Source organism: Bradyrhizobium sp. 164 (assembly GCF_023073715.1).
Classification (GTDB): Bacteria; Pseudomonadota; Alphaproteobacteria; order Rhizobiales; family Xanthobacteraceae; genus Bradyrhizobium.
In genome coordinates this window covers 334918-391238 of sequence record NZ_JADPKA010000110.1, presented here as the reverse complement: position 1 = coordinate 391238, position 56321 = coordinate 334918, and the positions used below count along the sequence as shown (strand labels likewise).

Here is a 56321-nt window from a genome sequence, read left to right as displayed (position 1 = left end):
AGATCAACATGATGGAGCAGGTGATCGACATTCCCGAGCAGGAGGTGATCACCAAGGACAACGCTACGGTGACGGTGGACGGCGTCGCCTTCTATCAGGTGTTCGACGCCGCGAAAGCGAGCTACGAGGTTTCCAACCTCACCCAGGCCATTACCGTCTTGACCATGACCAACATCCGCTCGGTGATGGGGGCTATGGATCTCGATCAGGTGCTTTCGCACCGCGACGAGATCAACGAGCGCCTGCTCCGCGTCGTCGATGCCGCGGTCTCGCCCTGGGGTCTCAAGGTCAACCGCATCGAGATCAAGGACATCGTGCCGCCGGCCGATCTCGTCGAGGCCATGGGCCGGCAGATGAAGGCCGAGCGCGTCAAGCGCGCCGACATTCTCGCCGCCGAAGGCCAGCGCCAGTCGGAAATCCTGCGCGCCGAGGGCGCCAAGCAGGGCCAGATCCTCCAGGCCGAAGGCCGCAAGGAAGCTGCGTTCCGCGACGCCGAGGCCCGCGAGCGGTCGGCTGAGGCCGAGGCCAAGGCAACCCAGATGGTCAGCGAAGCGATTTCGAAGGGCGATGTCGCCGCGCTGAACTATTTCATCGCCGACAAGTATATCAAGGCGTTCGGGCAATTGGCCGATTCGCCAAACCAGAAGGTCATCATGCTTCCGGTCGAAGCGATGAGCATGCTGGGTTCGCTCGCCGGCATCGGCGAGATCGCCAAGGCGACGTTCGGCGAGAGCGCCGCGTCCGCTGCGCTCGCTCGCCGTCCCGGCTCGGTGCCGCCGACCGGTGGCACGCCGCCGGCGGTGCCGCCGCGGCAGGGATAATCAAAGAGGTCGTATCATGGCCGACATGTTGGTATCGCTCGGCACCTGGAATTGGCTGATCTTCGGCTTCATCCTGATGGCGCTGGAGGTGCTGGCGCCGGGCATCTTCCTGTTCTGGCTCGGGCTCGCCGCGCTGCTGGTCGGCCTGATCTCGTTCACTGTCGCCGTGTCCTGGCAGATCCAGCTCGTGATGTTCGCAGTCTTCGCTGCCGCCGCCGTGCCGGTGTGGCGCCGCCTGGCTCGGCCGAAGCCGGACGCCAGCGCCGGCCCCTTCCTCAACAAGCGCACCGAGGCGCTGTTAGGGCGCGAGTTCACGCTGGAGAAACCGATCATTGACGGCGCAGGCACCGTCCGCATCGGCGACACGGTGTGGCGCGTGGCTGGGCCCGATACGCCGGCGGGGACGCGCGTGAAGGTAGTGCAGGTCGACGGCGCGAATCTTACTGTGGCCGCGGCGTAGCTTCCTTACCTCTCCTGGAGGGGGAGGGTCGATCGCGCGCAGCGCGAGCGGGGTGGGGTGATCTCTCCACTCGGGCACTGCCCCCGTGGAGGAACTGTCACCCTGCCCCGCTACGCATTTCGCGGCACTGCATGCGTAGCGACCCTCCCCCTCCAGGGAGGGTAAACAAGAGCGCTACCTTTTCCATCGCTCGGCAAATCGGTGCAATGGCATGAATGTCTCGCACAGCTCGCGTCCGTGCGGCGTCAATGCGTAACCTCCGCCTTCGCCAAGCTCGACGAATCCCGCTGCACGCAGCTCCGTCAGCCGCGCCTGCAGCACCGTCGGCGAGGCTTCGTCGCAGGCGCTGCGCAGCGCGCGCGAGGTGAGGGGCTCGCCGCGCAACTCCCACAATATCCGCAGGCTCCAGCGCCGGCCGAGCAGGTCCAGCAGCGCCATGATCGGCCGCCCGGTGCGCGAGCCGCGGACGCGGCGTTCTGATGCTGGCTGCTTTGCCATATCGGCCTCTTGCGTAGCGCTACAGATAATGTAGCGTATTGCTACGATAATTGTAGCAACGGAAGCAGTCCATGTCTTCTGCCATGTCACCCTCCTCGCCGCGTATCGCGCCCCTCGATCCGCCTTATCCCCCGGAGATCCAGGCGCAGTTCGACCGCATCATGCGCGGCGCACCGCCCCTGGTGCTGTTCAGGGTGATGGCAAGCCACAGCCGCGCCTGGGACAAATTTCGCGCCGGCGGCCTGCTCGATCCCGGCCCGCTGTCCCTCCGCCAGCGCGAGATCATCATCGACCGCACCTGCGCGCTGAACGAATGCGAGTATGAATGGGGGGTGCATGTCGCCATCTTTGCCGGGCCGGCAAAGCTCATGGAGGATGAAGTGCGTGCGACGGTGCTGGGCGATGCCATGTCACCGTGCTGGTCGCCGGCCGAGCAGGCGCTGATTGCGGCCGTCGACGCGCTGCATCATCGTGCGACGCTTGATGACGAGGAGTTCGCCGCGCTGTCCGCGCATTACGACGAGGCGCAGATCCTGGAAATCATGCTGTTGTGCGGCTTCTATCGCACGGTGTCGTATCTGGCGAACGGGCTGCGCTTGCCGCTGGAGGAGAACGCGGCGCGGTTTCCGGCGTAGGTCTCTCCGCCGTCATTGCGCGCCACACCCTCGGTGTCATTCCGGGGCACGCGAAGCGTGAACCCGGAATCCATTGGGCAGAGATCTCGGAGATGAATGGATTCCGGGTTCGCGCCCAAACGGGCGCGCCCCGGAATGACTCCCTGGAGTGTGTGCGCCTTACGCGACGCCCGCCCGCAACAGATCGTGCAGATGCACGATGCCGACCACCTTGCCCGCTTCGGTCACGACCAGCGTTGTGATCTTGCGTGTGTTCAGCACCTCGATCATCTCGGTCGCGAGCATCGACGGCGGCACCGTCTTCGGTTCAGTGGTCATAATCTCATCGACCGACGCAGCCAGCAGGTCGGGCCGCATGTGGCGGCGCAGGTCGCCGTCCGTGATGATGCCGACGGCCTCATCCGCATCATTGACGATACAGACGCAGCCAAGCCCCTTGGCTGACATCTCGACCACGGCCTCCGACATCTTGGTGCCGAGCGGCTTGACCGGAATTTCCGTGCCGGTGCGCATGTAGTCACGGACGAATTTCAGCATCGCCCCCAGCTTTCCGCCGGGGTGGAAATGCGCGAACTCCAGCGCGGTGAAGCCCCGGCCTTCGAGCAGCGCGATCGCGATGGCATCGCCAATCGCCGCCTGCATCAGCGTCGAGGTGGTCGGCGCCAGATTGTGCGGGCAGGCTTCGCGTGCCTTCGGCAACTCGATCACGATGTCGGCGGCCTGGCCCAGTGAGGACGCCGCGCTCGACGTCACTGCGATCATGGGAATCGCAAAGCGCGCCGAATAATTCACGAGGTTCTTCATCTCCGGCTGCTCGCCTGACCAGGACAGCGCCATGATGACGTCGTCGGACGTGATCATGCCGAGATCGCCATGGCCGGCCTCGGCCGCGTGCACGAAGAAGGCGGGGGTGCCGGTCGAGGCCAGCGTCGCCGCGATCTTGCGGCCCATATGGCCTGATTTGCCGAGTCCGGTGACGATGACGCGACCCTTGGCGTTGCGGATCAGGTCCACCGCTCTCGCAAATGTCGCACCCAGCGGGCCGCGCAAGGCGGCGGCGAGCGCGTTGATGCCGCCGCTCTCCGTCTCCAGCGTGCGGAGCGCGGATTCGACGCTATCAGCAATGGAGCCGGATGATGCGGTCATCAGCGGTTTCGAACTCGGCATGTTCAGGTCCAGGGAGGAGGAGCGTTCGCCCGTTGGCACCTGCTTAGCACGCCCGGGCAGGCGAGGCGACGCGCCGGCCAAATCCCTCAACTGGTCATTAACCATAATTGTTTTAACTCCATTAACGATGGTTCCCGCCAAGCGGTGGGAGCTCGTCGTGAAAGTATTTGATTTCGTTGGAGTTCTTCCATCGTGGGGTCGCCTCCAGGCACTGGCCGGAGCAAACGCGCGCATTTCCTGCGCGCCGTATTGCCGTGCCTGATGCTGACGGCCCTCGAGAGTGCACCGGCTCTGGCCCAGAGCCTCACGCCTGATCTGTTCAATCCCAACCGCGGCGGCTTCGCCGCGCCCGAGACGCTGCCGACACGGCGCACCGCCGGCGTGCCGCAGGCGCCTTCGGACGCGCTGCCGACGCTGCCCGATCCCAACGATCCGCGCAGGCGCCAGCAGCCCCCGGCGATCTCGCGCGCCGGCCAAAGCCCGGCCGGTCAGGTCCCGACCTACGGCCTGCCCGCGGCCAACGTCGCGAGCGGCTCCGGCTACGATTCGCTCAACCGCAAGCGGCAGCAGCCAAAACTCTATCCCGGACAGCCGAAGCCGAAGCGCCCCGCCGGCCCCGACTCAAAGGTAGCGCCGGCAACGCCGGAGCGGACGCTCGGCCCGCCGCGCATCGCGCCGCCACCCTCCGAAACCGCGCACAGGACGCCAGTGCCGCCGGCGATGGCCGGCAACGTGCCCGGCCAGCCGCTGCGCCGCCGCCTCAAGCTGGACGAGGATCCGTTCGGCGCGGTGGGCGACTATGCCGGCAGCTTCCTGATCAAGGGCGGGCTCGAGCTCTCCGCCGGCTACGATACAAATCCCGCGCGTCTCAACAGGCCTGTCGGTTCGCCGGCCTATGTGGTCGCGCCTGATCTCCTTGTAGTGTCCGATTGGGAGCGCCACGCGCTGGTCGCCGATCTGCGCGGCTCGTTCTCGGGCTACACCAACAACATGCCGGCGACCATCAACGGCTTCGCCTCGCCGTCGCCGGTCGAGGTCGATCGCCCCGATTTCACCGGCCATGTCGACGGCCGCCTCGACGTCACCCGCGATTTCAAGTTGACCTCGCAGCTCCGCCTGCGGCTCGCCACCGACAATCCCGGCAGCCCGAACGTGCAGGCAGGTCTTCAGAAATTTCCGGTCTACGCCGCCTATGGCGCGACCGTCGGCTTCGACCAGACCTTCAACCGTTTCCAGGTCGCCGCCGGCGCCACCGTCGATCGTACGGCCTACACCGATTCAAAGCTCATCGACGGCTCGACCTTTGCCAATACCGACCGCGAGTTCAACCAATATGGCGGCGTGGGCCGGTTCTCCTACGATCTGAAGCCGGGCCTCAAGCCCTTCCTGGAAATCCAGGGCGACACCCGCGTGCACGACCAGGCCGCCGACCGCAACGGCTACTTCCGCGATTCAAACGGCGGCTATGCCAAGGTCGGCTCCTCCTTCGAGTTCTCGCGCATCCTCACCGGCGAGATCTCGATCGGCTATTCCGCGCGCAACTATGTCGACCCGCGCCTCAGCCAGCTCGCGGGCTTCCTCACCACGGGCTCGCTGATCTGGAATGCGAGCGGCCTGACGACCGTGAAGTTCTTCACCGACACGCAGATCGCCGAGACCACGATCCCGGGCTCTTCCGGCGTCCTGGTGCGCACCTATTCGGCCGAAGTCGACCACGACTTCCGCCGCTGGCTCACCGCCGTGGGCAAGTTCACCTACGGCACGCTCGACTACCAGAACCAGAATCGCAACGACAAGACTTACTCGCTCGAAAGCAATCTGATCTACAAGCTCAACCGCAACATCTGGATCAAGGGCACGCTGCGCCACGACATCCTGGATTCGAACGTCGCGGGGGCGAGCTCGTCGGGGACGGTGGTGATGCTGGGGGTGAGGTTGCAGAATTAGGTAAGACGGGGCGCGTCGTTCGAGGCTACGCTATCTCGTCCCCACTCCGCTGTCATGCCCCCGCGCAGGCGGGGGCATCCAGTACGCCGCGGCGGATGTGGTGAGTGCGTGCCCTCTAAGGAGAGCCTCTGGAATACTGGATCGTCCGCCTCCGCGGACGATGACAGCGTCATTTGAAGCTTGGCTGCTGCGCGAGCCGCGACTACCGCGGCAGATCCGTCTTCCCCATCAGGAACGTATCGATCGACCGGGCGCACAGCCGGCCCTCGCGGATCGCCCAGACCACCAGCGATTGGCCGCGGCGCATGTCGCCGGCGGTGAACACGTTCGGGCGCGAGGTCTGGTAGTCCAGCGTGTTAGCCTTGACGTTGCCGCGACCGTCGAGCTCGACCGCGAGCAGGTTCAAGAGGCCCTCGTGCACGGGATGCACAAAGCCCATCGCGAGCAGGACGAGCTCGGCATCGAGCACGAACTCCGTGCCGGCAATCGGTTTGAACTTGTCGTCGACGCGCACGCAGTGCAGCTTCTTGACCTTGCCGTTCTCGCCCGAGAACTTCTGCGTCAGCACGGCGTATTCGCGGATCGCGCCTTCGGCCTGGCTGGAAGAGGTGCGCATCTTCAGCGGCCAGTTCGGCCAGGTCAGGCCCTTGTTCTCGCGCTCGGGCGGGGCGGGCATGATCTCGAGCTGGGTCACCGAGAGCGCGCCCTGGCGCAGCGAGGTGCCGATGCAGTCAGATCCGGTGTCGCCGCCGCCGATGACGACGACGTGCTTGCCGCCGGCCAGGATCTCCTGGACGCCGCGGAGCGGCTCCTCGGAGACGCGGCGGTTCTGCTGCGGCAGGAAGTCCATCGCGTAGTGAATGCCTTCGAGATCGCGGCCGGGGATCGGCAGGTCGCGCGGAGCTTCGGCGCCGCCGGTCAGCGCGACAGCGTCGTACTCGTTGAGCATCTCGCGCGGATCGACATTGCCGTCGGCGCCGACATGGCTGTTGTAGTGGAAGGTGACGCCTTCGGCTTCCATCTGCTTGACGCGGCGGTCGATGATGCCCTTCTCCATCTTGAAGTCGGGGATGCCGTAGCGGAGCAGGCCGCCGGCCTTGGCGTACTTCTCGAACAGATGCACGTCGTGGCCGGCGCGGGCGAGCTGCTGCGCGCAGGCCATGCCGGCCGGACCCGAGCCGATCACGGCGACCTTCTTGCCAGTCTTGACGGTAGCCACTTCCGGCTTCACCCAGCCATTGTCCCAGGCGCGATCGACGATCGCGCATTCGATGGTCTTGATGGTGACGGGGTTGTCGTCGATGTTGAGCGTGCAGGAGGCTTCACACGGCGCCGGACAGATGCGCCCCGTGAACTCCGGGAAATTGTTGGTCGAGTGCAGGTTGCGCGAGGCTTCTTCCCAGTTGCCCTGGTAAACGAGATCGTTCCAATCCGGGATCTGGTTGTTGACCGGGCAGCCTGGCGTGCCGGGCGCGACCGAGCCTGTGCCGTGACAATAGGGAATGCCGCAGTTCATGCAGCGCGCGGCCTGGTCGCGCACCTCCTTCTCGGAGAGGGGAACGACGAACTCGTGAAAATGCTTCACGCGCTCGGCGACCGGGATGTACTTGCGGTCATGCCGTTCGATTTCAAGAAAACCGGTGATCTTGCCCATTAAACCCGTAGTCCCTGCCGCTTAGTCGTTTGTTCTCTCACTCCTCATCCTGAGGAGCGGCGCCCTTTCGCGCCGCGTCTCGAAGGATGAGGTCCCGGATGGTGGCCTCATGGTTCGAGACGGCGCTCCGCGCCTCCTCACCATGAGGTTATTCTCTACGCCCCGATTGCGATCTTCGGCTCGGCGTCAGCATTGGCGGCCATTTCGCGCAGCGCGCGCCGGTACTCGACCGGCATCACCTTGCGGAATTTAGGCAGCCATTCCTTCCAATTGGCAAGGATGTCGGCGGCGCGCTTGGAGCCGGTCGCTTTGGCATGGCGCGAGATCAGCACGTGCAGCCGCTCGACGTCGGAGGCGAGCAGGTTCTTGAACACGTCGACCCGGCCATGCGCCTCGAGGTCACCGGCGTGGTGATAGGTGCCGGCATTGATCAGCTCTTCCGACAGCACCGGCTCGAGCTCGACCATCGACAGATTGCACAGCCGGTCGAAATCGCCGGCCTCGTCCAGCACGTAGGCGATGCCGCCGGACATGCCCGCCGCGAAGTTGCGCCCGGTCTTGCCGAGCACGACCACGATGCCGCCGGTCATGTATTCGCAGCAATGATCGCCCGCGCCCTCGACCACCGCGACCGCACCCGAGTTGCGCACGGCAAAGCGCTCGCCGGCGATGCCGCGGAAGTAGCATTCGCCTTCGATCGCGCCGTACATCACGGTATTGCCGACGATGATGCTCTCTTCCGGCACGATCGCAGAGTTCCTCGGCGGCTTGACTATGATCTTGCCGCCCGAGAGGCCCTTGCCGACATAGTCGTTGGCCTCACCCTCGAGCTCGAAGGTGACGCCGTTGGCGAGCCAGGCGCCGAAGGCCTGTCCGGCAGTGCCCTTGAGGCTGACATGGATGGTGTCATGCGGCAGGCCGGCATGGCCGTAGATCTTGGCGACCGCACCCGACAGCATGGCGCCGGCGGAACGGTTGGTGCTGTTGATCGCGGCCTCGATCTTCACCGGCGCGCCGCGGTCAAGCGCAGGCGTCGCCTTCTCGATCAGCGTGCGGTCGAGCACGGCCTCCAGATGATGGTTCTGGCGCTCGGAATGATAGATCTTCTGGCCGTTCTCTTCCTTCTGCTTGACGAACAGCTTTGAGAAGTCGAGGCCCTTGGCCTTCCAGTGCGCGACCAGCTTGGTCTGGTCGAGCAGCTGCACCTGGCCGACCATTTCGTTGAAGGTGCGGAAGCCGAGCGAAGCCATGATCTCGCGGACTTCTTCCGCGACGAAGAAGAAGTAGTTGATCACGTGCTCGGGCTGGCCGGTAAAGCGCTTGCGCAGCACCGGATCCTGCGTCGCGACGCCGACCGGACAGGTGTTGAGGTGGCACTTGCGCATCATGATGCAGCCGGCCGCGATCAAGGGCGCGGTGGCGAAGCCGAACTCGTCGGCGCCCAGCAGCGCGCCGATCACGACGTCACGGCCGGTGCGGAAGCCGCCGTCGACCTGGACCACGATGCGGCTGCGCAGCCGCTCGCGCACCAGGGTCTGATGGGTCTCGGCGAGGCCGATCTCCCAGGGCGAGCCGGCGTGCTTGATCGACGTCAGCGGCGAGGCGCCAGTGCCGCCCTCGAAGCCCGCGATGGTGACATGGTCGGCGCGCGCCTTGGCGACGCCCGCGGCGACCGTGCCGACGCCGATCTCGGAGACGAGCTTGACCGAGACGTCGCCCGCCGGGTTGACGTTCTTGAGGTCGTAGATGAGCTGCGCCAGATCCTCGATCGAGTAGATGTCGTGGTGCGGCGGCGGCGAGATCAGGCCGACGCCCGGCGTCGAGTGCCGGACCCTGGCGATGGTCGCGTCGACCTTGTGACCGGGCAGCTGGCCGCCTTCGCCGGGCTTGGCGCCCTGTGCCATCTTGATCTGCATCATGTCGGAGTTGACGAGATACTCCGTGGTGACGCCGAAACGGCCCGAGGCGACCTGCTTGATCGCCGAGCGCATGGAATCGCCGTTCGGCATCGGCTTGAAGCGGTCGGCTTCCTCGCCGCCTTCACCGGTGTTCGACTTGCCGCCGATCCGGTTCATCGCGATCGCGAGCGTGGTATGGGCCTCGCGCGAGATCGAGCCGAAGCTCATCGCACCTGTTGCGAAACGCTTGACGATCTCCTTGGCCGGCTCGACCTGGTCGAGCGGCACCGGCTTGCGCTTCTCCTCCTCCGCGTTCTTGATCCGGAAGAGGCCGCGCAGCGTCAAAAGGCGCTCCGACTGCTCATTGAGGATTTTTGCGAAGGCGCGGTAGCGCTCCTGCGAATTGCCGCGGGCGGCGTGCTGGAGCAGCGACACTGACTCGGCGGTCCATGCATGGTCCTCGCCGCGGCTGCGATAGGCGTATTCGCCGCCGACGTCGAGCGCGGTCTTGTAGACCTGCGCCTCGCCGAACGCGTCGGCATGGCGGCGTACCGCTTCTTCGGCGATCTCGGAAAGACCGACGCCCTCGACGCGGGTGTGCGTGCCGGCGAAGAACTTTGCGACGAAGTCCGCCTTGAGGCCGACTGCGTCGAAAATCTGCGCGCCGCAATAGGACTGGTAGGTCGAGATGCCCATCTTGGACATCACCTTGAGCAGGCCCTTGCCGATCGACTTGATGTAGCGCTTGACGATCTCGTAGTCGTCGAGCGAGCCGGGCAGGCGGTCCTTCATCGCGATGATGGTCTCGAACGCGAGGTAAGGATTGATCGCTTCGGCGCCGTAGCCTGCAAGGCAGGCAAAGTGATGCACTTCGCGCGGCTCGCCGGATTCGACGACGAGGCCGACCGAGGTGCGCAAGCCGGTGCGGATCAGGTGGTGATGCACGGCGGCGCAGGCCAGCAGCGACGGGATCGGCACCCGGTCGGTGCCGACCATGCGGTCGGACAGGATGATGATGTTGACGCCCTCGCGCACCGCGCTCTCAGCGCGCGCGCAGAGCTCGTCGAGCACCTGATCCATGCCGGCCGCCCCGAGGCCAGCGTGGAATGTGGTGTCGAGCGTGCGCGACTTGAAGTGCGACTCGGCGACCTCGGAGATCGAGCGGATCTTTTCAAGGTCCGCGTCGGTCAGGATCGGCTGGCGCACTTCGAGGCGCTTGGTCGTGGCCATGCCTTGCAGATCGAACAGGTTCGGCCGGGGCCCGATGATTGAGACGAGGCTCATCACCAGCTCTTCGCGGATCGGGTCGATCGGCGGGTTGGTGACCTGCGCAAAGTTCTGCTTGAAGTAGGTGAACAGCGGCTTGGCCTTGTCCGACAGCGCCGAGATCGGCGTGTCGTTGCCCATCGAGCCCGCGGCTTCCTCGCCTGTGGCCGCCATCGGCGTCATCAGGATGGTGATGTCTTCCTGGCTGTAGCCGAACGCCTGCTGGCGATCGAGCAGCGACAGGTTGGAGCGCACGCCGGTGGTCGGCACCTTCGGCAACTCCTCCAGCACGATCTGGGTCCGCTCCAGCCACTCCTTGTAGGGATGGCTCTTGGCAAGCTCGGCCTTGATCTCGTCGTCGGGAATCAAGCGGCCCTGTTCGAGGTCGACCAGCAGCATCTTGCCCGGCTGCAAGCGCCACTTGGTGATGATCTGGTCCTCGGGGATCGTCAGCACGCCCATCTCGGACGCCATCACGATGCGGTCGTCTTTGGTCACCAGATAGCGCGCCGGCCGCAATCCGTTGCGGTCGAGCGTGGCGCCGATCTGGCGGCCGTCGGTGAAGGCGATCGCGGCGGGGCCATCCCACGGCTCCATCAGCGCGGCGTGATATTCGTAGAAGGCGCGGCGCTTCTCATCCATCAAGGGATTGCCGGCCCACGCCTCCGGAATCATCATCATGACGGCGTGCGGCAGTGAGTAGCCGCCCTGCACCAGAAATTCGAGCGCGTTGTCGAAGCAGGCGGTGTCCGACTGTCCCTCATAGGAGATCGGCCAGAGCCGGTTGATGTCCTTGCCGTAGAGCTCGGAGCTCACCGAGGCCTGGCGCGCCGCCATCCAGTTGACGTTGCCGCGCAGCGTGTTGATCTCGCCGTTATGCGCGATCATGCGATAGGGATGCGCCAGCGACCAGGCCGGGAAGGTGTTGGTCGAGAAGCGCTGGTGAACGAGTGCCAGCGCGCTCTCGAAGTCCTTCTCGTGCAAATCGGGATAGTACTTGCCGAGCTGGTCGGCGAGGAACATGCCCTTGTAGATCACAGTGCGGCAGGACATCGAGCAGGGGTAATAGCCCGCAAGTCCGCGGTCGCGGCGCTGGTAGATCGCCTGCGAGATCGACTTGCGCAGGATGTAGAGCCGGCGCTCGAATTCGTCCTCGGTCTTGGCGGTGCCGTTGCGGCCGATGAACACCTGCATGCAGGCCGGCTCGGTCGGCTTCACGGTGATGCCTAGCGAGGAATTGTCGGTCGGCACGTCGCGCCAGCCGAGCAGCGTCAGGCCCTCTTCCTTGATTTGGTCGGCGATGATGCTCTTGATGACGTTGCGCCAGGCGGTGTCGCGCGGCATGAACAGCGCGCCGATGGCATATTCGCCCGGATTCGGCAGCGCGAAGCCGAGCTCCTTCGCCTTGCGGCTGAAGAAGGCGTGCGGGATCTGCACCAGGATGCCGGCACCGTCACCGGCGCGCGGATCGGCGCCGACGGCGCCGCGATGCTCGAGGTTGCAGAGGATGCTCAGCGCGTCCGCGACGATCTCGTGCGACTTCTTGCCCTTGATGTTGGCGATGAAGCCGACGCCGCAGGAGTCCTTCTCCAGGCTCGGATCGTACAGGCCTTCGGCTTCAGGGCGCGAATTGTGTTCCTGAATCGGATCGGTCGTTTTCGAGGCGACCGTCGCCGACAGCTGTTCTGCCACGATGTTTGCGCGCCCGAATTGCGACCCGTTCATTGTCCTGTCCTCTCCATGCGGCAAGCTGCCTCACCGCCATCTTCGGCGCACCTTGGGCGTTCCGCGGCACCCGCCTCTGGGTCACCGCTCGTCCGCTAGCGAGCCGCATTTTCTTAAATTCAGGCCTAGGCGTTCTTCGTCCCCGAGAACGGCTTTGCCTGGTACCTTCCCGGCGCTCGAGAGCACCGCTTTCGCTGCAATCCCCATGCCGGGGACCGCAAGCAAAATTGAGACAGCTTTCCTGTCCTAACCATCACCTTGCCAAATTTTTGTCTAGCACACAAGCGCGCACAAGTCCCGATTCCCGAGGTGTCAATTCCCGCTTTCCGTAGGCCGGCAGCCCCGGTTTTGAAGCAAACGTGCCCCGATCCGGCCCCGCGGGCGCCGAAATCCCGAATGAAGCTTCGGATCAACCCTTCGGAAGGCGCGCCACGCCGCGCGAAGCGAAAGAGGGCCGCCGTCGGGGGGCCTGACAGGAGCGTCTCGACCATGAAGTTTTTCACAGGATGTGTGGCTGCCGCCGCGCTGGCGCTGGCCGCAAGTGCGGGGCATGCGCAGGCTCCTCCGAACGGTATCGGGAGAGGGGGCGTTATCGCAGTGTCGGATTTCGACGGACCCTATGCGCCGCCGGAGGCCGCGCCGCCACCGCCGCCGCGTTACGGCTATGGCTACGGCTCCGAGGGGCGCGGTCCGGCCCCGGTGCTGCTGCCGTCGACCGAGGTCTATGCGGTGCTGCGCGAAAACGGCTTCTCGCCGCTCGGCATCCCGCGCCTGCGCGGCAGCGTCTACACCATCGCAGTGATCGACCATCGCGGCGACGATGGCCGGCTGGTGATCGACGCCCGCGACGGACGGATCATCCGCTTCATGCGCGCCAGTGACGCCTACGGCATGGCGCCCGCCTATGACGAGCACGCGGTCGCGCCTTACGGCCCGCAAAGCGCGCTCCCGCCGCCGACGGTGATCCGCAGCGGCCCGCCGCGCCCGCCGGCTTCGATTCCGCATGTCGCCAGCCGCACGGTGCCGATGCCCAAGGCTGCCCCGCGGCGCGGGGCGACGCCGGTGGCCGCGGCGAAGCCGGCCGAACCCGCGCGGCAGGAGGCTCAGGCGCCGCCGCCGGTACAGGCACGGCCCGCGCAGCAGACCACTGCCGTGGCCGCAAAGCCTGCCGAGGCCGCTCCGCAGGCGGCCCCGCCAACCGTCGCTCAGGCCAAGCCGGCGCCGGCGATCATGCCGACCCAGGAGATGCCGGCCGCACAGGGCCTGGATTAGCGAGCTGCTGCTTGACGCGACGGCCCGTCTTAAATTCCTCGGTGTCGTCCTGGCTTTCACCAGGACGCTGCGGAGAGATGTGGGCAAAAATGAAAGGCGCCCGACAATCTCGGGCGCCTTTGCATCAGGCCATCGTTCCTCAGCTATGCCCATACCCCGCCGCGTTCAGGATCAGCTTCGCCACTTCCCTCGGATGCGACACCAGCGAGAGGTGGCCGGCATCGAGCTCGATCGTGGTGGCGTTCATGCGCTTGGCGAGGAAACGTTCGAGATCGGGATTGATGGTGTAGTCGTTCTTCGACACCGCGTACCAGGCCGGCTTGCTGTGCCATGCAGCTTCCGTGGTGCGGCCGGCGAAGATTGAGGCTGCGGTTGGCCATTGCACCGCGTAGAGCTCCTTGGCCTGCTCCGACTTCACGCCATTGGCGAAATATTTCAGGAAGGCGTCTTCCGAGAGTTTTGTGTAGCCGTCGCGCTCGACAATGCCTGCGCGGGCAGGTCCCGCCGGAAACTGCTTGGACAGCGCGACGAAATCCTCGTTCGCGTCGGGAGCACGTGCAGCGACATAGACGAGGCCGGTGACCTTCGGGTCAGTGCCGACCTGGCTGATCACGGTGCCGCCCCAGGAATGCGCGACCAGCACGGTCGGTCCGTCCTGTTCAGCCAGTACGCGCTTGGTCGCGTCGACCGAGTCCGCAAGCGACGACAGCGGATTCTGCACGGCGGTCACGTGCAGGCCTGCGGCCTGGAGGATCGGGATCACCTCCGACCAGCTCGAGCCGTCGGCCCAGGCGCCGTGCACCAGCACGACGTTGTTGGCTTTCACTGTTTGCGGTGTCTGCGCGTCGGCAAGGCGGATGGGGGCCGCTAAAAGGCTCGCGGCGACGAAAAGGCTGCGCCAGAGTGTCATGATCGTTTTCCGTCTCGTTTTGGTTTCGATGACCATAGGACGGAGGGAGGGGTGGCCGCGTTACGCGACTTCACTGCTCTGTGATGCGGTGCAATAGCGGCACAGAAACGGTGTCGTGGCGAAGGCCAGAACCCATACCGCGAGGTCTATCGGCCGAAGTGAGGTGTTCGTGCCGGAGGCGAGTCTTCGCCAATCGTCTCGCTGGGGTGTGGGTCGTCGCCTTCGCCAGAACGACGGCGGGAGGCGCGATCACGAACGAAAAAAACGCCCCGGGGCACCGGGGCGTTCTCGCAACTTGGAAGTGACGTGCCTTTACGCGGCGGCTTGCGCGGAGCTCTCGATCACCTGCGCCTTCGGGGCGCTGGTGTTGATCGCGATCTGGCGCGGCTTCTTGGCCTCGGGAATCTCGCGTACGAGGTCGACGTGAAGCAGGCCATTCTCGAGCGAGGCGTCCTTCACCTGCACGAAGTCGGCAAGCTGGAAGGCGCGCTCGAAGGCACGCGCGGCGATGCCGCGGTAGAGCACTTCGGATTGCGAGTTCTCGTTGGCGACTTTCTCGCCCTTGATCGTCAGCGTGTTTTCCTTCGCGACGATGGAGAGCTCATCCTTGGCGAAGCCAGAGACCGCAACGGTGATGCGGTAGGCGTTCTCGCCGGTGCGCTCGATGTTGTAGGGGGGATAACCGGGGCTGCCGTCCGATGTTGCCTGGTCGAGCAGGCTGAAGAGGCGGTCGAAGCCGACGGTGGAACGATAGAACGGGGTGAGATCATAGCTACGCATGGTCAAGTCCTCCATAGAGCGACTGTTGGGTAACCCGCCCGCCAATCGGGCCGGGCTTTCGTCTGTGTGCAGCCTGATGTTCCGGTTCCGAAACACTGGTAGCGGCCTGCACGAAAATGATATGGGTGGAACGAGACGGCGTTCAAGAGGGCGGCATTTGCGCCTTTTCGGCGCTTTAGCCCCTTGATTTGCAGTACTTCCCGCCTATGACGCTGGTCTCGATCCCGTCCAATCCCGTCCCCGAAAACGTCGTCAGCGGCACCATCAAGACCCCCGATGGCGCCGAGTTGCGCTTTGCGCGCTGGGCGCCGCCGGCGGGCCGCAAGGGCACGGTCTGCGTCTTCACCGGGCGCAGCGAGCAGATCGAGAAATATTTCGAGACGGTCCGGGATTTGCGCGACCGCGGCTTTGCGGTGGCGATGATCGACTGGCGCGGACAGGGCCATTCCTCGCGCCGCCTGCGCGATCCGCGCAAGGGCTATGTGCGCGACTTCGCCGATTTCGAGGTGGACGTCGAGACCTTCGTGCAGCAGGTGGTGTTGCCGGATTGCCCGCCGCCGTTCTTTGCGCTCGCCCATTCCATGGGCGGCACGGTGCTGCTGCGGGTCGCGCATGCCGGCAAGCGCTGGTTCGACCGCATGGTGCTGTCGGCGCCGATGATCGACCTGCCTGGCCGCACCACGTCGTTTCCGGCCCGCGCGCTCATAAAGACGATGCGCCTGTTCGGGCAGGGCAGCCGTTATGTCCCCGGCGGCAGCAGCCGCATCACCGGGCTCGATCCCTTCATCAACAATCCCTTGACCAGCGATCCCGTGCGCTATGCGCGCAATGTCGCGATCCTGGAGGAGGATCCGACGCTGGGGCTGGCGTCCCCGACGGTGGCCTGGGCCGACGCTGCCTTCAGCGCGATGCAAACCTTCAAGCGCGTGAAATATCCGTCAGAGATCCGCCAGCCAATCCTGATGCTGGCGGCCTCCAGCGACACCGTGGTCTCCACCGCTGCGATCGAGGAGTTCGCCTATCATTTGCGCGCCGGCTCGCATCTCGTCATCGCGGGCTCGAAGCACGAGATACTCCAGGAGCAGGACCGTTACCGCTCCCAGTTCTGGGCCGCCTTCGACGCCTTCGTGCCGGGCACGCCGCTGTTCAAGTGAGAGCCCTGGTTCCGCAAGAGTGGTGTGGACCTGCAGAGAATCCTCATCCTCCGTTATTGCGAGGAGCTCTTGCGACGAAGCAAATGGCGGTGCTCACAGCGTCTTCAAATACTCGATCAAATCGTAGCGCTCGGCATCGTCCTTGAACGCGCGGCCGATGACGCCGGGGCGCTTCGGATCGCCTTCCTTGCGCTCGAAGGAATGGCCGAGCACGCTGTTGCCCTGGATCGGCTTGCCGTCCGATCCCGTCGCAGAGAATTCCGTTTCGCCGGTCTTGCAACGCTCGTTGTCGGTGACTGCAAAACCGACGGTCTCGGGATCATAGTCGCGGCGGCCCATGCAGAATTTTTGCGGGCGCTCGCCCGCCGGCTTCAGCAACCAATACAGTGAAGGTACCGAACCGTTGTGCAGGTAAGGTGCGGTGGCCCAGATGCCGTTCAGTGGCCGCGCGCGATAGCGCGGATCAGGCGCGGGATTGAGACAGTTCTTGCGCGCGAGATTCCATAATTTCGCCCGCTCGGCCTCCGGCATCTTCTCGTCGTCCATCCATTTGCGGGCGACGAGATCGACCACCGTCATCAGGCCGAGCGCATAGATCATCTCGTTGGGCGAGGTGCTTGCGGTCGGGATGTCGCATTGCCACCATTTCTGGAGATCGGCCGTGTTCACCTTCAGGAAGCCGGGCACATCGACGGTCCTCTTGCTGAGGACAAGGGACTGTTCGGGATCCGTCTTGATCTCGTCGAGGGGGATCGTCACCGCGTTCAGGACCTTGCTGTCGCCGCTCGGCTCCCAATGCTTCGATGACCAGAAGGCCGGGCTGTCGACGGCGGGCAGATGGCATCCGGAGCACATCTCGGTGTAGATCGCACGGCCGCGTTCGACGCGATCAGGCTTCAGCCTCCAGGCATCGCCGAGGATCTGCGAGGGCCATTTCGGCGCGAGCAGGCCGCCGAACTTCGGACCGGAGGAAGGATCGGCGGCCTTGAACGGATCGGGGCCTCTCAGCAAGTCCTCGATCCAGCCGAGTGTCGTGATGTTCACCGAGGAGCGCCACAGCCTGTCCTCTGGATAGGCATCGGACAGGTTAAGCAGGGCCGTCACGCCGAGGGCTTCGCCGGCGTTGCGGATCAGCGGCTGCTCGATCGAGGCGTCGTACTGGGCGAACTTGAACCACGGCACGGTCCAGATCGCGGGGTAGCTGACCGGCGCGTCCTGGGCGTGCAGGTTCTTCTCGAATCCCTTGACGCCGCTCAGAGCGAGATCTTGCGAAAAGACCTGATTGCCGATGCGGTTGAGGGCATCGAGCCGGCCGAACCCTTCCTCGGTATCCTTCTGCTGCTTGCCGTCCCAGGTTGTCTTGCCTTCGATCGTTTGTTGCTGGGTTTTTGCCCAATCGATCAGGAAGGTGCCGATCGTGCTGAGCTTCTGCTTGAGCGCGGCGCGGTCCGTCTTGCTGGCCTCAGCGCCGAGCACGCGATCGGCGAAGCGTTGAAAGCGGAACGGAACGTGCAGCGTGTAGGCGATCGACAGGCCGGTCGCGAGCTCGAGCTTCTTCAGGTCGGTCATCGCCGGACCGCCGTCGAAGCGGACGTCGACGTCCTGATAATGGATCTGGCCGGTATGACAGGCCGCGCAGGTCAGCCCGATCTTATCCTCTTCGCGGCGGCCCGTCGCGGGATCGACGACACCGGTCATCCGCGCGAAGCCAACCGGCAGGCCGTCGACGTTCTCCGTCGGCGTCCATCTCGTCGACCAGTCCGACACCGGCGTCGTTTCGTAGACATTGGCGTAGCCGAACCGGCGCAGCGTCGCCGTGTCGGTCAGGATCGACTGCGGGCTCGGGATGAAGCCGAAGCGCTCGAGATAGGCGCTGTCCTTCATCATGCCCGGCTTCGAGAACAGATGAAGGCGCGGCTGCTCCAGCGCCACGAACCACTCATAGGGCACCGGGAAGGTCGCAGTGCCTTGGCTGGCATGGTGGAACCAGTGCCGGTCCTTCAACGACCAGTTTTGCTCAAGCCAATAGGCCGCTTTCGTCTCCGGCAGCTGCGGCAACGGTGGCGGCAGAAGATTCACGAGAATGCCCTTCTGCGGCAGCAAGGCGCGGACCTGGTTGGGGAATTCGGCGACCGCGACGAGGGCGAGGAGACCGAGACCGATCACGACCGCTGTGAGCGCGACCGTCCAACGAAAGCCGAGCTGGCAGGCCGACAGCAGCGGCTGCGACACGATCCGCTGGTTGATACGGTCCGGGAATTTGCGCTGCTCGAACAGCGTGCGCACGTCGGCCACGCTGAGATAACGCTCCTCGCCCTTCTTACCCTTGCCCATGATCTTCAGGAGGATGGGCCATTCGAACTTCATCAGCAGCGGGTCGTACCAGCGTGCGGCGCTGCCGGCGCGCTGAAGGTTGTCGTGCATGAAGGTCTTGATTTCGACGGCGTTGAGGCCAACCTCGCCGATGCCGGTGTTGGGATCGGTGTAGGTCCGGCCGAAGCTCGCGAGCCGCGCGATCTCGTCCTCGTTGACCTTGCCGTCAACGCCGAGGATGCGCGAGCCGGCGCCGCGCTTGTCGAGCGGACCGCCGCGCAACGCGTCGAGCTGCGGGCCCGACCAGATGGTCTTCAGGATGTGACTGATACCGTTGGCGATGAGCGCAACGCCGCGAACCTGGATGCGGGCCGATATCTTCTTCACCCCCGTCTCGCCGCTCGCATTCGCAATGGTCTGCGATAGCGTGTTGAGCGGGACGGTCTCGCCGTCGATGAAGCCTTCGCCGACGAGGCCGCGAAGGAACGGACAGGGATTATTTGGCGAAACCTGGATCGAAGGGTCAAAGGGCGGCTTCGAAGCGGCGTGATGCATGGCCCAAATCCGAATCGTGAAAAAGCAGGCGCGCCGTTAGAGCGCGAAAGTTTTAACAAACCGACAGCACGATATACGACTTCAGCGTGTGACGAAGTGTGGCGGATTTCACTGTCCTGGAAACAAGAGCAGACGTGAGGCTGCCAATGGACTGCAATGGACCCGTGGCCCTGTCAGGACTCGGCGGCGCGCTTGAGGTCGCTCTGCACCAGGGTCAGCTTGCCGAGCGGCACGCCAGCCTTCAGCAGACCCTCGCGGTAATGGGCGATGTCCTCAGGCCGCTTCCAGTGGAAGTTGCGCAAGTGCCTGTCGACATTCAGGGTTGGATAGTTTGCCATCAGCACGCCGACGGCCTCGTTCGCCTCGCCGCTCCGTCCCATTTGGGCCAACGCCGCGGCGCGGATCGCCAGTGCCTGCATGTGGTTCGGGTTGATGTAGAGCTGCTCGCGCGCCCATGACAGGGTCGCATCATATTGGCGCAACAGATAGTGACTGAAGGCGTTCAGCGCCGCCCATTGGTAGCGCGGGTCGCTGTTGTCGCGCTGCGCCGCCATCGAGAACAGCTCGATCGCCTCGCGGTGTTCGCCGATGACGAAATGGCAGATGCCGAGCACGCCCCGCGCGCCGTTGTCGTAGGGGTTGAGTGCGACCGCGCGCTTGGCGGCGTCCATCGCGGCGTCGTAATGCCCCTCCATGGCGTGGGCCCAGGACAGGATCGAGAACGCGAAGGAGGAGCGCGGGTCCAGCCGGACGCTGGTCTCGGCGAGGTCCATCGCCTCGGCCCACATCTCGCGCGTGCCCTTGACCCAGCCGAACTGGATGCTCTGGATCTGGATCGTGCCGAGATAGGCATGCGCGATCGACAGTTTGGGGTCGAGCCTGATGGCCTCGCGGAACAGCTCGACCGCGACGGCCAAATCCTCCTTGGTCTGCCGGTAGTAGTGCGACAATCCCTTGAGAAAGCGGTCCCAGGCGCTCACGTCAGTCGACAGCCGCGCCGGCGCCGAGGCTTCGGCGCGGACGATCTCGGTGGCGATGGCGGCGGACAGGTTGGTGGTGATCTCGTCCTGCATCGCGAACAGGTCGCCAATGTCGCGGTCGTAGCGGCCGGTCCAGAGCTGCTCGCCGCTCTCCGGCGCGATCAGCTCGGCGGTGACGCGGATCTTGGCACCGGCACGCCGCACCGAGCCCTGGATCAGATAGGTGGCATCGATCTCGCGCGCGATCAGCCGCGTGCTGGTGTTCTTGCCCTTGAAGGCGAAAGTCGAGTTGCGGCTCAGCACGCGGTAGAAGGATTGCAGCGACAGCGCGTGGATCAAATCCTCAGTGAGCCCGTCGGAGAAATATTCGTCCTGGGCATCGCTGAGATTGGCGAAGGGCAGTACGCCGACGATCGCGGTGCGGTACTGCTGCGAAAGGGCGGAGGCCTCCCTCAGCTCGGGCGCGAGCGGCGGCGCGCCCTCGGGCGTCCAGGTCCAGACTCCGACCGCATCCTTGATGTTCTTGAATCGATGGTTGCCGGCGTCGGTGAGCGGCACGGTGAGATGCTTGCTCGCCTCGCGATAGGCCTTCGCCGAGATGGCGAAGCCGCCGGGGCTCGCCACCGATTCCAGGCGGACGGCAATGTTGACGTCGTCACCGAACACTTCGTCCTCGTCGGCGATGACGTCGCCCATGTGGATGCCGAGCCGGAACTGCATGGCGCGGTCGGCGGGCAGATGATGGTTCCGCTCCGCCATCAGCGTCTGCATCGCAATCGCCGCCTCGGTGGCGCCGACGATCGAGGGAAACTCGAGTAGGAAGCCGTCGCCGGTGTTCTTCACGACACGGCCGCCGTGATTGAGGATGATGGGGTGGATCGCGCTGCGATGGGCCTTGAAGGCAGCATGGGTGCCGGCCTCGTCGCTGCCCATCATGCGCGAATAGCCGGCGACATCGGCGCAGACAATGGCGGCCAGACGTCTTTCCATACCCCAGGAGCTCCAAAGGACCTGCGATCGGCCACGGCGTGGCAGTCGCCCCGAATCCCGCATTTCAAGAACCCTGCCTTTATAAAGCAGATAGGGCCGCGCGAAAGTATGATCCGCATTGCAAATTCGAGTTAATTCCCACGCAATTGCGGCAGTGGACGGGGAGGGGCGAACCGATTAAGCCGCTTCAGGGCCGACGGGGGGCATCACATGCTGGGCATTCACGAGATCTGGCTCTTCATCCTGTCGGGCGTGCTGCTCAACGTCACGCCGGGCCCTGATACCGTCTATGTCATCGGCCGCAGCATGCAGATGGGCTGGCGGGGCGGCGCCGCCGCCGCGCTGGGCATCAGTTGCGGCTGCTTTTTCCATGTCGCGGGCGCCTCGATCGGCCTTTCGGCCCTGCTGATGGCCTCATCGACTGCGTTCTCGATCCTGAAGTTGGTCGGCGCGGCCTATCTGGTCGTCACAGGACTTCAGATGCTGTGGTCGCGCCCGGCGCTGGCGGCGGTCAGGGACGAAGGCGAACGGAGCTCGCTGCGGCGGGTCTTCCTCCAGGGCGTCTTCACCAACGCGCTCAACCCCAAGGTCGCGCTGTTCTTCCTCGCCTTCCTGCCGCAATTCGTCGCAGCCGATTCACCGCACAAGCCGCTCGCCTTCCTGACCCTCGGCTTGGTCTTCATCTGCACGGGGACGCTGTGGTGCCTGGTGCTGGCGGCCTTTGCGGCAAGGGCGGCCCATCGCTTGCGGAGCTCCGAGGGCGCGATCGCCTGGGTCAACCGCGCGCTCGGCGGCCTCTTCATCTATCTCGGCATCCGCGTCGCCATGCTGGAGACGCGGTGACTCGTTCGAACGAATGGCTGAAGCATCGCGCGGTTCGCTCGATCGAAGCCGCGCTCGGGAGGTTTTGATGATTCGTGGTAGCTGTCTGTGCGGCGCCGTGCGGTTCGAGATCGATCAGGTACGTTGGCTGACACATTGCCATTGTGCCAATTGCCGCAAGCTGACCGGCGCGGCATTCGCCACCTACGCCCATGTCGACGCCGACAAATTTCGCTTTGTTGCAGGCGAGGAGCTAACGGTGGCTTATGAATCCTCGCCGGGAAGTTTCCGCCATCGGTGCAGGACCTGCGGCTGCCTGACGCCGGGCAAGGCGAGCTATCTCCCGACAGTCAGCATTCCCGCTGGTCTGCTTGATGACGACCCGGAAGTCCGGCCTCGCCTCCACGTTTTCACCTCGTCGCGCGCGCCGTGGTGGACGATCCAGGACGATCTGCCTCAGCACGAAAAATGGGTGCCGGGTTACGCACCCGAGGCGTAAGTCTGTTCGAGTAAAGATGGCGCAGGCCTTCAGGCGAACTCCTTCGCCAGCGCGCTGCCGGCAAGATAGAGGCCGAGCAGGATCATCGCGATCAGGAACCAGCGGCGGAACGCTTCCGCCGGCATCCGCGCCCGTACCGACTGGCCGATGAACATGCCGGCAAAGGCCATGGCGAGTCCCACGGCGCCAGGCACGGCATTGGCGGGCGTCAGTAATCCGACGGCAGTCAGGTTGAAGGCGAGCGCCAGCGTCGCCGTGGTGAAGAACACGCCGAGCGCCTGCACCAGTTCGTCCTTCTCCATGCCGATCGCCTGCATGAACGGCATCGAGGGGATCACCTGCACGCCGGTCGAGGCCGAGATCACGCCGGTGACGACACCGACCACGCCGCCGACCCATTTCTCGTTCTCAGGCGCGACGCGGACCTGGAATTTGTTCAGGCCGATCACCGCGTAGATGACCAGCAGGGCGCCGAGCACGATCGTGCCGTAGCGCGCATGCGGGCCGGTCAACGCGCCCGCGTTGAGCCAGCATCCAATCACGGTGCCGATCATCAGCGGCCACAGCCGCCTCAGAATGTCGCGCAAATGAGGGCCGACGAAAGTCTGCCAGATGTTGGTGATAATCGCGGGCACGATGACGATGGCGATCGCGCGGCTCGGCGCCATGCTCACCGCGAGCAGGCCCATGGACACCGTCGGCAGGCCGAGCCCGACGACGCCCTTGACGAACCCGGCGATCAGGAACACAGCGGCGACGGCAATGAGAAGGGGGTCGAACATAGCCGCACATTGACCGAAGCCTTGCGCCGGCACAATCTGGAGGTTACGGAGACAGCCTTCGCTTGATGCGAAGGCTGGGGAGAAAACCGTCATGCGCTTCGACCTCGTCGACCTCCAGCTCTTCATCGCGGTCGCCGATCAGCGCAGCATCACCCGCGGCGCGGAGCGGTCGCACCTGGCGCTTGCCTCGGCCAGCGCACGCATCAAGGGCCTCGAGGATGCACTCGGCGTCGCGCTGCTCAAGCGCGGGCGCCGCGGCGTCGAGCTGACGGCGGCGGGCGAGAGCTTGCTTGATCACGCGCGCCTCGTCATCCACCAGATCGATGCCATGCGTGGCGATCTCGCCGGCTTTGCCAGCGGCGTGCGCGCCAGCGTGCATTTCCTCGCCAATACCTCAGGGCTCTCGGAGCACTTGCCGAAGGCGCTGGCCGCCTTCCTGCGCGAACATCGCGACGTCGCCGTCGACATCGAGGAGCGCGAGAGCACCGATATTGCGGCGGCGATTACCGCGGGCGCCGCCGACCTCGGCTTTGCCGCCGAGCACGCGCTGCCAGAGCATATCGAGCGCTTCCCCTTCAGCGAGGATCGGCTGACGCTGGTGACGTCGCGCCGTGGCCCGTTCGCGGGCCGCCGCCAGATCGACTTTCAGGAAGCGGGCGCCTGTGACTTCGTCGGCCTGACCAGCGCCACCGCGCTTCAGATGCACATATCGAAACATGCGGCGCGGCTCGGCATGCGCCCGCATTTCCGCGCGCGGCTGCGCGACTTCGACGCGATCTGCCAGATGGTCGCCGCCGATGTCGGCGTGGCGCTTGTGCCCGAAGCCGCCGCCCGCCGCTGCGCCAAGACCATGCCGCTCTCCATGGTCCGCCTGCGCGATGCTTTTGCCAACCGGAAGCTCGTGATCTGCGCGCGCAGCTTCAAGACGCTGCCAAGACCGGCGAAGATGCTGGTGGAGCATTTGCGGGCCACGGCGGCATAAGCCGGGTGTTGCCGCGGAATTGCGGTGCGCGAAGGCAAGCTGACTTGTCTGCATCGCGCCCGCGCCGCCCATGTGGTTCTGGCGCTTGCAGCGTAGGTCGACAAGCCAGGCCCGCCAAGAGCGGGCAAAAATGGTTCTCGCAGCAGATTGCATCTCCAACGTGCGGACGACAGATGCATCGCCGCGTCGAACGTTCCTACTTCATCGAGAAGATCGACGTAGAGCAGGCGTATGTCCGTTTAACGCATGTTAATCTCGATGGATTTGGCTATTTAGATGCGCAAGCTTCGCGCGGCGGAAGCGCGATTGTCATAGGAACGCTTGCGCGAGAGATGGCTTGTTCTCGCGGCAAAAGTTCCGGTCCGCGCACGGGTTCATTAATGCAAGGCATCAGATGCTGCTCGCGCTCGCGACAGCGCCGGCATTCACGGTCGTCCTGTTCGGTCTCTCGCTGGATGATCTCCTGCAGATGCGTTGCTCTGTGCCGATCTGACGGAGGAGGTGACCATGGTGGAGTTCAGGCTTCCAAGAAACTCCCGCATCGGGAAAGGAACGGTCTGGCCAAAGCCGCACAGCAAAAGCTTGCGCGAGTTTCACATCTATCGCTGGAATCCCGACGATGGCCGCAATCCCCGGCTCGACACCTACTTTGTCGACACGACGGATTGCGGGCCGATGGTGCTGGACGGCCTGATCTGGATCAAGAACAACGTCGACTCGACGTTGACGTTCAGGCGATCCTGCCGCGAGGGCGTGTGTGGCTCATGCTCGATGAACATCGCCGGCCAGAACACGCTGGCCTGCACCAAATCCATGAGCGAGGATATTCGGGATGGTGAGCCGCTCCGCGTGCTGCCCTTGCCGCATCAGCCCGTAGTGAAGGATCTGGTGCCCGACCTGACGAACTTCTATGCGCAGCTCGCCATGATCGAGCCGTGGCTGCAGACCAGTTCGCCGACGCCCCAGAGGGAATGGCGGCAAAGCCTCGAGGATCGCGCAAAGCTCGATGGACTGTACGAGTGCATTCTCTGTGCCTGCTGCTCGACGTCGTGCCCGAGCTACTGGTGGAATTCCGAGCGCTTCCTGGGGCCGGCGGCCCTGATTCAGGCCGCGCGCTGGATCAACGACAGCCGGGACGAAGCCACCGGCGAGCGCCTCGACATGCTCGAGGACCCCTTCAGGATCTATCGCTGCCACACCATCCTCAATTGCGCCAAGGCCTGTCCGAAAGGTCTCAATCCGGGAGAAGCCATCGCCGCTCTGCGCCTCAAGATGGTCGAGCGGAAGTTCTGATCGCTGCAGACGCCACTCCGCAGACAGGAACCATGCCTGCGGCGCTTGCTTATCAATCTCCGAACGGAGGAGTTTGATGGGAAAGAAGCAGTTCGCCGCTTTGCCGTTTCGTCTGGATAATTCCGAACTGCGCGTGATGCTGATCACGACCAGGCGCAAGCGCAGATGGAGTGTCCCCAAGGGATCGCCGATGCGCAACAAGGAGCCGCACCTCACGGCTGCGCTGGAAGCCTACGAGGAGGCGGGGCTGGTCGGCATCATTGCGACACGCGCGATGGGCAGCTTCAAGCATCGCAAACGGAAGGGTGACCGCAAGCGGACCATGGACGTTGCCGTCTTTCCCATGAAGGTCCATGGTCAGGAGCGTTGGTGGCCTGAAAAAGGGGAGCGGGAAGCGACCTGGGTCTCCGCGGAAACGGCGGCGCGTCTGGTGCACAAAGCGGAGCTCCGGCGGTTGATTGCCCGCTTCGCGGCGCAAACGGAAAAGGGGTGCGTCCTCGCTGCTGAGCGGCAGGCGGGCTTTCTTGTCCAGGAACCAGCGTCCCGCGCAATCATTCAAGCTAGATGAAGCAAAGACCGACAAGGCTCGCATCTGAGGAGCGGCCGCCTCACGAAGTTCTGGCTGCGGCGATAGAACGACGCCGCGCGGTCCTGTTCGTCGGCGCCGGTGTCTCGATGGCTGTCGGATTACCATCCTGGCAGTCCCTGATCGAGCATCTGCTGGACGATCTCGGTCTCGAACGCGACGTCCTCGACGGAATGCACGGCGGCTATCAGATGCTTGCGGAGTATTACCGGCTGAAGCGTGGGGGCATCGGACCGCTCCGCAGCTGGCTCGATCGCAATTGGCGCGTCGATCCAGAGAGAATCGCCACCTCGGAGCTCCACCAGATCATCGTCGAGCTCGATTTTCCGGTCATCTACACAACGAACTACGATCGCAATCTCGAGACTGCCTTTGATGTCCTGAAAAAGCCATACGCGAAGATCAGCAACGCGAAGGAGATCGCGAGCGCTGGCGCCGGCGTCACGCACATCATCAAATTCCACGGCGACTTCGACGATGATGCCTCGCTCGTTCTGACCGAGACCGACTTTCTCAACCGGCTCGCATTCGATTCCCCGCTGGATATCCGTTTTCGCGCCGATGCTTTGGGAAGCACGCTGCTCTTCGTCGGCTACAGCATGTCCGATCCAAACATACGGCTGCTGCTGCACCGAATTTGGCAGATTTGGGATGAATCCGGGCACCGACAGGACCGGCCGAAATCCTTCGTGTTCGTCGCCCAGCGCAATCCGGTGCAGGAAGCCGTATTGGCGAACTGGGGCATCACGACCATTGCGCCGCCTGAAGGAATGGCCGCCGACGATGGTCTGACCCGGTTTCTCCTCGACGTCCGCCAGCGTATCGATCGAAGCTCCTAGAGTGATCGCTATCGCCGGCGCACGGTGCAGATCCCGTTCCGGATCGGGGCGACGCTTGCTGCATATTGCATATCCAGAAGGCCCGCCCGCCACCGCTGCGCCATCGCCGCTTCCGAAAGATCAAAGGATTTTTCGGGTCCGGCCTCCTCGCGACCCGGGCGGCAGCTCAGGAGATAGACGACGTCGTCGCAAACAAGCCCCTGCAACTCTGCGCGGAGCTGGCGGGCTTCCAGGGCATGGTCCAGGCGCTGAAATGTCTGGTTGCCGTAGGTCAGGTCGCTTTTGCGCTCGGCTGCGGCTTCGATGCCATCAGGGATTTTGCCGTCGCGCGCAAAGAGGTCGATCACATAGAGGCGAAGCGGGCTCGGGGATTCCAGGATCGGTTCAAATGGTGCGTTCAGAGAGAACCCGCCATCGCCGAGCCAGCGGCTGGCAATCTGCACTGGCGCGAACTCAGGGAGGAAGCCGCAACTGGCCAGGATGTGATCCATTTCGATCCGTTCCGACGAGGAGTCGAAGAGCACGGCGTCGCCGCTTTCGAGGTCGGTGGCGCAGATCGTGATGCGGGGATCACCGTCATTCAGGCGGTCGAAATCGACCAGCTGACGAAGGCGTTCGCGCGTCGGGCCGAGATCGTACAGGCCGCCGAAGTGAGGTGCCGGAAGCGGGAGACGGGGATGGAAGAAGCCGGCATGGCCAAGTAGGCGCGTATTGATCGAGCTCAGTCAGGCGGACAGATGACGGCGGGCGCTCGGCGGACCGGCACGACCGCCCGGTCCATGCCAATAATTACTTAGAGTCCGGATCCGATCGGCGCTCGGGCTTCCCGCGATCAGTGCGGCCGTGATCGCACCGGACGATGAACCGGCCACCCAATCGATCTGTGGCGAGAGAGAAGTGAGCGCTTCGAACGTACCGCCATGATACGCCCCGAGCCCAAGGCCGCCGGAGAAGACAACGGCGGTGAGCTGGCGCTCTGCTGTCTTGGCGCCGCTCGGCTCAGCGGCGCGGTCAGTCAAGGCGGGCCCCGGTTGTCAGTCTGATTCAGGCCGATCACCGGTATCCCCTGTGGCGGCGTGCATAGGCATGTCGAGGGTTGATGCCGCAATAGGCCTGCGTGCCCGATGCGGTCGCCATGCACTGAGCGTAGCTGGCGAACTGGCAATTGCCCGGATAGCCCCAAATGCGGCCCTGGAGGCAGTAGCGATCCTGTGCGACCGCCGTCGAAGGGCCGAAGCTCGTCACAAACGACAGGACGGCGGCAATCATCAGCAAACGATGTTTCATTGAAAATCTCCAATTTCGACAATGAACGCAGCCGGTGAGGCTGCGTTCCAAAGCGGCGCGCAGCACGCGCATCCCAGGGATTCAAGCGTGCGATTAACCTGTATGAAGCCGCTCGCGGTGGATCGCGGCTACGGTAATCGCTGCGACGTTTCGATCGGAAGCAGGATACCCGAACAGTCTTCGAGCCTCAGAACTTCAGCATCAATTTCGGTCCTCAGCATCCGGCGGCCAATGGCGTGCTGCGGCTCGTGCTCGAGCTCGACAGCGAGGTCGCCGCGCGCGTCGATACCCATATCGGATTGCTGCGTCGAGGCAGCGAGAAGCTGATAGAGGCCAAGGCATACCTCCACGCAATTCCGTATTTCGACCGGCTCGACCAACTATTTCCGGTCTGTGGGCTTTACTTCGCCGTCTCCACGCCGGCGTCCTTGATCACCTTCGCCCACTTCTTGGTCTCATCCGCGATGAAGCTGCGAAAATGCTCCGGCTCATCGCCGATCAGCGTCGCGCCTTGGGCTGCGAGCTTCTCCTTCACCGCCGGATCGGCCATCGCCTTCGTCGCAAGAGCATGCAGCGCGGCGACGATTCTCGTTCGGCGTGCCCTTGGGTGCGACCATGCCGTACCAGTTCTCGATACGTAGCGCGGGAAATCCCGTTTCCGCGGTGGTCGGCACGTCGTGCGCGGTCGGTGCGCGCTCGGCCGAGCCGACCGCAATGGGGCGCAAGGCGCCGGCCTTGACCTGCGGCAGCAGCACCGGCAGGTCGAGGAACGTCATCTGCACCTGCTGTCCCAGCAGATCATTCACCGCCGGCGCGGCGCCGCGATACGGCACGTGCACGATGTCGATCTTCGCCGTCAACTTGAACAGCTCGCCGGCGAGATGCGGCAGGCTGCCGGGGCCGGAGGAGGCGAAGTTGAGCTTTCCCGGCTGCGCCCTGGCGAGCGCAATCAACTCGCCGATGTCCTTGGCGGGCACGTTGGTTGCGACCACCAGCATTTCCGGCACGGTCGCAACCAGCGTCACCGGCGTGAGGTCGTTGAGCGTGTCGTAGGCGACCTTCTCCATGCTCGGGCTGATCGCCAGCGCGCCGGCTGAGGAGATCGCGACGGTGTAGCCGTCGGGCGCGGCCTTGGAGACGGCGTCAGTGCCGAGCACGCCGCCCTGGCCACCGCGATTGTCGATCAGCACCGGCTGCCCCGACAGTTCCGACATGCGCTGGCCGATCACCCGGGCGATGATGTCGTTGGGACCGCCGGCCGGGAACGGCACGATCAGCTTGATCGGCTTGGCCGGAAAATTCTGCGCGGAGGCGAGTGTCGGCAGCAGAAGCAGGAACAATCCGAGGAGCAGCCTGCGTGAGACGGTCATGCAAGCCCTCCGCTCGCGTTGTTATTGGTTCAATAGCTTGAGTGCTTCTTCGTGGACCCTGGGGTCGCCGGCCGCAATGATGCGGCCGCCACCCTGGGCCGGCTTGCCTTCCCACGTGGTGACGATGCCGCCGGCGCCGGTCACGATCGGGATCAGCGCCGCGATGTCGTAGGGCTTCAGCTCGGTCTCGACCACGAGGTCGACATGGCCGGCCGCGAGCATGCAATAGGAGTAGCAGTCACCGCCATAGCGCGACAGCCGCGCGCCCTGCTCGATGCGGCCGAAGATGGCGCGGTCGCGCTCGTTCATCAGCAGCGGGCTGGTGGTGTAGGTCGTGGCTTGCGAGAGCGAGGTGCAGCGGCGGACCTGGAGCCGCCGCTCGCCGGAGGGGCCCTTGTAATTGGCCGAGCCGTTGTCGCCGGAGAAGCGTTCGCCGATGAAGGGTTGGTGCATCATGCCGAACACCGGCGCGCCCTTGTGCAGCAGCGCGATCAGGGTGCCCCAGATCGGAAAGCCGCCGATGAAGGACTTCGTGCCGTCGATGGGGTCGAGCACCCAGACATAGTCGGCGTCGTCGCGCTCATTGCCGAACTCCTCGCCGACGATGCCGTGCTGGGGGAAGCTGGCCTTGATCAGCCGCCGCATCACTGCCTCCGCGGCGCGATCGGCTTCCGTCACGGGATCGAAATCCTTGGTTTTGCTCTTGTCGTCGACCGACAGTGAGGTGCGGAAGAACGGCAGGATGGTTTCGCCCGAGACGGTGGCGAGCCGTCCGATGAAAGCTGAGAAGTCGATCACCGTCACGGCGTATCCTCAAAAGCGAAAGTCGAATGAAGCTCGCTTCTGCCTAGCTCAAATCGGCAGAATCTTGCAGCGCTGTCTTTAAATGCTCCCTGGTATTTTGAATGCCGCAGCCGGCTGCCTTATCTCAGTCATCTCTTGGCCAAATATCGATCACAGCGTTGAAAACTTAGTTCCAATCATGCCTCGTTCGTATGCAAACATCTATCAACCCATTGAATTCTCTTATTAAAGAAAGTGAATCTGGGTTTCCATAGAAGCAACTGAGCCATGTGTGTTTTGCATGGGAAATCGCTCAAAAGCCCTTGCACTTTGTGCGGCGCGGTCGCATATTGTTGCGGTGCGGTAGCGCTTTGCGTTACCGCTGCCCTCCTTGGGCGTTTCCTCCCTAGACTTGGGCCGCTTCTTCATCAGAAGCGGCCCTTTTTTCTTTCCGGGTCTGCTTTCGTTTTCAGCGCGCGGCGCTGCGCAGCGAAACGCGCGCGCCGTTGCTCATGGCACGGATCGTTCGGGGAAAAATCCAAGCCTATTCCGCTGCGGCCTGGAACGGGCCGAGATCGCCGAACGGGATCGTGGCCGCCAGCACGTCGGCGAGGATGGCGAAGTCGCTTGCGACTTGCGCAAAGCGCGGACCGCGCTCGCGCCGCCGTTCGTCCATGTAGATCGCGCGATTGAGCTCGAGCTGCACCGCATGCAAGCCGCTTGCGGGGTTGCCGTAATGCTCGGTGATGAAGCCGCCGGCATAGGGCTTGTTGCGGCCGATCGAATAGCCGAGCCCCGTCATGGTCTCCTCGATGCGGTCGGGAAGCAGCGGCGTGCAGCTCGTGCCATAGCGGTCGCCGATCACGATGTCGGGCCGGCGCGGCTCGTCGCGGGAGACGCCGACCGATGGCATCGAGTGGCAGTCGACCAGCACCACGGTGCCGAACATCTGGTGTACCTTGTTGATCAGCCGACGCAGCGCGCGGTGGTAGGGCTTATACAGCGTCTCGATGCGCCCCAGCGCGTCGTCGACCAGGATGCGGTCGCGGTAGATCTCCTGTCCGTCACCGACCACGCGCGGAATGGTGCCGAGGCCCCCAGCGACCCGCATCGAGCGGGTATTGGCAAAGCTCGGCAGACGGCCGGTGAACATGCGCGGGTCGAGCTCATAGGGCTCGCGGTTGACGTCGACATAGGAGCGGGGAAAGTTGACCCGCACGGTGGGAAAGCCGCGATCGCTCAAATGGCCGATCAGCTCGTCCATGAAGGAATCTTCGGACCGCCGCAGCGTCGGCAGGTCGATCCTGGAGGCGCTGAGGAATTCGTCCGGATAGGTCGAGCCGGAATGGGGCGAGTTGAAGATGACCGGGGCACGCCATTGCGCGGGCTCCACGATCTCGAAGGCTGGCGACGTCGCGCCGTCAAACCGGGTCATCTTCTCAGGCTTCGTCCCTTCGCGCCGGGATCTGGCGTGGTCCAGATCGCATTGATTCGGCCGATCGAGCGGCTCTTATGTGTCGTCATTGTCCGGAATCGCAACCATTCTGCCAAGCGAAAAGATGCGATGGACGTTGGAACACGTCTTAACCGTGCGGGCAGGGAGGCGGGGATGCGGTGGCGGCTCGATTGATTCGAACTGCATTCCGGTTCACAAGGGACCGGCAGTGGCAGCCGTCTCAGGGTTAAGATTTTCACCCCAAATTTACCCTCTGTCGGGCTTAGTGACCTCTGCTGATATCCTCTGGGGATTCGACGTTTCCTGCCATGCCAAAGATACTGCTCGCCGAAGACGACAACGACATGCGCCGCTTCCTGGTCAAGGCGCTGGAAAACGCCGGTTTTCAGGTCTCGTCCCACGACAACGGCATGGCCGCCTATCAGCGGTTGCGGGAAGAACCGTTCGAGATGCTGCTGACCGACATCGTGATGCCGGAGATGGACGGCATCGAGCTCGCCCGCCGCGCCTCGGAACTCGACCCCGACATCAAGATCATGTTCATCACCGGCTTCGCCGCGGTCGCCCTGAACTCGGATTCGGACGCCCCCAAGAATGCCAAGGTGCTGTCCAAACCCGTCCATCTGCGCGAATTGGTCAGTGAAGTGAACAAGATGCTGGCGGCCTGAATCGGCCCCCTTCCGTCCTTGCACAGGCTCCCCTGAGCCGTTATAGGGACCCCACCCGATCTAGACGACCTCTAGGGCACGTAGCTCAGCGGGAGAGCACTACCTTGACATGGTAGGGGTCACAGGTTCGATCCCTGTCGTGCCCACCATCCTTCGCTCGCGAAGCGAGAGAAGGATGCCACGCCGAAGCCCCAAGGGCGCAGGCGGGCTTATCGCCGCGAGCTACGGCTCGGCAAGCCACGATTCAACGTATCCTAACGCGAAGCGTAGACGGGCTGGGGTGTCCTTGGAACAGTCCGATGCCATCGATATTGGTCCGCCATGCCGAAAACCTTCAAGCGCGGCGATCACGTCAGTTGGAATTCGGAGGCCGGCCGCGTGCGCGGCCGTATCCTGCGCGCGCACACCGAGGACGTCGACTACAAGGGCTACGTCCACACGCTACGCCGGACGATCCGCAATACGAGATCAAGAGCGACCAGACCGATCACGTCGCCCTGCACAAGGGCAAGGCGTTGCGATTGTTGCAGAGCTGACGAACGTGAGGTGAGCAAGGCATCCCCATGGCTCATCCCTTCTTCACCATCGGCCATGCCACGCGTTCGATTGGGGAATTCGTCGAGTTGCTCCGAGGCAGCTCGATCACATATCTGGCCGACGTTCGCACCGTTCCCCGCTCGCGCACCAATCCGCAGTATAATCGCGACACGCTGCCGCAGTCGCTCGCGGCCGTTTCGATCGGCTACGAGCATATCGCCTCGCTCGGCGGCCTGCGCAGCCGCAAGCGCGAGGTGCCGCGCGAGACCAATGCTTTCTGGCAGAACGGCAGCTTTCACAATTATGCGGACCATGCCATGAGCGCGGCCTTTCACCATGGTCTCGCTCATTTGCGCGATCTCGGGCAGACGCAGCGCTGCGCCATCATGTGCGCGGAAACATTGTGGTGGCGATGTCACCGACGCATCATCACCGATTATCTGCTCGCCGCCGGGGAAACCGTGTTTCACATTCTGGGACCAGGGCAGGTCAATCCGGCCGAGATGAATCCGGCGGCGCGTCATGGCTGACGGCAGCTTGGTCTATCCTGCGGAAAGTTAGCCAATCGTCCCTATCGCGGCTATTCTTGCCGCAGTCGTAGATCCTCTGCGGTGATGGTCTTCACCGTCACTCATAAATCTACGGCCTTGATCCAAGACGCGAGGCTGCCCATGAGCGTGTCCGTCATCGAACAGGCAAAAATCCAGGCGCAGGTGCTGGTGCCGCTGGTCAAGGCATTGCAGGCCGAACTCGGCGAGGCGCGCGCCAACACGCTGGTGCGCAAGGCGCTCGGCGATCTCTATCGCGGCTTCGGCGAGGAATTCTGGAAATCGAAGAACCTGAACAAGGACGAGACAGACCTCGGCCAGGCGGTCGCGTCCGCCTTCAAGACCTATGCCCGCGGCGACGCGCTCGCCTATGACGTCATCGAGCAGTCGAAAGACGTCTTCGCCTTCGATGTGAAACGATGCGCCTATGCCGAGTTCTACAAGGCGCTCGGCGAGCCCGAGCTCGGCTTCCTCCTGATCTGCACCGCCGACTTTGCGACAGCAGATGGCTTCGGCCCTGACATCACGCTCACGCGCACGCAGACCATCATGCAAGGCGCCGATCATTGCGACTTCCGCTACCGGCGCGACTCCGGTGAGCGCCGGTGAAGGGAGCGCCTCTCACGCAGACGCGTCTTCCACACATCGAGATCAGCCAGGTGAACCAGCGGCGACGACGTGCGCGCCGTTGACGTCCCTGAAGTCGATCTGGGTCCTGATCGCGGAATGCGGCATCGGCTAACTCGACCTCGGAGATGAACATCACTCGTCCACGAAGATATTCTCCAGCATCAAGGGATCGCCCTTGAGGGCGACGACCCGAGCTCTTAGTTGAATTCGCGCGAAGGGCAGCCCGCCGACTTTCGCAAGCTCGATCTCGCCGCCGAGCGCCGTTACCCGCGGTAGGCGCGATTAGCTGACGAGATATTTGGTGACTGCCGCCTCGTCCCACGCAATCCCGTTGCCGGGCTCCTCGCTCGGCAACGCAAAGCCGTCCTTGATCGCGAGGCGCGTCGACAGCACCGCGTCCGCCCAGTCGACATATTCCAGCCAATGTGCGGTCGGCGTCACGCACAAGAGGTGCGCGCTGACTTCCGAGAACAGATGCGTCGATATCTCGATGCCGGCGGCGTGTGCCAGCGAGGCAGCGCGCAGCCAGCCGGTGACGCCGCCGATGCGCTGGACGTCGGGCATCACGTAGTCGCAGGCTTCTGCGGAGAGTGCCGACTGCATCGCAAATGCGCTGTCGAAGTTCTCGCCGATCTGGACCGGCGTATGCAGCGCGTCCGCAATGCGGGCGCAGCCCGAATAGTCGTCGTGGCGGATCGGCTCCTCGATCCAGCTCAAGCTCTCGTCGTCGAGCATCTCGCCGCGGCGGATGGCTTCCGTGACCGTCAGCGCCTGATTGTAGTCGCACATCAGCGTCACCTGATCGCCGACGGCCTTGCGCACCGCGCGCACGACGGCGAGATCCTCCCGCGCATCGGGCCGGCCGACGCGGATCTTTGCCGCCCGAAAACCCTCGGCCAGCAGCTTGTGCGCTTCATCCACCGCCGCGCCTGCAGGCATGAGGCCGAGCCCCTTCGAATTGTAGGCCTTGACCGGCTTCGGCGCGCCGCCGAGCAGGCGGGCCAGCGGCAGGCCGCGTGTGCGCGCGAGAGCGTCCCAGGCCGCCATGTCGATGCCGGATTGCGCCAGCCGTTGCAGGCCGGCGAGGCCCAGCAGCGTGAAGCGCTGGGACAGCTTGCGCTCGATCTCGAACGGCAGCAGTTCGTCGCCGGCGACGAGGTCTGACATCTCCGTGACCATGGCGGTCAACGGCTTCAAGGCCGACGGCGTGATCGAGAACAGATAGGCGTGGCCGCGCACGCCCTGGTCGGTCTCGCAGTCGATCAGCACCAGCGGCGCTTTTGCGATTGCCCCCGTCGAGGTCTGGAGCGGCAGGTTCATCGGCACGATCACCGGCCGCGCATGGAAGCGCCTGATGCGGATAGTCTCGGTCATGGGTCTCTCCCGGCGGAGCGGATGCAGGAAGGCGCCGATCTTAAGCATTCGCGATCAAACGAAAAGGTGCCTGTTGCGACTCTCATAAAACGCAGAGCGATTATGAAGCGGTCGAGGCGCGCGCTGTGGCTGCCGCCAAGATCATATGCGATAGGCCTGCCTTCTGCGGGGATGGGTAGCCCAGCGGTGCGCGTGAGCTCACCGCGCCGCGCCTTCCGTGAAGGCGGTCTCGATCACGTCGCCAAAAGGCTGCCAGGAGCGGCCGTCGAACTGGACGAGCCGCATCTGCTTGATCGGCAGATAGCTATTGGGCGAGGTATTCATCCTGATGTCGGGCAGCGCAACGGAGGGGTGATGACCCCTAATCGACGCCGCCTGACGCATGATGTTCTCGCGCGAGAAGTCGTCGCCGCATTGCTTCAGGACGAGCGTCAGCGCCTCGGCCGCGGCGTAGCCAAAGACGGCCGCGCTGTTGTTCGTGCTTTCGACTTGATGGTATTTGTCCATGAAGGCAAACCATTCCTTCATGGCGGAATCGTCCTTCCATGCGGGATCGCTCGGATCCTTCAGAAAGGCCGCGGAGATCACGCCGGCGGAGTTCTCCAGGCCCGCTGGCGCCATTGCATTGGCGATCGAGGCGGAGGCATCGTTTACGATGAACACCGGATGCCAATTAAATGAGGCCGCCAGCTTGATCACCTTGGAGGCCGTCGACGGCACGCCGAGAAAGACGAAGATGTCGGCGCCCGCGCGCTTGAGAATCGAGACGTGCCCCTCGAGATGCTCGTCGGCAATGTCGAAGGCGATGTCGACGAGGACATGACGGTTCAAATCGCCAAGGCCCTCCTGGACGCCCTTGTAGAGCATGCGCCCGAACTGGTCGTTCTGCCAGAGCACCACGATCTTCTTCCGGGGATAATAGGCTTGGATGTAGTTGGCGTAGATGCGCCCCTCCGACCGGAACGACGGCTGCCAGCCCATGGTCCAGGGAAACGCGCTTGGCTGGCTCAGCTCCTCGTCGCCGGAGGCGACGAACAATTGCGGGATCTTCTTCTCGTTCAGATACCAGCGCGTGGCGAGATTGCCGGGCGTGCCGAACGACCCAAACATCAAGTGCACATCGTCGGTCTCGACCAGGTTGCGCGTCAGCTCCAGCGCAGTCGCCGGATCGGAATTGTCGTCGCGCGAGATGAAGCGGATCTTGCGGCCGTTGATGCCGCCGCGCGCGTTGATCATGTCGAAATAGGCGGCCTCCGCCTGGCCGATGGCGCCGAACTCCGACAGCGGTCCCGAATACGGCATGACATTGCCGATGCGGATTTCCTTGTCGGTCGTGGGTTGCTCCGCACGTTGCTGCGACATCGCCCCGAGGGAGGCGTAGGCGACGATCAAAACGAAGGATAGTCTGCCGGTGACGCGCATGGTCGGCACCTCGACGTTGGCCCCGGAGAGGTCGGCTCGATCCCCACCAAGGCTGGTTGGTGTAGGTCAAGCGTTTGGCGATCGCATGGCTTGATCGCCCGCTTCAACGCAGCGCAGGGACCGAATGAAATGGCAGCCCTGCTGTCACGCCCTCTACGGCAGTCCCCGCGCCTCGAGCTGATGCACCAGCAGCAGCGTCGGCTCGGCGAGGCTGTCGCCGGAGCCGTCGAGGCCGAAGGCGCTCGCGATGCCGTCGCGGCTGCGCAGCAGCGCGCTGCGAGGGCAATGGCCGGCGCCGCAGAGCGTCTTCTTCAGGGTCTCGCCCTGCGCCACAACACCGGCGGAATCGTCCGCGGCCCAGGCCAGCACGATCGGCACGTCGACATTGAGGATGCCGGGGAAGACCGAGCGCTTGTTATATTGGCTGGCGTCGCTGCCGAGATACGCCTTCTCGCTGTCGCTGGCGTCCTTGCCCGCACGGTAGATGCCGGACACCAGGATCACGGCGGCCACATCGGCGCGGTCGGCCTGAAGCTCGGGATGCGCCAGCAGGGTGGCGACATGGAAGGCGCCGGCGCCGTAGCCGACCGCGACGATCTCGCGGGCATCGCCGTTGAACAGGTCGATATTGCCGTGGACCCAGGACAGCGCCGCCGCCACGTCGCTCGCGCCGGCGGGCCAGGTCGCGCCGGGCGCCAGGCGATAGCCCACGCGGACCCCGATCATGTCATTGCGCGCGGCAAAGCACATCGCCTGGTCCTGGATCTGGCGAGCCAGCTCCGGCGCGGCGCGGTCGCCGGTGAAGGAGTCGCCGGCCACGAACAGCAGCACCGGCCGCGGGGTATCCGCCTTGGTCGCGCTGGTCGCGACGTCGAGCACATTGGCCTCGCTCTCGCCATAGCGCAAACCGCGCGAGAAGGTAACCTGCTCGCACAGCCGCGCGGTGCCGCCGGCGGTCGTGTCGGAGTCGGTGAGGCCCACTTGGACGAGATCGGACGGCGGCGACAGCCGCGCCGGCAAGGGTCCGTGCGCGGAGGCCGAGGTCATGGTCAGAGTTAGGAAAAATGCCAGATAATTCTTCATGGTGATGCCGGCCTTGCGTGCCTCATATTGGCTTGCCGGTTTGGCCTGTCTATTCAATTCGCCCCATTAGTTGGCTCGGCTTGAGGCGATTTCACGGCACCTCGGTCGGCACGGGACGGGCATCCAGCCCGGCCTGCAGCCGCTCTTGGCACGCAAGTTGGCGGGCCGCGGGACGATTGCGCGGCGCAGCCGTTTTATCTCGATCTGTCAAGCCGTTGCCCAGCGCCGCAAAGCCTCGAGCCGGAAACGGCTTTCTACTGTGCATGGGGTTGTTTTCGCAGTTTTTGTTTTGGACCGCCCGTCAGGCCCGCTTCATGGTCCGGAAGGTGATCGAATAGCGGCGCGCCTCGACTGGCGGAATGCTGTGCTCCCATTGCGACCGTGCCTCGCCGTCCATCATGTAGAGCGAGCGCGGCATGGCTTCGAGCGTGTGACGCTCCCATCGGTCGCCGTTGCGGCGGCGAAAGCGGAATTTGCAGGGCGCGCCGAGCGACAGGCCGAGGACCTTGTCGAAATGCGGCTTGTCGCGGTGCCAACCGATGCCGACGCCAACCTCATATTCGGTGCAGAGCACCTGCCGGATGTCGCCCGACGGCAGACCCGCCCACGCCTCGACCTGGCGCGCGACGGGCGCCACCCAGTCCGGGATTGGCTCCGCCTCGGCCAGTCGTTGCAGGGAGTAGTCGTAGCGATAGCCGAACGAGGCCACCCGGCGATTGCCCTCGAAGACGCCGAACTGGAAGCGCTGGAGCGGCAATGCCGCGATGCGGCCGATCAAGGCCTGCTCGTTGGCCGCCTCGATAAAATCGTCCGTGTAGCGAAGCCCAGCGGGCCCTTCCTGCGGTTCTGCGAACAAGCCTAGCTGCGTCATTCCTCGCACGTCCGTGATGGAACCTAATTGCGGCTGATGCGACTTACATAGGACGCGGGGAGTAATGTGCGAGGCCGTCATGGCAGAGAAGCATACCGCCGATCCGGCAGAGATCATGCGGGCGACCGGTCATCCGGAGCTGGAATATGCCGCCGGCTGGACCATCGCCGGTCTGGTCACCATCGGCACCATCGTCGCCGCCTGGGTGTTCGCCATCTAGGCTACAGGGAATAGGCGACTGGGAATTGAAGTTCGAAAGCCGCGGCCCTGGTCGGCCGGCTTGAGCCGGATCGCCATGGCTCGCCATTACCGCGAGTGCCATCGCCAAGCCCATCCTGGTGCCACCCTGTTGCGGGCGGCTGGTGCAGAAGGCGTCGAAATCCGCTCGCGGTTGCGCAAGAAGATCGGTTCGGCGCAGGGTCGATTGCGGCATAGTTGAACAGCACCGGCACGTAAGCAGTTCGATCGTCAAGAGCGTCATCGACGGCGCGATCCACTCGCCAAAGAACAGCCAGTCAGCCAGCGCAGTACGAGGAGCAGCGCGTACCGCCCCCGTAGAGGGGGCGGTTGAACTCAGTGCGCACACGCGTTGGGCTGGCTTCCTATTCGGCCTGCTCCAGTGCGGCGGGCATCTTCGCCACCGACATCAGCGACCGCGCCACCTGATTGAGCAGGAGATCGGCATTCTCTTCTTCGGCGAGCGATTTCGAGAGCAAAGCGACGACCGCGCTGTGACGGAGCTGCTGGGCCAGATTGCGTGCCGTGGTATAGCCGGACATCTCGTAATGTTCGACGCGTTGAGCCGCTGAGATCAGCGCGAGGTCGGCGGCTGCGTCTTCCTTCTCTTCGCCTTCCTTCATGACCTCCTGGCCTTCCTCGATCAGCCCCATCATGCCTTTGCAAGGCTTGGCCCGAGCGTTCTCGCCGAGGAGCTCGAAGCATTCGTTGATGCGTTCGACCTGGTTCTCGGTCTCGGCGAGATGCTGCTCGAACAGTTCCCGCAACTGATCGAAACGCGCGGCCTGCGCCATCTTCGGAAGCGCCTTGGTCAACTGCTTCTCGGCATGGAGAATGTCACGCAGCTCGTGAAGCAGAAGATCGGTCAGGCCGGCTTCGTCGACGGGCGGCGAGCTCTCCGTGACGATCGATGTGGCAGCGCCGGGCTCCGCGGACTGCAGTGCCGGGGACTCGGTGAACACCCAGTCTTCGCCTTCGTTCCACGGACCGCGGGTGTCGATTTCGCCGTGGTCACCGCTGCCGGTGGAGTCGTTGAAGTACTGGTTCACGAGGCCAGGCGTCGGAGCAATCCGGCCGACACTGAAGGCCGGTTTGGACAGGCTTTCGAGTGCGCGCGCGAACGCCTTCATATGCGTAATCTCTCGCGTCATCAGGAATTGTAGTGCGTCTTTGCTGCCGGCGTCGTCGCAGAAATTGATCAGACGCTCGTAGACGATCTTGGCTCGCGCTTCGGCGGCGATGTTGCTGCGCAGGTCGACGTCGAGCTCGCCGGTGATCTTGAGATAGTCGGCGGTCCAGGGATTCCCCTGCGAATTGAACAGATTGACGCCACCGCCGCCGGCAATTGCAATGAGCGGATCGGCTTCCGCCGCCTGACGGTCGTTCTTTGAAGGCGCAAGATGCATCCGCGCCAGGCAGCCGACGACCTCGAGATGACTAAGCTCTTCGGTGCCGATATCCATCAAGAGGTCTTTGCGGTCGGGGTCCTCGCAATTCAGCCCCTGAATCGAATATTGCATCGCGGCCGCGAGTTCGCCATTGGCGCCGCCGAACTGCTCGAGGAGCATATTGCCGAAGCGCGGATCGGGTTCGTCGACGCGCACGGTGAACATCAGCTTTTTGACGTGGTGATACATGGAGGGCTCGCGCTCTGGAAGGAAAGATACGCGACAACGAGACGTCCGGACGTTCGTTCCTAAGCCCTCTCCAAGATTCAAGCTGTAGTTGCCCGAGACATTGCCGCAGAAGCGATAGCTCTGATCTCGCGGCGAGGAGTGTTACGGCGTCACCGCGCCGCGTTCGACCGCGGGCGGGGCGGTGAGCTTCTTCCAGGTCGAATTGGCCAGATGCACCGGCGAGAATGGCGGCCGCTCGACATAACGGCCGTCGCCTGCCTTGGCGCGCAGATCGCCATCTTTCCAGACGATGCGGCCACGGGACAACGTCGCGGCCGATCCGCCGGTGCAGGAAAAGCCCTCGAACACGTTGTAATCGATCCGACTCATCTGCCGCTTGGCACTGATGGTCCTGGTTGCCTTGGGATCCCACACCACGATGTCGGCGTCCGATCCGGCGGCGACGGCGCCTTTCCGCGGATAAATGTTGAGGATGCGGGCGATGTTCGCCGAAGTCACCGCGACGAATTCTTCCCTAGTCAGCCGCCCGGTGGCGACGCCCGCGGTCCACAGCAGCGCAAGGCGGTCTTCGAGCCCGCCGGTGCCGTTCGGGATCTTCCTGAAGTCGCCGAGGCCGAACCGTTTCTGCGCAATGGTGAAGGCGCAATGGTCGGTCGCGACGACCTGGAGCGAGCCGGCTTGCAGGCCGGCCCACAGGCTGTCCTGATGCGATCTGTCGCGGAACGGCGGTGACATCACGCGCTGGGCGGAGTGATCCCAGTCCTTGTTCTGGTACTCGCCGGCGTCGAGCAACAGGTGCTGGATCAGCGGTTCGCCATAGACGCGCTTGCCGGCCGCGCGCGCCCTTGCAATCGCCTCATGCGCTTCGCGGCAGCTGGTGTGCACGATGTAGACCGGCGTGCCCGTCATGTCCGCGATCATGATCGCGCGGTTGGTGGCTTCGCCCTCGACCTCCGGCGGTCGCGAGTAAGCGTGGCCTTCGGGGCCGGTGACGCCGCGTGCGATAAGCGCCTCTTGCATCAGGGCGACGACGTCGCCGTTCTCGGCATGGACCACCGGCATGGCGCCCAGATGAGCGCAGCGCGCGAACGAGTTGTAGAGCTCGTCATCGTTCACCATGAGCGCGCCCTTGTAGGCCATGAAATGCTTGAACGTGTTGATGCCGTAGGTTTTGACCACGGTCTCCATCTCGTCATGGATTTGCTTCGACCACGATGTCACCGCCATGTGGAAACCATAGTCGGCGGCCGCCTTCTCGGATTTGCGGCGCCAGTCCTGATACGCCGCGAGCATCGACTGGCCGTGATCGGGCAGGCAGAAATCCACCACCATCGTGGTGCCGCCAGCGAGCGCCGCTTTGGTTCCCGATTCGAAATCGTCGGCGGTGACGGTGCCCATGAACGGCATTTCGAGATGGGTATGCGGATCGATGCCGCCCGGGATGACGTAGGCGCCGCCGGCGTCAATCACTTCAGCGCCCGCGGGTGCATCGAGTGAGGCCCCGACCGCGACGATGGCCTCGCCGTCGATCAGCACGTCAGCACGGCGCGAACAATCGTGATTGACGACGGTGCCGCCGCGGACGAGGAGGGGCATAGAGAACTCCGGGGTGGGGCGAGGGGATAGGGCTCCGTGAAGGCTAAGCGCGGCAATCGCGATGCGACAGGCGAAATTTTAGTCAGCCACCGCCAACGGTTTCGCCGCTGCCTCTACTCTGCGAGGGCGACTAGCCCAACCAGCATTGCGCGTACGAGGCCTGCGATTTCCTTGCGCAGCGCCGGCAGGGGTACGGCGACCAGCTTCTGTTCCAACCCCAGCGCCACCATGCCATGGACCGCCGAGAACAGGCTGCGCGCGGTGATGCTCAGTTCTTCCGGGCTGCGCTTTGGAAGCAGCGCGGACAGCGGCTGGTAGATGTGGCGGAACAGCTGCATCTGGTCCTCGATCGACCAGTCCGGGACGATCTTGTCGGCCTCCATGCGGTGCTCGAACAGCGCGCGCCAGAGCTGGAGATTTTCCGCGGCAAAATCACAATAGGCGATCGCGATGCGGACCAGGGCTTCTTGTGGCGATGGCTCGCCCGCGCTCTCAGCGGCGCTGAGCGCCTTGTCGAGCCGAAGCAATGTGCGCGAGCCGACGCGCAGGATCAATTCGTCGACGTCGGCGACGAGATTGTAGACCGCGCCATTCGCGCAGCCGATCTCGCGGGCGAGATCCCGGGTCTTCAGGCCAGCCAATCCCCGTTCAGCGATCATTCGTTCCGCCGCAAGAACTAGGTCTGATCGCAATTTCTCTCGACGTTCCAAGATCTTAGACATCGCCTACCAAGTTCGTGAGCGTCGCTCATAAATTTCTTGAGCAACGCTCAAGATATGCTAGAAAGCATATGTGAGCAACGCTCATAACAGGGAGCAACAAATGTTCAAGACCGTGGTGACCCTTTTCCGCGGCAGCGTGGCCGCTGCGGGCGAGGAGCTGGAAGACCGGACCGCCCTACTCATCCTCGATCAGCAGATGCGTGATGCGGCCGCGGCCGTCGAGCGCAGCAAGCGCACGCTGGCGCTGGCGATCGCGCAGGACCAGCAGGAGGGCCGCAAGCTCGAAGCGACGAATGCCCGCATCGCCGATCTCGAGACCCGCGCCGTTGCGGCGCTCGACGGTGGCCGCGACGACCTCGCCAAGGACGCGGCGGAAGCCATCGCGAGCCTTGAGGCCGATCGCGATGCGTTGATGACGGCACGCGCGCTGTTCGCGACCGAGATCGTGCGGTTGAAGCGCCATGTCGCCAGCGCGCAGGCTCGCATCACCGAGCTCGATCGCGGCCGCCGCATTGCCCGCGCATCGGAAGCGGTGCGCTCGCTTCGTCGCAGTGGCATCGAGGCTGCACGACCCTACGAATCCACGCTGCCGGAGGCGGAGGGCACGTTGAGGCGTTTGCGCGAGCGGCAGATGGAGGCCCAGGCCGCCGACGATGCCCTGGTGGAGCTCGACGCGACCACCGGTCCGCTCGCCACTGCCGAGAGACTCGCCGAACAGGGCTTTGGCCCGCGGCTCAAGACGACGGCAGACGATGTGCTGGCGCGGCTGAAGTCCAAGCGCATGCCGACTGCCTGATCTCAACCCCAACTTCCCGAACCAATCATCATTCGAACAACAGGAGACCACCATGAACCAGAACGGCCAGCCGCACAGCAGCGCTTGGGTGAGCTTCACTTACGCGTCCTTCGCAGCCTCGGCTTTCCTCGTCGGCATCGGCATCTTCTTCCTGCCGATCGACCTCTGGATGAAGGGCTATCTCACCATGGGCATCGTCATGCTGATCCAGACCTGCATCACGCTGACCAAGACCGTGCGCGACAATCACGAGAGCAGCCGCCTCGTGAACCGCATCGAGGACGCCAAGGCCGAGCGGCTGCTGATGGAGGTGTCCAAGGCGGCTTGAGGAGAGAGGCGCGGAAGAGGAGCGCTGTATGGCGGCGGCTGATGCTGAGCATCCGCCCCCGCCGTATCTCCGGTCATTTGCAACAATCGTGGCATCGCCCGCAAAATGCAGTCGAACCATGATGGCGGGTGTTGCGCTCATATGTTGCCGAGATCCTTTACATGCTGAGGCTTGTTACCTGGTTGTCCAGGTCAGAGCAGGCTTTGCCGATTGTGATTTGAACGCAGGTGCGATATGGCTCTCGCGCTTTCCAGAGGCGGAGACGAGCATTGTCGAAACAATCGTTGCGTGAGGAGGCCGAGCGCCTGATCCGCGAATCGATGGAAAAGAGAACCATCGTCGTCAAGCAGGGCACCACCCGCATCGAGGCCGTCTGCGGCAAGTGCGGCGCGCCGAACCGGGTGCAGGCGGAAAAGGGCCAGACGCGCGTCAAGTACGCCTGCAAGGATTGCGGGCACAAGCAAGAGACGCTGTAAGCGGGTTATCTGATCTCACCGTGCTGTCGCGCTCCAGCTCCTCAGCATGAGGGTCTGATAGTCAGTCGCCCTCCACAAACGTCTTGAACGCATCGGCGTAATCCGGGTGCCACCGCGACAGCGGCGGGCGGTTCTCGATGATGTCGCCGGCGGCCCACAGCATGCGCTTCTCGTCGAGTGCGCGCGGCACGTCGTTGTCCGGGCACAGGATGTAGAAGTCGCCGGCCTCGATCCGCGCCAGCATGAAGTCGACGGTCTGCTCCGGCGTCCAGGCGCCTGCGGGCTTCTCGGTGCGGCCTTTCGCGGTGAGGCCGGTGAAGACGAAACCGGGGATGAGCAGATGCGCGGTGATGTGGCAGTCCTTCGTGTTACGCAGCTCGTGCTGGAGCGCTTCCGTAAAAGCTTTCACGCCGGCCTTGGAGACATTGTAGGCGGGATCGCCCGGCGGGGTGGTGATGCCTTGCTTCGATCCGGTGTTGATGATGAGGCCTGGTTTACCGCGCGCGATCATGCCAGGTGCGAAGATGCGCGAGCCGTTGATGATGCCCCACATGTTGACGCCGATGATGCGCTGCCAATTGTCCGGCCCGGCGAACAATGTGCTGCCGGGCTGGATGCCGGCATTGTTCATCAAGATATCGGTGCCGCCGAAGCGTTCGCCTACGGCATGTTCGAGTTCCGTCACGCTCTCGGCCTTGCTGACATCGGCGGCAAACGTCATCACATTCGCAGCACCTGCGATGGATGAGAGTTTTGTTGCGGCCTCGGCCAGCCGCACCTGATCGACATCGGCGATGCACAGCTTCATGCCGGTGCGCGCAAACGCCGCGGCGGCGGCAAATCCGATCCCGGACGCGCCTCCTGTGATCACGGCAACGTTGTCTTTGATGATGGCGGGATGTGACATGGCGGCCTCCGGCGAAGCTACGTTGCGTTCCGCCGCGTTATAGCACGTGTCTCGTGCGACCCTGCACAACTCGGCATGGGAGGTCTTCGCTCCGCGCCGCCTTTACGCCTCTCCGGCGCCGCTGTATTTTGTGGGACGAACGATCGCGCCCAGATCGAACCAATCAATCACCTGACAGGGAGTGCAGCCATGGCTGTGTCGCAGGCTATTCCGATCACGCGCCATCCATTCGCGAACGGGTCCTACAAGCAGATGCTGGTCGACGGGAAGTGGGTCGACGCTGCCTCAGGCAAGCGCTTCGAAACCCGCAATCCCGCCACCGGCGAGCTGCTCGCAACCGTCGCCGAGGGGGACAAGGAAGACATCGACCGTGCGGTCGCCGCGGCCCGCCGCGCCTTCGAAGGACCCTGGAGCAAGGTCAAGCCGTTCGAGCGGCAGAACCTACTGCTCAAGCTCGCCGATCTCGTCGAGAAGAATTTCGACGAATTGTCGCAACTCGACACGCTCGACATGGGGGCCCCGGTCAGCCGGACCCGCGCCTATCGCCTGCGCGCCATCGGCATGCTGCGTTACTACGCCGGCCAAACCACCGCGATCCATGGCGAGACCATCGAGAACTCGCTGCCGGGCGAGATCTTCTCCTACACGCTGAAGGAGCCGGTCGGTGTCGTCGGCGCCATCATCCCCTGGAACGGGCCGCTGACGGCGACGATCTGGAAGATCGGTCCGGCGATCGCGACCGGCTGCACGGTGGTGCTCAAGCCTGCCGAAGAAGCGCCGCTGACCTCGCTGCGCATCGCCGAGCTTGCGATGGAAGCGGGCGTGCCGCCCGGCGTCATCAACGTCGTTCCCGGCTATGGCGAGACCGCGGGCGCGGCGCTCGCCTCGCACCATGACGTCGACAAGGTCGCCTTCACCGGCTCGCATGTCACGGGCCAGTCGATCATCCGTGCGTCGGCCGGCAACCTCAAGCGCGTCTCGCTCGAGCTCGGCGGCAAGTCGCCGGACATCGTATTCGCGGATGCCGATCTCGATGCCGCGGTGCCGGGCGCCGCGATGGCGGTGTTCGCCAATTCGGGGCAGATCTGCAGCGCCGGAACGCGCCTGTTCGTCGAGCAGTCGATCTACGAGGAGTTCGTCGGCCGCGTCGCGGAGTTCGGCAAGAAGCTGCAAGTCGGAAACGGCCTCGATCCAAACACCCAGATCGGCCCACTGGTGTCCGAGCAGCAATTGGAGCGTGTCACCGGCTACCTCGATATCGGCCAAAAGGAAGGCGCCAAGGCGCTCGCCGGCGGCGGACGCGTCACCGAAGGCGCGCTGTCGAAGGGCTTCTTCGTCTCACCCACGGTGTTCGCGGGCGTCCAGGACAACATGCGCATCGCGCAGGAGGAGATCTTCGGTCCCGTCATCTCCGCGATCGCGTTCAAGGACATGGATGAGTTGGTCAAGCGCGCCAACAACACCACTTTCGGCCTCGGCTCGGGCCTATGGACCCGCGACGTCAGCAAGGCCCATGCGGTAGCGAAGAGTTTGCGCGCCGGCTCGGTGTGGGTGAACTGCTACCAGGCGATGGACCCGGCTGTGCCCTTCGGCGGCTACAAGATGAGCGGCTATGGCCGCGAGTCGGGCAAGCAGCACGTCGAGGAATATCTCAACGTGAAGGCCGTCTGGATCAAGACGGCGTAGTTTCCCTCCTCCCTTTCGCAAGGAGGAATATTGCCTTCGTGGGGCGGCACCTTTCCGGTAGCCGCCCCGCTATATGATCGTCATCCTTCCGAAGCATTTGAGGCCAGCATGAAGTTCGAGGCGTTGTTTCGACCGTTGCAGGTCGGTCCGTACAGGCTCGCGCATCGCGTCGCGATGGCGCCGCTAACGCGCATGCGGGCGGAGCGCGAAACTTTCGCGCCGTGGCCGCTCAACGCCGAATATTACGGCCAGCGCGCGACGCCGGGCGGCTTGATCATCGCGGAAGCCTCCCCTGTGCTCTCGCACGGCCGCGGCAATCCGGCGACGCCGGGCATCTATTCGGAGGCGCAAGTCGCTGGCTGGCGCAAGGTGGTCGATGCCGTGCACGCCAAAGGCGGCATCATCTTCCTCCAGCTTTGGCATGTCGGCCGCGTCTCGCATTCCTCCTTCCACGGTGGCGCGCTGCCGGTGTCGGCCTCGGCGATCCCGATCAAGGCCGAAGGCATGAAGGCGATGACCGCCGACGGCAAGATTTCGGACTACGAGACGCCGCGCGCGCTGGAGACCGAAGAGGTCAAGGGCATCGTCGAGGCATTCCGGCAGGGTGCCAAGAATGCGCTCGCCGCCGGCTTCGACGGCGTCGAGATCCACGGCGCCAACGGGTATCTGCTCGAGCAGTTCCTGCAATCGCGCAGCAACCAGCGCACTGATCAGTATGGCGGATCGATCGAGAACCGCGCGCGGCTGCTGTTCGAAGTGACGCAGGCCGCGATCGACGTCTGGGGAGCGAACCGCGTCGCCGTCCGGCTGTCGCCTCACGGCATCGCCAATGATTCCGGCGAGCCCGATCCGATGCCGCTCTATAGCCATGTCGTGAGGGCGCTCGACAAGCTCGGTCTTGCCTATTTGCACTTCATCGAGCCGCGTTCCAGCGGCGCCGGCCGCGCCGACGTGCATTGGGAGAACGTGCCCTCCGCGATGGTGCTGTTCCGCCCGCTCTACAGCGGCGTGCTGATGACCGCCGGCGGCTTCACCGGCGAGAGCGCGAATGCCGCGATCGCCGACGGATATGCCGACATCATCGCCTTCGGTCGCATCTTCATCTCCAACCCCGACCTGCCGCGGCGTCTTCGGCACGGCTTCCCGATCACGCCGTACAATCGTGCGACGTTCTACGGTGGGGAGGAGAAGGGGTACACGGATTATCCGGCGTATGACGAACTGACGCCGGCCTGAACTGTTTCCGTCATTCCGGGGCGACGCAACGCCTCGAGCCGGGAATCCATGTCGCATCCTGGCGTGCCGCCCGATGGATTCGGGCTCGCGACTTCGTCGCGCCCCGGAATGACAATCGTGTATTCTCGTCCTCGCAATGACGACGGAGAGAATCCCCATGGCCAAAGCCGCCGCCGCCGCAGGAATTGCCACCGGGCAATGTCTCTGCGGCAAGGTCAGCTTCGAGATCGACGTGCCTGCGCGCTGGGCCTGGCATGATCATTCCGCCGCCAGCCGCCGCGCCCATGGCGCGGCCTACGCGACCTATGTCGGGAGCTGGAAGAAGCGCTTTCGCATCACCGCTGGCAAGACTGCGCTCACGCGTTACGAAGACAAGGCCACGAAGACCACCCGCAGCTTCTGCTCGCATTGCGGCACGCCGATCGCTTATGAGCGCCCGCGCGGGCCGCACATGGTCAATATCCCCCGCGCGCTGTTCAACGAGCGCACCGGCCGCCAGCCGCTCTATCACATCGCCATCGAAGAGCTGCAGGAATGGGCCTATGCCGGCGAGCCGCTGGTGCCGCTGAAGGGCTTTCCTGGCGTGGTCTGGCAGCGCTCGAAAAGGAAGAAACGGGTGAGGGGCGAGGATCCGTTCGAATTGGGGCGGGAGGAGATGTAGCGCACCGCGCACAGCTCTCGTGCCCCGGACGCAGCGCTGCGCCCCTTCGGCGGTGCGCTCCTGAGCCGGGGCCATGGTACCAGCCTCCGCCGTGCGAGTTCTGTGTCCCGGCTCTGCGTCGCAACGTTACACGTTTGCGCCACGTCCGGGACACGGAGAGGCGCTCACGCAACGCAGCCATGACCGCGTTTCCTTGCACGCTTCCTCCGACTTCGGCCATCATACGCCCATCCTTGCGGCAACGTCCGCTCCTGGAGGAAACATGAAGAACAAGATCACCGGCCGCTCGGCCTTTCTCGCGCTGCTCAAGGACGAAGGCATCACCCATCTGTTCGGCAATCCCGGCACCACCGAGTTGCCGATCATGCATGCGCTGAAGGATCACCCTGATCTCACCTATGTGATGGCGATGCAAGAGAGCCTGGTGGTCGCGATCGCCGACGGTTACAGCCGCGCCTCCGGAAAGCTTGTCGCTTGCAACGTCCATGTCGCGCCCGGCCTCGGCAACGCGATGGGCTCGCTCTACAACGCCAAGTTCACGGGCACGCCGATGATCCTCACCGCCGGCCAGCAGGAGCAGGGCCACGGCCTGATGGAGCCGGTGCTGTACGGTCCCTTGGTGCGCATGGCCGAGCCGCTGGTGAAATGGGCGGTCGAGGTGACGCGGCTCGAGGACCTGCCGCGCATCGTGCGCCGCGCGGCAAAGGTCGCGACCACGCCGCCAACCGGCCCCGTGTTCATCTCGCTGCCTGGCGACATCCTCAATAGCGAGGCGGGCATCGATCTCGGCCGCTCCACCCGCATCGACGCGCGTACCAGACCATCAGATGGTGCGCTCAGGGCCTTTGCTGCGCGGCTGCTGAAAGCCGAGCGTCCTGTGATCGTCACCATGGACGAAGTGGTCAAGAGTGACGCGCTGAAGGAGGCGGCTGAATTGGCGGAGTTGCTCGGCGCCGCCGCGTTTCAATCCTCGACAGCTTACGGTGCGCACTTCCTCTCGGAGAGCCCGAGCTTCGTCGGCACGCTGGCGCGGGTTCAGAAAGCGGCGCGCGATACGCTCGCGCCCTACGATCTCCTGATTGCGCTTGGCGGTGATCCGCTGCGGATGTCGGTCCATAGCGAAGTCGATGCGCTGCCGGATGGTCTCGGCATCGTGCAGATCGGTCTCGTCGATTGGGAGATCGCCAAGAATTACGGCGCCGAGATCGCGCTGAAGGCGGATTTGAAGGAAACGCTGCGCGCGCTGATCCCGGTGCTGAAAGAGATGGGCGGCGCAACACTCGCGAGCCGCGCCAAGCAGCACCTCGCCGAGCTCGTGCCGAAGAATTGGACTGCGCGCCGCGCCGCGCTGATCGAGCAGATCAACAGGAGCGCGGGCCGCACGCCGATCGACCCGGACTTTCTGGTGTTGCAAATGGTCGAGGCCATGCCCGAACATGCCATTCTCGTGGACGAAGGGCTCACCTCCAGCCGCCAGATCACCAACCTGCGTCCGCATCGCGAACGCTACGGCTATCACGGCCTCGCCTCCGGCGGCATCGGCTGGGGCCTGCCTGCCTCGGTCGGCGTCAGCATCGCCAATCCGGATCGCCCCGTCGTCTGTTTCTCCGGCGACGGCAGCGCGATGTATTCGATCCAGGCGCTGTGGACGGCGGCGCATCACAAGCTGCCGCTCAACGTCGTCATCGCCAACAATGGCGGCTACCGCATCATCAAGCAGCGCCTGCTCGCATTCCACGGTGACGACAATTACGTCGGCATGGATTTCGTCGATCCGCCGGTGGATTTTGCGGGCGTCGCGAAAGCGCTTGGCTGCGAGGCGATCAAGGTCAGCGATTCGCGTGAGCTGAAGACGACCCTGTCGTCGGCGCTTGGCCGGCCGGGGACGAAGCTGATCGAGGTGCTGGTGGACGGGAGGGTGTAAGTAGCGCTGCCTCCAAGTTCTCAGCTGTCATCGCGCGCGAAGGCGGGCGATCCAGTATTCCAGAGACGGCTGTGATTCCTCGATAGGCCGCGGCGTACTGGATGCCCCGGTCCCGGCTGCGCTAGGCTATGCGGGGCTTGCAAGCTCACTCGGCCGGCGAAGCTTCAGCGAAGATGGCAAGCCGGGGCATGACAGTGAGAGTGTGGCTCCTACCCCGTCTTCCCCACCCGATACCCCGCCGCCGGGTGCGGCGCATCGAGCCTTGCCCGGCCCTCGCCGAACAGCTTCTCCCGCAGCGTGCCCTTGGCATAGCCCGGCTTGTACCGTCCGCGCCGCGTCAGCTCCGGCACCAGCATGTCGGCGATATCCTCGAAATCGCCGGGCGAGATCGCAAAGGCGACGTTGAGGCCGTCGACATCGGTCGCCTCGAACCATTGCTCGATCTTGTCGGCAACCATCTCCGGCGTGCCGATCACGACGGGGCCGGCGCCGCCGATGCCGACATGCTCGATGACGTCGCGCACAGTCCAGACCCGGTCCGGATCGGCCCGGGTGACGTTGTCCATGGCGCTGCGGCCAGCGTCGTTCTGGACGTGCCGGACCTGCTGGTCGAGGTCGTAACCGGAGAAGTCGACGCCGGTCCAGCCCGACATCAGCGCCAGCGCGCCTTCGGGGCTGATATGGCGGCGATAGTCGGCGTATTTCTCTTTCGCCTCGGCTTCCGTCCGTCCGAGGATGATCGTCATCATCGAGAACATCAGGATTTCGGCCGGGTTACGGCCGAGCGCGGCGGCCTCTTGCCGGATTGCTGCCACGCGCGGCGCGATCACCTTGGCCGACGGTCCCGACATGAACACGCATTCGGCATGCTTCGCCGCGAATTGCCGGCCGCGCGGCGAGGTGCCGGCCTGGTACAGCACGGGCGTGCGCTGCGGCGACGGCTCGCTGAGATGAATGGTGTTGTTGATGCGGTAGTTCGCGCCCTCATGGTTGACGCGATGAACTTTCGCGGGATCGGTGAAGATGCCGCGCGTCCGGTCTCGCAGCACGGCATCGTCCTTCCAGCTTCCTTCCCAGAGCTTGTAGACGACCTCCATATATTCGTCGGCGATGTCGTAGCGGTCGTCGTGCCCGGTCTGCTTGTCCTTGCCGGCGCCGCGCGCGGCGCTGTCGAGATAGCCAGTGACGACGTTCCATCCGATCCGTCCCTCGGTGAGGTGATCGAGCGTCGACATCCGCCGCGCGAACGGGTAGGGCGGCTCGAAGGACAGATTGCTGGTGACGCCGAACCCGAGATTTTGCGTTACTGCCGCCATCGCCGAGAGCAGCAGCAGCGGCTCGTTCGACGGCGTCTGTGCTGCGTTGCGCAAGGCTGCGTCAGGGCTATTGCCGTAGACGTCATAAACGCCGAGCACGTCGGCGAGGAACAGCCCGTCGAAGCGGCCGCGCTCCAACGTCTTGGCGAGATCAATCCAATAGGGCAGGCGGTTATAGTTGGCGGTGCGATCACGCGGATGGGTCCACAGGCCCGGTGACTGGTGTGCGACGCAATTCATCGCAAAAGCGTTGAGCCTGATCTCTTTGGCCATGACGGTCCCTCGGCACTCTGTACTGAGCGCTCTTCGAATGGTAGACGTGCGCCCGAACTTGGCGAAGTTCTTGCATATCCTAGACTTGGATGTCTCGGCCTTGGCAAGGCCAAAATCCGCAGTGCTGCCGCACTTGGCAAGCCAATCTCACGAGAGCAAGAACCAAATTCCAAGAGAACCCCAAGAACTATCGAAGTCCCGCCACTTTCGAAGACCCGCCCGTCTCGGGTAATGTCCTTCGTCTCAAAATCTCGAAAAGCAAGTCATGACCAGAGCCGACGCTATCGCCCGCGCCCGCGAGGATTTCAAATCCGGTGCGTTCCTCACCGAGCTCGACCGCCGGATCGCTTATCGGACCGAGAGCCAGAATCCCTCGCGCGGCACTGAGCTGCGCGCCTATCTGGAACAGGAAATGCAACCGGCCTTTGCCGCGCTTGATTTCACCAGCCGCATCGTCGAATCCCCGAGCGGCAAGGCGCCGTTCCTGTTTGCCGAGCACCACGAGAGTGACTCAGTGCCGACCGTGCTGATCTACGGCCATGGCGATGTCGTCGACGGCATGGAGGGCGAGTGGCGCGACGGCCGCGATCCCTGGCGCACGACGGTTGCGGGCACGCGCCTCTATGGCCGCGGCACTGCCGACAACAAGGGCCAGCACAGCATCAATATGGCGGCGCTGCGCGCCGTGCGCGAGGCGAGAGGCGGCAAGCTCGGCTTCAACGCCAAATTCATTGTCGAGATGGGCGAGGAGATCGGCTCGCCCGATCTCGGCAAGGTCTGCGACCTCAATCGCGATGCGCTCAAGGGCGATCTGTTCATGGCCTCGGACGGGCCGCGTCTGTCCGCCGACCGTCCGACGCTGTTTCTGGGCTGCCGCGGCGGCATCCGCATCCATCTCGATGTGAACTTGCGCGACGGCGGTCACCATTCGGGCAATTGGGGCGGCGTGCTCGCCAACCCCGCGACCATCCTGGTCAACGCGATCTCCACGCTGGTTGATGGCCACGGCCGTCTCCAGCTCGACGCGCTGAAGCCGCCGCGGCTCACCAACCAGATCCGCAGCTATCTCGCCGACGTGCAGGTGGTGCCGACCGCGGACGAGCCGGCGCTGGCGGAGAATTGGGGCGAGGAGGGCCTGTCGGCGGCCGAACGGCTCTACGCCTGGAACACGCTGGAAGTGCTGGCGATGGCCTCGGGCAATATCGAGAAGCCGGCGAACGCCATTCCCGGCCATGCCAATGCCGTGCTGCAACTGCGTTTCGTGGTCGGGACGAAGATCGAGGGTCTGATCGAGGCCATCCGCGCGCATCTGGTCGCAAAGGGTTTTCCTATGGTCGAGGTGCGGGCGGCCCAGAGTTTTGCCGCATCGCGGACCGATTTCGACAGCCCCTGGATCAAATGGGCGGCCAATTCAGTGCAGGAGACGACCGGCAAGGCGCCGGCCGTGCTGCCGAATTTCGGCGGCTCGCTGCCCAACGACGTGTTCTCCGAAATCCTGGGCCTGCCGACGATCTGGGTGCCGCACTCCTACCCCGGTTGCTCCCAACATGCGCCCAATGAGCACATCCTGCTGCCATTGACCGAAGAGGCCTTGACGGTGATGGCCGGGCTGTTCTGGGATCTCGGCGAGTTGCCGGCGCCGTTAACCTGAGCCTTTGATCCAGCCGAAAGTTACATTCTAATCCGGCTCGATTTGTGCTTGCATCCGGGCCGCATCATCCGAAAGGGGAAGAAAAGTGAAACATTTCCGTTACATCGGGCTCGCGCTTGCCGCGACCTTCGCCGTCAGCCAGGCCGGGGCCCAGGAGCTGACCGGCACGCTGAAGAACATCAAGGACACCGGCGCGATCACGCTGGGCTTCCGCGACTCCTCGATCCCGTTCTCCTATCTCGACGACAACCAGAAGCCCATCGGGTTCGCGATGGACATCTGCTACAAGATCGTCGATGCCGTGAAGAAGGAGCTCAAGCTGGACAAGCTCGAGGTCAAGCTCAATCCGGTGACCTCGGCGACCCGCATCCCGCTGATGGCGAACGGCACCATCGACCTCGAATGCGGCTCGACCACCAACAATGCCGAGCGCCAGAAGCAGGTCGCTTTTACCAACACCCACTATCTGACGGCCAGCCGCTACGTGTTCAAGAAGTCGAGCGGCCTGAAGTCGATCGACGATCTCAAGGGCAAGACCGTGGTCTCGACCGCCGGCACCACCAACATCAAGCAGCTCACCGAAGCCAACGTTGCCAAGGGCCTCGGCGCCAACATCATTCCCGCCAAGGACCACGCCGAGGCCTTCCTGATGGTCGAGACCGACCGCGCGGTCGCCTTCGTGATGGACGACATCCTGCTGGCGAGCCTCGTGGCCGGGTCGAAGAACCCGGACGACTATGCCATCTCCAAGGACGCGTTCTCCAAGCCCGAGCCCTATGGCATCATGCTGCGCAAGGATGACCCCGCCTTCAAGAAGGTGGTCGATGCGGCGACGGCGGCGCTCTATACGTCCGGCGAAGCCCAGAAGATCTACGATAAGTGGTTCACCCAGAAGATCCCGCCGAAGGGACTGAACCTCAACACGCCGATTTCGCCAGAGCTGAAGAACGAGTTCGCCAAGCCGACGGACTCGCCGAATCCGGACGATTACAAGTAAGATGGAGCTGTTCGCCTCTCCCCGCTTGCGGGGAGAGGCGGTACATTTCGGACATTCTGGAGGGAGAATGGCCGGACATTTGCATAGGTGCCGGGACATCCATGATTGGCGCGTTCGCGCGGGGGACACGTGAACTACAACTGGAACTGGGGAATCTTTTTCCAGCCGAACCCGATGGGGACCGGCACCTATCTCGACATGCTGCTGTCGGGACTGGTGCTGACCCTCAAGACTGCGGCGCTGGCCTGGGTCATCGCGCTGATCACCGGCTCCATCGTCGGCGTGATGCGCACGCTGCCGTCGAGGGGAGCGAATTGGTTCGGCTTTGCCTATGTCGAATTCTTCCGTAACATGCCGCTGCTCGTGCAGCTCTTCCTGTGGTTCTTCGTGCTGCCGGAACTGCTGCCAAGAGGCGCCGGCACTTGGCTGAAGCAGCTGCCGAACGCGCCGTTCTGGACGGCCGCGATCGGTGTCGGCTTCTTCATGTCGGCCCGCGTCGCCGTGCAATTGCAGGCCGGCATCGGTTCGCTGCCGCGCGGGCAGAAGATGGCCGCAACCGCGCTGGGTCTGACCACGGTGCAGGGCTATCGCTACGTGCTGCTGCCGATGGCGTTCCGCATCATCCTGCCGCCCTTGACCTCTGAGTTCCTCAACACCATCAAGAACACGGCGGTTGCGATCACCATCGGCCTGCTCGAGCTGACCGGACAGGCGCGCTCCATGCAGGAGTTCTCGTTCCAGGTGTTCGAGGCCTTCACCGCTGCGACGATCCTCTATCTCCTTGTCAACGCCGTCGTCGTGACCGCGATGCGCTTCCTTGAGCGCTGGGTTGCGATCCCCGGCTACATCACGGGGAAATAGCGATGTTCGGCAATCTCGATTTCGACGTCATCCGCCGCGCGCTGCCCTATTTGTTCTATGAGGGCATGACGTTCACGCTGACGCTAACGGGGCTCGCGGCACTCGGCGGGTTGGTCTTCGGCACGGCACTCGCGCTGATGCGGCTCTCCGGCTTCAAGAT

At 64.1% G+C, this 56321-nt stretch carries 48 protein-coding genes, 1 tRNA gene and 4 pseudogenes (2 of these 53 only partly in view); 30 read left to right on the top strand and 23 right to left on the bottom strand.

Going from position 1 to position 56321, the window contains the following annotated elements; translation table 11 throughout:
* Positions 1 to 821 carry the 3' portion of an SPFH domain-containing protein gene (locus tag IVB01_RS34745; RefSeq protein ID WP_247277696.1) on the top strand. 181 nt of this gene lie to the left of the window's left edge, so only the last 821 of its 1002 coding nucleotides appear in the window; the start codon falls outside the window, past its left edge; it ends in the stop codon at positions 819 to 821.
* Between the two features lie 16 nt (positions 822 to 837).
* On the top strand, positions 838 to 1281 hold the full coding sequence (locus tag IVB01_RS34740; RefSeq protein WP_247277695.1) for an NfeD family protein: 444 nt from the start codon (positions 838 to 840) through the stop codon (positions 1279 to 1281).
* A 174-nt stretch (positions 1282 to 1455) separates the two neighbouring features.
* Here IVB01_RS34740 and IVB01_RS34735 read toward each other — a convergent pair whose 3' ends face one another.
* Positions 1456 to 1779: a helix-turn-helix domain-containing protein gene (locus IVB01_RS34735; protein ID WP_247277694.1), complete on the bottom strand. Its 324-nt coding sequence runs from the start codon at positions 1777 to 1779 to the stop codon at positions 1456 to 1458.
* 83 nt (positions 1780 to 1862) lie between these two features.
* Between IVB01_RS34735 and IVB01_RS34730 the strand changes: the two genes are divergently transcribed.
* Positions 1863 to 2414: a carboxymuconolactone decarboxylase family protein gene (locus tag IVB01_RS34730; RefSeq protein WP_247277761.1), complete on the top strand. Its 552-nt coding sequence runs from the start codon at positions 1863 to 1865 to the stop codon at positions 2412 to 2414.
* Between the two features lie 159 nt (positions 2415 to 2573).
* On the opposite strand, the gene IVB01_RS34725 is transcribed toward IVB01_RS34730, so the two are convergent.
* Complete coding sequence (locus tag IVB01_RS34725) at positions 2574 to 3581, bottom strand: KpsF/GutQ family sugar-phosphate isomerase (RefSeq protein WP_247277693.1); 1008 nt, start codon at positions 3579 to 3581, stop codon at positions 2574 to 2576.
* Positions 3582 to 3773: 192 nt separating this feature from the next.
* Between IVB01_RS34725 and IVB01_RS34720 the strand changes: the two genes are divergently transcribed.
* Positions 3774 to 5528, top strand: a complete 1755-nt coding sequence (locus tag IVB01_RS34720; RefSeq protein ID WP_247277692.1) for an outer membrane beta-barrel protein — start codon at positions 3774 to 3776, stop codon at positions 5526 to 5528.
* 202 nt (positions 5529 to 5730) lie between these two features.
* Here the strand turns inward: IVB01_RS34720 and IVB01_RS34715 are convergent, their stop codons facing one another.
* Positions 5731 to 7182 carry a glutamate synthase subunit beta gene (locus IVB01_RS34715; protein WP_247277691.1) on the bottom strand — a complete coding sequence of 484 codons (1452 nt, stop codon included), beginning with the start codon at positions 7180 to 7182 and terminating at the stop codon, positions 5731 to 5733.
* Positions 7183 to 7337: 155 nt separating this feature from the next.
* On the bottom strand, positions 7338 to 12071 hold the full coding sequence (gene gltB, locus IVB01_RS34710) for a glutamate synthase large subunit (RefSeq protein WP_247277690.1): 4734 nt from the start codon (positions 12069 to 12071) through the stop codon (positions 7338 to 7340).
* 489 nt (positions 12072 to 12560) lie between these two features.
* Here gltB and IVB01_RS34705 point away from each other — a divergent pair, with 489 nt between their 5' ends.
* Complete coding sequence (locus IVB01_RS34705) at positions 12561 to 13343, top strand: hypothetical protein (protein ID WP_247277689.1); 783 nt, start codon at positions 12561 to 12563, stop codon at positions 13341 to 13343.
* 139 nt (positions 13344 to 13482) lie between these two features.
* Here the strand turns inward: IVB01_RS34705 and IVB01_RS34700 are convergent, their stop codons facing one another.
* Together IVB01_RS34700 and IVB01_RS34695 are read right to left on the bottom strand one after the other, a co-directional pair.
* Positions 13483 to 14253: an alpha/beta hydrolase gene (locus tag IVB01_RS34700; RefSeq protein ID WP_247277688.1), complete on the bottom strand. Its 771-nt coding sequence runs from the start codon at positions 14251 to 14253 to the stop codon at positions 13483 to 13485.
* A 312-nt stretch (positions 14254 to 14565) separates the two neighbouring features.
* The gene (locus tag IVB01_RS34695) at positions 14566 to 15033 is read right to left on the bottom strand and encodes an Hsp20 family protein (RefSeq protein ID WP_247277687.1); all 468 of its coding nucleotides are present in this window, start codon (positions 15031 to 15033) and stop codon (positions 14566 to 14568) included.
* Positions 15034 to 15239: 206 nt separating this feature from the next.
* Here IVB01_RS34695 and IVB01_RS34690 point away from each other — a divergent pair, with 206 nt between their 5' ends.
* On the top strand, positions 15240 to 16187 hold the full coding sequence (locus IVB01_RS34690) for an alpha/beta hydrolase (protein ID WP_247277686.1): 948 nt from the start codon (positions 15240 to 15242) through the stop codon (positions 16185 to 16187).
* Between the two features lie 93 nt (positions 16188 to 16280).
* Here IVB01_RS34690 and IVB01_RS34685 read toward each other — a convergent pair whose 3' ends face one another.
* Complete coding sequence (locus IVB01_RS34685) at positions 16281 to 19055, bottom strand: di-heme-cytochrome C peroxidase (protein WP_247277685.1); 2775 nt, start codon at positions 19053 to 19055, stop codon at positions 16281 to 16283.
* A 173-nt stretch (positions 19056 to 19228) separates the two neighbouring features.
* On the bottom strand, positions 19229 to 21025 hold the full coding sequence (locus IVB01_RS34680) for a tetratricopeptide repeat protein (RefSeq protein ID WP_247277684.1): 1797 nt from the start codon (positions 21023 to 21025) through the stop codon (positions 19229 to 19231).
* Positions 21026 to 21235: 210 nt separating this feature from the next.
* On the opposite strand from IVB01_RS34680, the gene IVB01_RS34675 reads away from it, so the two are divergent.
* Both IVB01_RS34675 and IVB01_RS34670 read left to right on the top strand, forming a co-directional pair.
* Positions 21236 to 21868 carry a LysE family translocator gene (locus IVB01_RS34675; protein WP_247417116.1) on the top strand — a complete coding sequence of 211 codons (633 nt, stop codon included), beginning with the start codon at positions 21236 to 21238 and terminating at the stop codon, positions 21866 to 21868.
* A 13-nt stretch (positions 21869 to 21881) separates the two neighbouring features.
* Positions 21882 to 22346 carry a GFA family protein gene (locus tag IVB01_RS34670; protein ID WP_247277682.1) on the top strand — a complete coding sequence of 155 codons (465 nt, stop codon included), beginning with the start codon at positions 21882 to 21884 and terminating at the stop codon, positions 22344 to 22346.
* 29 nt (positions 22347 to 22375) lie between these two features.
* Here IVB01_RS34670 and IVB01_RS34665 read toward each other — a convergent pair whose 3' ends face one another.
* Complete coding sequence (locus IVB01_RS34665; protein ID WP_247277681.1) at positions 22376 to 23128, bottom strand: sulfite exporter TauE/SafE family protein; 753 nt, start codon at positions 23126 to 23128, stop codon at positions 22376 to 22378.
* 91 nt (positions 23129 to 23219) lie between these two features.
* On the opposite strand from IVB01_RS34665, the gene IVB01_RS34660 reads away from it, so the two are divergent.
* From IVB01_RS34660 to IVB01_RS34645, 4 genes are all read left to right on the top strand, one after another.
* The gene (locus IVB01_RS34660; protein ID WP_247277680.1) at positions 23220 to 24110 is read left to right on the top strand and encodes a LysR substrate-binding domain-containing protein; all 891 of its coding nucleotides are present in this window, start codon (positions 23220 to 23222) and stop codon (positions 24108 to 24110) included.
* Positions 24111 to 24617: 507 nt separating this feature from the next.
* The gene (locus IVB01_RS34655; RefSeq protein ID WP_247277679.1) at positions 24618 to 25403 is read left to right on the top strand and encodes a succinate dehydrogenase iron-sulfur subunit; all 786 of its coding nucleotides are present in this window, start codon (positions 24618 to 24620) and stop codon (positions 25401 to 25403) included.
* A gap of 76 nt (positions 25404 to 25479) precedes the next feature.
* Positions 25480 to 25971: an NUDIX hydrolase gene (locus IVB01_RS34650; protein ID WP_247277678.1), complete on the top strand. Its 492-nt coding sequence runs from the start codon at positions 25480 to 25482 to the stop codon at positions 25969 to 25971.
* The gene (locus tag IVB01_RS34645) at positions 25968 to 26828 is read left to right on the top strand and encodes an SIR2 family protein (RefSeq protein ID WP_247277677.1); all 861 of its coding nucleotides are present in this window, start codon (positions 25968 to 25970) and stop codon (positions 26826 to 26828) included. Before IVB01_RS34650 ends, IVB01_RS34645 begins: the two co-directional genes overlap by 4 nt.
* An 8-nt stretch (positions 26829 to 26836) precedes the next feature.
* Here the strand turns inward: IVB01_RS34645 and IVB01_RS35835 are convergent.
* A pseudogene (locus IVB01_RS35835) lies at positions 26837 to 27847 on the bottom strand (patatin-like phospholipase family protein).
* Between the two features lie 34 nt (positions 27848 to 27881).
* Positions 27882 to 28115 carry a DUF3551 domain-containing protein gene (locus IVB01_RS34625; protein ID WP_247277675.1) on the bottom strand — a complete coding sequence of 78 codons (234 nt, stop codon included), beginning with the start codon at positions 28113 to 28115 and terminating at the stop codon, positions 27882 to 27884.
* Positions 28116 to 28255: 140 nt separating this feature from the next.
* On the opposite strand from IVB01_RS34625, the pseudogene IVB01_RS34620 reads away from it, so the two are divergent.
* Positions 28256 to 28504: pseudogene (locus IVB01_RS34620) on the top strand (hypothetical protein); the annotation flags it as partial.
* An 11-nt stretch (positions 28505 to 28515) separates the two neighbouring features.
* On the opposite strand, the pseudogene IVB01_RS34615 reads toward IVB01_RS34620, so the two are convergent.
* From IVB01_RS34615 to IVB01_RS34605, 3 genes and pseudogenes are all read right to left on the bottom strand, one after another.
* A pseudogene (locus IVB01_RS34615) lies at positions 28516 to 29485 on the bottom strand (tripartite tricarboxylate transporter substrate binding protein).
* Positions 29486 to 29506: 21 nt separating this feature from the next.
* The gene (gene hisN / locus IVB01_RS34610; RefSeq protein WP_247277674.1) at positions 29507 to 30289 is read right to left on the bottom strand and encodes a histidinol-phosphatase; all 783 of its coding nucleotides are present in this window, start codon (positions 30287 to 30289) and stop codon (positions 29507 to 29509) included.
* A 523-nt stretch (positions 30290 to 30812) separates the two neighbouring features.
* The gene (locus IVB01_RS34605) at positions 30813 to 31703 is read right to left on the bottom strand and encodes an N-formylglutamate amidohydrolase (RefSeq protein WP_247277673.1); all 891 of its coding nucleotides are present in this window, start codon (positions 31701 to 31703) and stop codon (positions 30813 to 30815) included.
* A 329-nt stretch (positions 31704 to 32032) separates the two neighbouring features.
* On the opposite strand from IVB01_RS34605, the gene IVB01_RS34600 reads away from it, so the two are divergent.
* The 5 genes and pseudogenes from IVB01_RS34600 to IVB01_RS34580 all read left to right on the top strand — a co-directional run bounded on the left by IVB01_RS34600 (position 32033) and on the right by IVB01_RS34580 (position 34086).
* The gene (locus tag IVB01_RS34600; protein ID WP_007597092.1) at positions 32033 to 32392 is read left to right on the top strand and encodes a response regulator; all 360 of its coding nucleotides are present in this window, start codon (positions 32033 to 32035) and stop codon (positions 32390 to 32392) included.
* A gap of 74 nt (positions 32393 to 32466) precedes the next feature.
* A tRNA-Val gene (locus tag IVB01_RS34595) sits at positions 32467 to 32541 on the top strand.
* 172 nt (positions 32542 to 32713) lie between these two features.
* A pseudogene (locus IVB01_RS34590) lies at positions 32714 to 32928 on the top strand (DUF2945 domain-containing protein).
* A 27-nt stretch (positions 32929 to 32955) separates the two neighbouring features.
* The gene (locus IVB01_RS34585; protein WP_346015513.1) at positions 32956 to 33459 is read left to right on the top strand and encodes a DUF488 domain-containing protein; all 504 of its coding nucleotides are present in this window, start codon (positions 32956 to 32958) and stop codon (positions 33457 to 33459) included.
* Between the two features lie 141 nt (positions 33460 to 33600).
* On the top strand, positions 33601 to 34086 hold the full coding sequence (locus IVB01_RS34580; RefSeq protein WP_247417104.1) for an L-2-amino-thiazoline-4-carboxylic acid hydrolase: 486 nt from the start codon (positions 33601 to 33603) through the stop codon (positions 34084 to 34086).
* A gap of 303 nt (positions 34087 to 34389) precedes the next feature.
* On the opposite strand, the gene IVB01_RS34575 is transcribed toward IVB01_RS34580, so the two are convergent.
* The 4 genes from IVB01_RS34575 to IVB01_RS34560 form a co-directional block, all read right to left on the bottom strand.
* Positions 34390 to 35481: an enolase C-terminal domain-like protein gene (locus tag IVB01_RS34575; RefSeq protein ID WP_247277671.1), complete on the bottom strand. Its 1092-nt coding sequence runs from the start codon at positions 35479 to 35481 to the stop codon at positions 34390 to 34392.
* Positions 35482 to 35679: 198 nt separating this feature from the next.
* A complete protein-coding gene (locus IVB01_RS34570; protein WP_247277670.1) occupies positions 35680 to 36903 on the bottom strand; it encodes an ABC transporter substrate-binding protein in 1224 nt (407 codons plus the stop codon).
* 153 nt (positions 36904 to 37056) lie between these two features.
* On the bottom strand, positions 37057 to 37986 hold the full coding sequence (locus IVB01_RS34565) for a carboxylesterase family protein (protein ID WP_346015515.1): 930 nt from the start codon (positions 37984 to 37986) through the stop codon (positions 37057 to 37059).
* 301 nt (positions 37987 to 38287) lie between these two features.
* On the bottom strand, positions 38288 to 38857 hold the full coding sequence (locus tag IVB01_RS34560; protein ID WP_247277668.1) for an alpha-ketoglutarate-dependent dioxygenase AlkB: 570 nt from the start codon (positions 38855 to 38857) through the stop codon (positions 38288 to 38290).
* Between the two features lie 79 nt (positions 38858 to 38936).
* Here IVB01_RS34560 and IVB01_RS34555 point away from each other — a divergent pair, with 79 nt between their 5' ends.
* Positions 38937 to 39077 carry a hypothetical protein gene (locus tag IVB01_RS34555; protein WP_007597071.1) on the top strand — a complete coding sequence of 47 codons (141 nt, stop codon included), beginning with the start codon at positions 38937 to 38939 and terminating at the stop codon, positions 39075 to 39077.
* 382 nt (positions 39078 to 39459) lie between these two features.
* Here the strand turns inward: IVB01_RS34555 and IVB01_RS34550 are convergent, their stop codons facing one another.
* The 3 genes from IVB01_RS34550 to IVB01_RS34540 form a co-directional block, all read right to left on the bottom strand.
* Positions 39460 to 40731, bottom strand: a complete 1272-nt coding sequence (locus IVB01_RS34550) for a DUF892 family protein (RefSeq protein ID WP_247277667.1) — start codon at positions 40729 to 40731, stop codon at positions 39460 to 39462.
* Positions 40732 to 40872: 141 nt separating this feature from the next.
* On the bottom strand, positions 40873 to 42327 hold the full coding sequence (hydA, locus tag IVB01_RS34545) for a dihydropyrimidinase (protein WP_247277666.1): 1455 nt from the start codon (positions 42325 to 42327) through the stop codon (positions 40873 to 40875).
* 113 nt (positions 42328 to 42440) lie between these two features.
* Complete coding sequence (locus tag IVB01_RS34540; RefSeq protein WP_247277665.1) at positions 42441 to 43049, bottom strand: TetR/AcrR family transcriptional regulator; 609 nt, start codon at positions 43047 to 43049, stop codon at positions 42441 to 42443.
* A gap of 100 nt (positions 43050 to 43149) precedes the next feature.
* On the opposite strand from IVB01_RS34540, the gene IVB01_RS34535 reads away from it, so the two are divergent.
* The 3 genes from IVB01_RS34535 (at position 43150) to IVB01_RS34525 (ending at position 44649) form a co-directional block, all read left to right on the top strand.
* Positions 43150 to 43845 carry a PspA/IM30 family protein gene (locus IVB01_RS34535; protein WP_247277664.1) on the top strand — a complete coding sequence of 232 codons (696 nt, stop codon included), beginning with the start codon at positions 43150 to 43152 and terminating at the stop codon, positions 43843 to 43845.
* Positions 43846 to 43897: 52 nt separating this feature from the next.
* Positions 43898 to 44173, top strand: coding sequence for a YiaA/YiaB family inner membrane protein (locus IVB01_RS34530; protein WP_247277663.1), 276 nt, complete (start codon positions 43898 to 43900; stop codon positions 44171 to 44173).
* Between the two features lie 269 nt (positions 44174 to 44442).
* Entirely contained in the window at positions 44443 to 44649 is a 207-nt protein-coding gene (locus tag IVB01_RS34525; RefSeq protein WP_247277662.1) for a hypothetical protein, read from the top strand.
* A gap of 61 nt (positions 44650 to 44710) precedes the next feature.
* Here IVB01_RS34525 and IVB01_RS34520 read toward each other — a convergent pair whose 3' ends face one another.
* On the bottom strand, positions 44711 to 45556 hold the full coding sequence (locus tag IVB01_RS34520; RefSeq protein ID WP_247277661.1) for an SDR family NAD(P)-dependent oxidoreductase: 846 nt from the start codon (positions 45554 to 45556) through the stop codon (positions 44711 to 44713).
* Positions 45557 to 45745: 189 nt separating this feature from the next.
* Here IVB01_RS34520 and IVB01_RS34515 point away from each other — a divergent pair, with 189 nt between their 5' ends.
* The 4 genes from IVB01_RS34515 (at position 45746) to IVB01_RS34500 (ending at position 51063) form a co-directional block, all read left to right on the top strand.
* Entirely contained in the window at positions 45746 to 47242 is a 1497-nt protein-coding gene (locus IVB01_RS34515) for an aldehyde dehydrogenase family protein (RefSeq protein ID WP_247277660.1), read from the top strand.
* Between the two features lie 108 nt (positions 47243 to 47350).
* Entirely contained in the window at positions 47351 to 48478 is a 1128-nt protein-coding gene (locus tag IVB01_RS34510) for an alkene reductase (protein ID WP_247277659.1), read from the top strand.
* Positions 48479 to 48635: 157 nt separating this feature from the next.
* Positions 48636 to 49139 (top strand): GFA family protein, encoded by a 504-nt coding sequence (locus IVB01_RS34505; protein ID WP_247277658.1) that lies wholly within the window; start codon positions 48636 to 48638, stop codon positions 49137 to 49139.
* 262 nt (positions 49140 to 49401) lie between these two features.
* Entirely contained in the window at positions 49402 to 51063 is a 1662-nt protein-coding gene (locus IVB01_RS34500) for a thiamine pyrophosphate-binding protein (RefSeq protein WP_247277657.1), read from the top strand.
* Between the two features lie 209 nt (positions 51064 to 51272).
* Here IVB01_RS34500 and IVB01_RS34495 read toward each other — a convergent pair whose 3' ends face one another.
* Positions 51273 to 52652 (bottom strand): LLM class flavin-dependent oxidoreductase, encoded by a 1380-nt coding sequence (locus IVB01_RS34495; RefSeq protein ID WP_247277656.1) that lies wholly within the window; start codon positions 52650 to 52652, stop codon positions 51273 to 51275.
* Between the two features lie 265 nt (positions 52653 to 52917).
* Between IVB01_RS34495 and IVB01_RS34490 the strand changes: the two genes are divergently transcribed.
* The 4 genes from IVB01_RS34490 to IVB01_RS34475 all read left to right on the top strand — a co-directional run.
* Complete coding sequence (locus IVB01_RS34490; protein WP_247277655.1) at positions 52918 to 54303, top strand: M20 family metallopeptidase; 1386 nt, start codon at positions 52918 to 52920, stop codon at positions 54301 to 54303.
* Between the two features lie 85 nt (positions 54304 to 54388).
* Positions 54389 to 55300 (top strand): amino acid ABC transporter substrate-binding protein, encoded by a 912-nt coding sequence (locus IVB01_RS34485; protein WP_247277654.1) that lies wholly within the window; start codon positions 54389 to 54391, stop codon positions 55298 to 55300.
* 129 nt (positions 55301 to 55429) lie between these two features.
* Positions 55430 to 56161, top strand: coding sequence for an amino acid ABC transporter permease (locus IVB01_RS34480; protein ID WP_247277760.1), 732 nt, complete (start codon positions 55430 to 55432; stop codon positions 56159 to 56161).
* A gap of 2 nt (positions 56162 to 56163) precedes the next feature.
* Positions 56164 to 56321, top strand: partial view of an ABC transporter permease subunit gene (locus IVB01_RS34475; RefSeq protein ID WP_028140044.1) — the 5' end (the start) only. It continues 535 nt past the right edge of the window; 158 of the gene's 693 nt are visible here — the first part of the coding sequence; the start codon lies at positions 56164 to 56166; its stop codon lies off the right edge, out of view.

What these genes read in the sequence shown, in the direction of transcription:
- IVB01_RS34695 (WP_247277687.1), bottom strand. Translation starts at nt 15,033, where the DNA reads ATGCGTAGCTATGATCTCACCCCGTTCTATCGTTCCACCGTCGGCTTC.
- IVB01_RS34585 (WP_346015513.1), top strand. Translation starts at nt 32,956, where the DNA reads ATGGCTCATCCCTTCTTCACCATCGGCCATGCCACGCGTTCGATTGGG.
- IVB01_RS34725 (WP_247277693.1), bottom strand. Translation starts at nt 3,581, where the DNA reads ATGCCGAGTTCGAAACCGCTGATGACCGCATCATCCGGCTCCATTGCT.
- IVB01_RS34600 (WP_007597092.1), top strand. Translation starts at nt 32,033, where the DNA reads ATGCCAAAGATACTGCTCGCCGAAGACGACAACGACATGCGCCGCTTC.
- IVB01_RS34515 (WP_247277660.1), top strand. Translation starts at nt 45,746, where the DNA reads ATGGCTGTGTCGCAGGCTATTCCGATCACGCGCCATCCATTCGCGAAC.
- IVB01_RS34540 (WP_247277665.1), bottom strand. Translation starts at nt 43,049, where the DNA reads ATGTCTAAGATCTTGGAACGTCGAGAGAAATTGCGATCAGACCTAGTT.
- IVB01_RS34660 (WP_247277680.1), top strand. Translation starts at nt 23,220, where the DNA reads ATGCGCTTCGACCTCGTCGACCTCCAGCTCTTCATCGCGGTCGCCGAT.
- IVB01_RS34555 (WP_007597071.1), top strand. Translation starts at nt 38,937, where the DNA reads ATGGCAGAGAAGCATACCGCCGATCCGGCAGAGATCATGCGGGCGACC.
- IVB01_RS34575 (WP_247277671.1), bottom strand. Translation starts at nt 35,481, where the DNA reads ATGACCGAGACTATCCGCATCAGGCGCTTCCATGCGCGGCCGGTGATC.
- IVB01_RS34740 (WP_247277695.1), top strand. Translation starts at nt 838, where the DNA reads ATGGCCGACATGTTGGTATCGCTCGGCACCTGGAATTGGCTGATCTTC.
- IVB01_RS34625 (WP_247277675.1), bottom strand. Translation starts at nt 28,115, where the DNA reads ATGAAACATCGTTTGCTGATGATTGCCGCCGTCCTGTCGTTTGTGACG.
- hydA (WP_247277666.1), bottom strand. Translation starts at nt 42,327, where the DNA reads ATGCCCCTCCTCGTCCGCGGCGGCACCGTCGTCAATCACGATTGTTCG.
- IVB01_RS34505 (WP_247277658.1), top strand. Translation starts at nt 48,636, where the DNA reads ATGGCCAAAGCCGCCGCCGCCGCAGGAATTGCCACCGGGCAATGTCTC.
- IVB01_RS34670 (WP_247277682.1), top strand. Translation starts at nt 21,882, where the DNA reads ATGGCTGAAGCATCGCGCGGTTCGCTCGATCGAAGCCGCGCTCGGGAG.
- IVB01_RS34690 (WP_247277686.1), top strand. Translation starts at nt 15,240, where the DNA reads ATGACGCTGGTCTCGATCCCGTCCAATCCCGTCCCCGAAAACGTCGTC.
- IVB01_RS34500 (WP_247277657.1), top strand. Translation starts at nt 49,402, where the DNA reads ATGAAGAACAAGATCACCGGCCGCTCGGCCTTTCTCGCGCTGCTCAAG.
- IVB01_RS34735 (WP_247277694.1), bottom strand. Translation starts at nt 1,779, where the DNA reads ATGGCAAAGCAGCCAGCATCAGAACGCCGCGTCCGCGGCTCGCGCACC.
- IVB01_RS34705 (WP_247277689.1), top strand. Translation starts at nt 12,561, where the DNA reads ATGAAGTTTTTCACAGGATGTGTGGCTGCCGCCGCGCTGGCGCTGGCC.
- IVB01_RS34700 (WP_247277688.1), bottom strand. Translation starts at nt 14,253, where the DNA reads ATGACACTCTGGCGCAGCCTTTTCGTCGCCGCGAGCCTTTTAGCGGCC.
- IVB01_RS34510 (WP_247277659.1), top strand. Translation starts at nt 47,351, where the DNA reads ATGAAGTTCGAGGCGTTGTTTCGACCGTTGCAGGTCGGTCCGTACAGG.
- IVB01_RS34565 (WP_346015515.1), bottom strand. Translation starts at nt 37,986, where the DNA reads ATGAAGAATTATCTGGCATTTTTCCTAACTCTGACCATGACCTCGGCC.
- IVB01_RS34605 (WP_247277673.1), bottom strand. Translation starts at nt 31,703, where the DNA reads ATGACCCGGTTTGACGGCGCGACGTCGCCAGCCTTCGAGATCGTGGAG.
- IVB01_RS34650 (WP_247277678.1), top strand. Translation starts at nt 25,480, where the DNA reads ATGGGAAAGAAGCAGTTCGCCGCTTTGCCGTTTCGTCTGGATAATTCC.
- IVB01_RS34520 (WP_247277661.1), bottom strand. Translation starts at nt 45,556, where the DNA reads ATGTCACATCCCGCCATCATCAAAGACAACGTTGCCGTGATCACAGGA.
- gltB (WP_247277690.1), bottom strand. Translation starts at nt 12,071, where the DNA reads ATGAACGGGTCGCAATTCGGGCGCGCAAACATCGTGGCAGAACAGCTG.
- IVB01_RS34645 (WP_247277677.1), top strand. Translation starts at nt 25,968, where the DNA reads ATGAAGCAAAGACCGACAAGGCTCGCATCTGAGGAGCGGCCGCCTCAC.
- IVB01_RS34655 (WP_247277679.1), top strand. Translation starts at nt 24,618, where the DNA reads ATGGTGGAGTTCAGGCTTCCAAGAAACTCCCGCATCGGGAAAGGAACG.
- IVB01_RS34560 (WP_247277668.1), bottom strand. Translation starts at nt 38,857, where the DNA reads ATGACGCAGCTAGGCTTGTTCGCAGAACCGCAGGAAGGGCCCGCTGGG.
- IVB01_RS34550 (WP_247277667.1), bottom strand. Translation starts at nt 40,731, where the DNA reads ATGTATCACCACGTCAAAAAGCTGATGTTCACCGTGCGCGTCGACGAA.
- IVB01_RS34535 (WP_247277664.1), top strand. Translation starts at nt 43,150, where the DNA reads ATGTTCAAGACCGTGGTGACCCTTTTCCGCGGCAGCGTGGCCGCTGCG.
- IVB01_RS34490 (WP_247277655.1), top strand. Translation starts at nt 52,918, where the DNA reads ATGACCAGAGCCGACGCTATCGCCCGCGCCCGCGAGGATTTCAAATCC.
- IVB01_RS34715 (WP_247277691.1), bottom strand. Translation starts at nt 7,182, where the DNA reads ATGGGCAAGATCACCGGTTTTCTTGAAATCGAACGGCATGACCGCAAG.
- IVB01_RS34665 (WP_247277681.1), bottom strand. Translation starts at nt 23,128, where the DNA reads ATGTTCGACCCCCTTCTCATTGCCGTCGCCGCTGTGTTCCTGATCGCC.
- IVB01_RS34675 (WP_247417116.1), top strand. Translation starts at nt 21,236, where the DNA reads ATGCTGGGCATTCACGAGATCTGGCTCTTCATCCTGTCGGGCGTGCTG.
- IVB01_RS34530 (WP_247277663.1), top strand. Translation starts at nt 43,898, where the DNA reads ATGAACCAGAACGGCCAGCCGCACAGCAGCGCTTGGGTGAGCTTCACT.
- IVB01_RS34685 (WP_247277685.1), bottom strand. Translation starts at nt 19,055, where the DNA reads ATGCATCACGCCGCTTCGAAGCCGCCCTTTGACCCTTCGATCCAGGTT.
- IVB01_RS34570 (WP_247277670.1), bottom strand. Translation starts at nt 36,903, where the DNA reads ATGCGCGTCACCGGCAGACTATCCTTCGTTTTGATCGTCGCCTACGCC.
- IVB01_RS34730 (WP_247277761.1), top strand. Translation starts at nt 1,863, where the DNA reads ATGTCACCCTCCTCGCCGCGTATCGCGCCCCTCGATCCGCCTTATCCC.
- IVB01_RS34580 (WP_247417104.1), top strand. Translation starts at nt 33,601, where the DNA reads ATGAGCGTGTCCGTCATCGAACAGGCAAAAATCCAGGCGCAGGTGCTG.
- IVB01_RS34680 (WP_247277684.1), bottom strand. Translation starts at nt 21,025, where the DNA reads ATGGAAAGACGTCTGGCCGCCATTGTCTGCGCCGATGTCGCCGGCTAT.
- IVB01_RS34495 (WP_247277656.1), bottom strand. Translation starts at nt 52,652, where the DNA reads ATGGCCAAAGAGATCAGGCTCAACGCTTTTGCGATGAATTGCGTCGCA.